At 70.7% G+C, this 45,646-nt stretch carries 36 protein-coding genes, 2 tRNA genes and 1 pseudogene; 16 read left to right on the top strand and 23 right to left on the bottom strand.

The genetic code is table 11. The features are described 5' to 3' along the window. Positions 1 to 82 precede the first annotated feature (82 nt). Positions 83 to 310 (top strand): hypothetical protein, encoded by a 228-nt coding sequence (locus tag IIE03_RS02045; RefSeq protein WP_192861056.1) that lies wholly within the window; start codon positions 83 to 85, stop codon positions 308 to 310. Between the two features lie 959 nt (positions 311 to 1,269). On the opposite strand, the gene mobF is transcribed toward IIE03_RS02045, so the two are convergent. Together mobF and IIE03_RS02035 are read right to left on the bottom strand one after the other, a co-directional pair. Beyond that, entirely contained in the window at positions 1,270 to 4,791 is a 3,522-nt protein-coding gene (gene mobF / locus IIE03_RS02040; protein WP_192861055.1) for a MobF family relaxase, read from the bottom strand. 129 nt (positions 4,792 to 4,920) lie between these two features. After that, entirely contained in the window at positions 4,921 to 5,844 is a 924-nt protein-coding gene (locus IIE03_RS02035) for a hypothetical protein (protein WP_192861054.1), read from the bottom strand. A gap of 412 nt (positions 5,845 to 6,256) precedes the next feature. Between IIE03_RS02035 and IIE03_RS02030 the strand changes: the two genes are divergently transcribed. Genes IIE03_RS02030 through IIE03_RS02020 form a run of 3 tightly spaced genes read left to right on the top strand, consistent with a single transcriptional unit; the run spans position 6,257 to position 10,664 of the window. Next, complete coding sequence (locus tag IIE03_RS02030; RefSeq protein ID WP_192861053.1) at positions 6,257 to 6,511, top strand: hypothetical protein; 255 nt, start codon at positions 6,257 to 6,259, stop codon at positions 6,509 to 6,511. A gap of 11 nt (positions 6,512 to 6,522) precedes the next feature. Then, positions 6,523 to 9,420, top strand: coding sequence for a lantibiotic dehydratase (locus IIE03_RS02025; protein ID WP_318842748.1), 2,898 nt, complete (start codon positions 6,523 to 6,525; stop codon positions 9,418 to 9,420). After that, entirely contained in the window at positions 9,417 to 10,664 is a 1,248-nt protein-coding gene (locus IIE03_RS02020; protein WP_318842747.1) for a lanthionine synthetase C family protein, read from the top strand. Before IIE03_RS02025 ends, IIE03_RS02020 begins: the two co-directional genes overlap by 4 nt. 7 nt (positions 10,665 to 10,671) lie before the next feature. On the opposite strand, the gene fxlM is transcribed toward IIE03_RS02020, so the two are convergent. The 7 genes from fxlM to IIE03_RS01985 all read right to left on the bottom strand — a co-directional run bounded on the left by fxlM (position 10,672) and on the right by IIE03_RS01985 (position 14,666). Further along, complete coding sequence (gene fxlM, locus IIE03_RS02015; protein WP_192861051.1) at positions 10,672 to 11,889, bottom strand: methyltransferase, FxLD system; 1,218 nt, start codon at positions 11,887 to 11,889, stop codon at positions 10,672 to 10,674. Between the two features lie 91 nt (positions 11,890 to 11,980). Further along, entirely contained in the window at positions 11,981 to 12,454 is a 474-nt protein-coding gene (locus IIE03_RS02010) for a helix-turn-helix transcriptional regulator (RefSeq protein ID WP_192861050.1), read from the bottom strand. Between the two features lie 198 nt (positions 12,455 to 12,652). Further along, positions 12,653 to 13,030, bottom strand: coding sequence for a hypothetical protein (locus tag IIE03_RS02005; RefSeq protein ID WP_192861049.1), 378 nt, complete (start codon positions 13,028 to 13,030; stop codon positions 12,653 to 12,655). 127 nt (positions 13,031 to 13,157) lie between these two features. Then, on the bottom strand, positions 13,158 to 13,472 hold the full coding sequence (locus tag IIE03_RS02000; RefSeq protein WP_192861048.1) for a hypothetical protein: 315 nt from the start codon (positions 13,470 to 13,472) through the stop codon (positions 13,158 to 13,160). Then, a complete protein-coding gene (locus tag IIE03_RS01995) occupies positions 13,469 to 13,744 on the bottom strand; it encodes an HAD family hydrolase (RefSeq protein WP_318842746.1) in 276 nt (91 codons plus the stop codon). Before IIE03_RS01995 ends, IIE03_RS02000 begins: the two co-directional genes overlap by 4 nt. A 2-nt stretch (positions 13,745 to 13,746) precedes the next feature. Beyond that, on the bottom strand, positions 13,747 to 14,262 hold the full coding sequence (locus IIE03_RS01990; protein ID WP_192861046.1) for an HAD family hydrolase: 516 nt from the start codon (positions 14,260 to 14,262) through the stop codon (positions 13,747 to 13,749). After that, entirely contained in the window at positions 14,259 to 14,666 is a 408-nt protein-coding gene (locus IIE03_RS01985) for a hypothetical protein (RefSeq protein ID WP_192861045.1), read from the bottom strand. The genes IIE03_RS01990 and IIE03_RS01985 overlap by 4 nt, the downstream gene beginning before the upstream one ends. A gap of 233 nt (positions 14,667 to 14,899) precedes the next feature. On the opposite strand from IIE03_RS01985, the gene IIE03_RS01980 reads away from it, so the two are divergent. Next, positions 14,900 to 16,363 carry a hypothetical protein gene (locus IIE03_RS01980; RefSeq protein ID WP_192861044.1) on the top strand — a complete coding sequence of 488 codons (1,464 nt, stop codon included), beginning with the start codon at positions 14,900 to 14,902 and terminating at the stop codon, positions 16,361 to 16,363. Here IIE03_RS01980 and IIE03_RS01975 read toward each other — a convergent pair. Then, the gene (locus IIE03_RS01975; protein ID WP_192861043.1) at positions 16,346 to 17,371 is read right to left on the bottom strand and encodes an NAD-dependent epimerase/dehydratase family protein; all 1,026 of its coding nucleotides are present in this window, start codon (positions 17,369 to 17,371) and stop codon (positions 16,346 to 16,348) included. The two genes, IIE03_RS01980 and IIE03_RS01975, sit on opposite strands and share 18 nt — an antisense overlap. 193 nt (positions 17,372 to 17,564) lie before the next feature. Here IIE03_RS01975 and IIE03_RS01970 point away from each other — a divergent pair, with 193 nt between their 5' ends. Beyond that, a complete protein-coding gene (locus IIE03_RS01970) occupies positions 17,565 to 18,767 on the top strand; it encodes a M20 metallopeptidase family protein (RefSeq protein WP_318842745.1) in 1,203 nt (400 codons plus the stop codon). A 144-nt stretch (positions 18,768 to 18,911) separates the two neighbouring features. On the opposite strand, the gene IIE03_RS01965 is transcribed toward IIE03_RS01970, so the two are convergent. Further along, positions 18,912 to 19,592, bottom strand: coding sequence for a hypothetical protein (locus IIE03_RS01965; RefSeq protein WP_192861041.1), 681 nt, complete (start codon positions 19,590 to 19,592; stop codon positions 18,912 to 18,914). A gap of 162 nt (positions 19,593 to 19,754) precedes the next feature. On the opposite strand from IIE03_RS01965, the gene IIE03_RS01960 reads away from it, so the two are divergent. Further along, positions 19,755 to 20,279 carry a hypothetical protein gene (locus IIE03_RS01960; protein WP_192861040.1) on the top strand — a complete coding sequence of 175 codons (525 nt, stop codon included), beginning with the start codon at positions 19,755 to 19,757 and terminating at the stop codon, positions 20,277 to 20,279. Between the two features lie 489 nt (positions 20,280 to 20,768). Here IIE03_RS01960 and IIE03_RS01955 read toward each other — a convergent pair whose 3' ends face one another. The 3 genes from IIE03_RS01955 to IIE03_RS01945 form a co-directional block, all read right to left on the bottom strand. Then, entirely contained in the window at positions 20,769 to 22,112 is a 1,344-nt protein-coding gene (locus IIE03_RS01955; protein ID WP_192861039.1) for a site-specific integrase, read from the bottom strand. Between the two features lie 6 nt (positions 22,113 to 22,118). Further along, the gene (locus IIE03_RS01950) at positions 22,119 to 22,373 is read right to left on the bottom strand and encodes a helix-turn-helix domain-containing protein (RefSeq protein ID WP_225997118.1); all 255 of its coding nucleotides are present in this window, start codon (positions 22,371 to 22,373) and stop codon (positions 22,119 to 22,121) included. Positions 22,374 to 22,565: 192 nt separating this feature from the next. Continuing rightward, positions 22,566 to 22,638: transfer RNA gene (locus IIE03_RS01945), tRNA-Ala, on the bottom strand. A 341-nt stretch (positions 22,639 to 22,979) separates the two neighbouring features. Between IIE03_RS01945 and IIE03_RS01940 the strand changes: the two genes are divergently transcribed. Continuing rightward, positions 22,980 to 24,482, top strand: coding sequence for a pectinesterase family protein (locus tag IIE03_RS01940; protein WP_192861060.1), 1,503 nt, complete (start codon positions 22,980 to 22,982; stop codon positions 24,480 to 24,482). 57 nt (positions 24,483 to 24,539) lie between these two features. Here IIE03_RS01940 and IIE03_RS01935 read toward each other — a convergent pair whose 3' ends face one another. Both IIE03_RS01935 and IIE03_RS01930 read right to left on the bottom strand, forming a co-directional pair. After that, complete coding sequence (locus IIE03_RS01935) at positions 24,540 to 25,652, bottom strand: hypothetical protein (protein WP_192861038.1); 1,113 nt, start codon at positions 25,650 to 25,652, stop codon at positions 24,540 to 24,542. A 517-nt stretch (positions 25,653 to 26,169) separates the two neighbouring features. Continuing rightward, positions 26,170 to 28,461, bottom strand: coding sequence for an LLM class flavin-dependent oxidoreductase (locus tag IIE03_RS01930; RefSeq protein WP_192861037.1), 2,292 nt, complete (start codon positions 28,459 to 28,461; stop codon positions 26,170 to 26,172). A 130-nt stretch (positions 28,462 to 28,591) separates the two neighbouring features. Between IIE03_RS01930 and IIE03_RS01925 the strand changes: the two genes are divergently transcribed. Continuing rightward, positions 28,592 to 29,137, top strand: coding sequence for a MarR family winged helix-turn-helix transcriptional regulator (locus IIE03_RS01925; RefSeq protein WP_225997117.1), 546 nt, complete (start codon positions 28,592 to 28,594; stop codon positions 29,135 to 29,137). Positions 29,138 to 29,152: 15 nt separating this feature from the next. On the opposite strand, the gene IIE03_RS01920 is transcribed toward IIE03_RS01925, so the two are convergent. Further along, positions 29,153 to 29,809, bottom strand: a complete 657-nt coding sequence (locus IIE03_RS01920) for a GNAT family N-acetyltransferase (RefSeq protein ID WP_192861036.1) — start codon at positions 29,807 to 29,809, stop codon at positions 29,153 to 29,155. A gap of 190 nt (positions 29,810 to 29,999) precedes the next feature. Between IIE03_RS01920 and IIE03_RS01915 the strand changes: the two genes are divergently transcribed. Further along, a complete protein-coding gene (locus IIE03_RS01915) occupies positions 30,000 to 30,608 on the top strand; it encodes a 5-formyltetrahydrofolate cyclo-ligase (RefSeq protein ID WP_192861035.1) in 609 nt (202 codons plus the stop codon). A gap of 19 nt (positions 30,609 to 30,627) precedes the next feature. Here IIE03_RS01915 and IIE03_RS01910 read toward each other — a convergent pair whose 3' ends face one another. Next, positions 30,628 to 33,408, bottom strand: a complete 2,781-nt coding sequence (locus IIE03_RS01910; RefSeq protein WP_318842744.1) for a penicillin acylase family protein — start codon at positions 33,406 to 33,408, stop codon at positions 30,628 to 30,630. 149 nt (positions 33,409 to 33,557) lie between these two features. Between IIE03_RS01910 and IIE03_RS01905 the strand changes: the two genes are divergently transcribed. The 3 genes from IIE03_RS01905 (at position 33,558) to mscL (ending at position 35,418) form a co-directional block, all read left to right on the top strand. Further along, on the top strand, positions 33,558 to 33,881 hold the full coding sequence (locus IIE03_RS01905; RefSeq protein ID WP_192861034.1) for an FmdB family zinc ribbon protein: 324 nt from the start codon (positions 33,558 to 33,560) through the stop codon (positions 33,879 to 33,881). Between the two features lie 124 nt (positions 33,882 to 34,005). Further along, positions 34,006 to 34,794 carry an SAF domain-containing protein gene (locus tag IIE03_RS01900; protein WP_192861033.1) on the top strand — a complete coding sequence of 263 codons (789 nt, stop codon included), beginning with the start codon at positions 34,006 to 34,008 and terminating at the stop codon, positions 34,792 to 34,794. 207 nt (positions 34,795 to 35,001) lie between these two features. Further along, positions 35,002 to 35,418 (top strand): large conductance mechanosensitive channel protein MscL, encoded by a 417-nt coding sequence (gene mscL, locus IIE03_RS01895; protein WP_225997116.1) that lies wholly within the window; start codon positions 35,002 to 35,004, stop codon positions 35,416 to 35,418. Positions 35,419 to 35,623: 205 nt separating this feature from the next. Here the strand turns inward: mscL and IIE03_RS26315 are convergent, their stop codons facing one another. Then, positions 35,624 to 35,752 carry a hypothetical protein gene (locus tag IIE03_RS26315; protein WP_264158550.1) on the bottom strand — a complete coding sequence of 43 codons (129 nt, stop codon included), beginning with the start codon at positions 35,750 to 35,752 and terminating at the stop codon, positions 35,624 to 35,626. A 365-nt stretch (positions 35,753 to 36,117) separates the two neighbouring features. Beyond that, positions 36,118 to 40,137, bottom strand: coding sequence for a hypothetical protein (locus IIE03_RS01890; RefSeq protein ID WP_192861032.1), 4,020 nt, complete (start codon positions 40,135 to 40,137; stop codon positions 36,118 to 36,120). A gap of 237 nt (positions 40,138 to 40,374) precedes the next feature. On the opposite strand from IIE03_RS01890, the gene IIE03_RS01885 reads away from it, so the two are divergent. Then, a complete protein-coding gene (locus IIE03_RS01885; RefSeq protein ID WP_192861031.1) occupies positions 40,375 to 40,974 on the top strand; it encodes a hypothetical protein in 600 nt (199 codons plus the stop codon). A gap of 455 nt (positions 40,975 to 41,429) precedes the next feature. Here IIE03_RS01885 and IIE03_RS01880 read toward each other — a convergent pair whose 3' ends face one another. Beyond that, positions 41,430 to 42,752 carry a chymotrypsin family serine protease gene (locus tag IIE03_RS01880; RefSeq protein ID WP_192861030.1) on the bottom strand — a complete coding sequence of 441 codons (1,323 nt, stop codon included), beginning with the start codon at positions 42,750 to 42,752 and terminating at the stop codon, positions 41,430 to 41,432. Positions 42,753 to 43,058: 306 nt separating this feature from the next. On the opposite strand from IIE03_RS01880, the gene IIE03_RS01875 reads away from it, so the two are divergent. Beyond that, on the top strand, positions 43,059 to 43,604 hold the full coding sequence (locus IIE03_RS01875; RefSeq protein ID WP_192861029.1) for a hypothetical protein: 546 nt from the start codon (positions 43,059 to 43,061) through the stop codon (positions 43,602 to 43,604). 48 nt (positions 43,605 to 43,652) lie between these two features. On the opposite strand, the gene IIE03_RS01870 is transcribed toward IIE03_RS01875, so the two are convergent. Continuing rightward, a tRNA-Arg gene (locus IIE03_RS01870) sits at positions 43,653 to 43,728 on the bottom strand. Positions 43,729 to 43,810: 82 nt separating this feature from the next. Further along, the gene (locus IIE03_RS01865; protein ID WP_192861028.1) at positions 43,811 to 44,755 is read right to left on the bottom strand and encodes a L,D-transpeptidase family protein; all 945 of its coding nucleotides are present in this window, start codon (positions 44,753 to 44,755) and stop codon (positions 43,811 to 43,813) included. A gap of 136 nt (positions 44,756 to 44,891) precedes the next feature. On the opposite strand from IIE03_RS01865, the pseudogene IIE03_RS01860 reads away from it, so the two are divergent. Beyond that, positions 44,892 to 45,646: pseudogene (locus IIE03_RS01860) on the top strand (hypothetical protein); the annotation flags it as partial.

The following is a 45,646-nucleotide window of genomic DNA, read 5'->3' as shown; positions in this document are numbered from 1 at the left end:
CGGGCACCACCGACCAGCAGGAAAGGACGGTAGGTGCCTCGTTGGCTCAGCCTGCCGCCCTCGAACCCTCACGGAGGCAGAAATGAAGCACAAGATCATCCGCGGCATTAGCACCCTGGCCGCTACCGGCCTGGGCGGTTGGGCTTTTTCCGGCGGCGACGCATGGGTGGCTCTGGCGATCTGGGCAGTCGCCGTTTCGACCGCGCTCGGATTCCTCGCCATCTTCATCCGAATGTCGCAGGAGAAGCGGCGTGACCTCGTCGACCTGTTTCACGGGCGTGGCTCCGAGAATGGGCATTCGAACGAGTGAGCTGGATACGACGTCGCTTTGCTCCCTCCCACCCGATGATTCACCCCGGGCGCTCCGAATACGCACGTTCACCCGGCGCCCCCTGCCCCGGTGGCCGGGGTCGACAAGGAGACACAGGAGATAGGACTGTAAGGCTAGCTCGCTCCGTCGCAGAACCACCATTTGATCAACCCCAACATGCCGATCGCCAGCGCACTTGGGATGACGCGACTCACCGTCAACAAGACGGCATAGCGGAACGTAGTGCCCCAGCCTTCACGTGCAGCAACAAGAATCGGGCTCGTCTGCGGCGACGCCGCGGCGCTCTCTACTCGTGCCTTACGCCCCATCGATTTCCTCCAGTGGGTACCCCTAAGGGACCCACCGGTGAGCGGGCTGCGCGCGCAAGGCCACCTCGGTGGCTCGGAGGTAACCCCACCGACGCCTGGGGCTCCCAACAGGGAGATGGCGTCAGTCTAGATATGAGACATCGATCCAGCGAGCATCGGCGCAAGCGTGTCGCAGCACGACGTCCCACCATCGACGGCTCTCCACCAACGGCGTTCGTCGACAGCGAGGACAGATGAACGTGTAAGAGTTCTGGCTCATCAAGCTCCGAGGTCGAGCTTCAGCCCCCATTGGTGGTGCAAACGCCACCAACGCCTGCGACATGTGCCGTCCACCGTCCAGCTCTCGGATCACCGTCGTCAGCCGCGTCTGTCGGTGTTGTCCCCGGTCGGTACAGACAACAGGGAGGAAGAAGTCGACCTCTCGCCCAGTCGCGGCGAATTCTCGGGGCGACTCAGACCTCACCCGCTCTCCAGGAGGTGGCCAGCCTTCCCATTCATCTATCACCAGGCGAACTCTAGGCAGCGTGGCCCATCATGTGGGTGATGCTCGCCGGGGTGCGCGAGAGGGAACCGGGACCCACAGAGGATGACGGCCGGAGGGTGATAGCTCGAGCATCCTCGCCGAGGAGGTCACAGGTCGACCCCGTAGTCGGCCTCAGGACCGGAACCACCATGCCAATGGGCCGGTGGCGCTGACCACGGAGGCTCGGTGGTGTGCAGGGCTGCTGTAGCTCGTCGGGCGTCGACCGCCTGAATGCCGGTGGCAACAGACTCGACGCCAAGGGAAGCCTCGCTCATGATGTTGTAGCGGTCGCGGTAGGCAGCCACCGTCCGGGCCGCGGTGCGCCAGGCGTGGCGGCCTCGCTGGTCGGCGGGTTCGGGTCCGAGCTGGGTGAACCAGGGTTCGTCGTCGCGCTGAGCGCGGGCAACGAGTTCGTCGGCACGTTGCTCGATGCGCCGTTCGCGTTGCTGGAGCGCCTGCTCGTACTCGGCGGGCATGGGTCCGGTCGCCTGGGGGATGAGCCCGGCGATCCGTCGCGGCTGCGGTGTCAAGCGCGGAGTGAGCCCGTCCGAGCGTCGCGGCCGGGCAGTGGCGTGTGCGAGCCGGTGGTGCAGGACTGCGGCCGGGTCCTCGGCGTCGTCCAGGCTGCGCTGTGCGACCAGGGCAGGCAGGACGGCTTCGACCGTGTAGCCGTCGGCTTCGGCTCGTCGAAGTTCGGCGGTCAGGGCTCCGAACGCGGGCGCGGTGACAACCTGGTCGACCTCGTCCGGTGTGAGGCCGGAGTTGTGCAGGAGCCGGGTCCAGCGGTCGCGTTGTGCGGCGGCGGCCAGGGTTTCGTACTCGGCGGCGAGCCGCGCGATCGTCCCGTAGCGTTCGTGTTCGTCGCGTCGGGTCTGGGTGGCGGCCTTCTCAGCGCCGCTGGTGTGGAGGATCGCGGTGAGGATGGCGCGGGCGGTGGGTTCCTCGTAGTCGTCCGGGGTGATGTCGGCGCCGGTGTCAGTGGCGAGGTAGACGGTGTTGTTCTCCCGGCCGCGGGTCAGACCGACGTACAGGTGTTCACGGGTCATGCCCGGGGCAGCGAGCAAGTGTGCGGTGGCGACGGTGACGCCCTGGGTGCGGTGGGTGGTAATCGCGTACCCCAGGTCCAGGTGCTCGGCGGCGTAGTCGGCCGGGAGCACAACGGTTCTGCCGTACTTCGCGCCGGGCTGGCGGACGACGACGGAGCCGTCGTCGCGGACCTTGGCGACGGTCCACCGGGAGCCGTTGCGCACCCAGTCGCCGCTGCGAGTTCGCAGCCGCCGGTCGTTGCGCCGAGTGATCACCACGTCACCGGCAGAGGCATCCAGGCCGTCGGCCAGCCGGACGGCCCGACCGGCGTCGGTGGCTCCGATGTGCAGGCGTTCAGCGCGGGCGCGTTCGTTCAGCGCGCGGACGGTTTCGGTGTCGGTGGCGACCAGGACAGACGCCTTGCCCTGGGCGAGGTCACCCCGCCAGGCGTCGTATGCGCACTCGATCATCTGGTCGGTCTCGCCGTCGCGGACTCGGTCGTGGGCGAGGTAGGCGCCGACGGCTTCAATGCGGCCGTGGCGCAGGGCGAGGGAGGCGCGTTTCTCCCAGTCGTTCGTGAAGCGGTGCACCTCGGTCAGCTTCGGCACGCCATCCCGGGTGGCGCGTTCTGCGGCCAGCAGACTGAAGGCGCCGCCGGCCTGGACGGCTTGGAGCTGTGCGGGGTCGCCGACCAGAAGCACCTTCGCCCCGGCCGCGGCGGCGTGCGCGGTAATCCGGTCCAGCGAGAACGTCCCGGCCAGGGTGGCCTCGTCCACGATGACGAGCTGCCCCTCCCGGAAGCGTGCCCGGCCGTTGAAGTGCTCGTACAGCCACTTGGCCGTGTTCTCGCACCCGATCCCGAGATCCCCGGCCAGCACCTCGGCGGCCGTGGCCGACGGCGCGAGGCCGGCCACGGAGCCGCGCCCGTGCTGGTGTTCCCACGCGGCGCGCAGGGCGCACATGGTGGTGGTCTTCCCGGCCCCGGCCGGACCGACGAGCAGATCGACCTGGCGGCCCGAGCCCGCGATGCGGGCGACGGCCTCGGCCTGCTCGACCGACACCGACCGCACCGGACGCCCGTCCCGCGACCTGCCGCCTCGTTTCACGATCGCGTGGTCGACGGCGGCCAGATCCAGGGTGGGTGCGGTGCGCGTGTCGGCGCACTTGACCAGGCGTTCCTCCGCATCCAACAGAGCCTGGGAGGTGAAGACGGCCGAGTCCTTTGCCCGGAAGATGCTGGTCCCGTCCGCGCGCAGGAACGCGGCCGGGGTGGCCTCGAAGTCCAACGGCGTCAACCGGACCGAGCCCTCCAGCGCCTGGTCGGTGACGGCCATGGTGACGGTGACGCGGTCGGCGGTGCTGGCGAAGCGCCAGGCCTTGGTCTGCCGAGCAACCTCGGCAACCAGGTTCCAGCGGCGCCAGGTCGACTTCTTGTCCCCCACCGCGATCAACACCGTCGCCGCGACATCGTTGATGACGTCCTGGGGGACATCATCGGCCCGCAGCAACCGCACCCGCCCGCCAGAAGCGACCTGCCTGGCCCAGTCGGCGGGGCTGCGGCCGAGGATCCGGGCGGCGCGGTTGCGCCATGCGCCGGTCAGGTCCGCCAGGGAGCGCTGCACCTTCTCGGGGCGAGTTTCCAGGGTGGCCTGGGCGCGGTACTTCACGATCCGCTTGGATGTCGGCGCGCGGCCGTGGGTGGCGCGGTGTTCGGCGATGAGTTCGTCGGTGCGGGCATCGATCTGCGCCGACCGGCTCGAGAACGCCTCCACCAACTCCTCCGGCACCCCGGCGATGGCCCAGGCCGGATTGCGGTCGGTCCCGCGGCTGCGCGGCTCCCACTCCACGCCCAGTGCACGGGTCAGGCGGTCGGCGACGATCGCTTCGTGCAGCTCCGACAGGGCCACGGTCGCGTCGTGCAGGGGCCGCCCGTCCAGGGACCGCCACCTGCCGTCCAGCACCGTCTTGACCTTGTTCGACACCACCACATGGGTGTGCAGGTGCGGGTCGTTCGCGCGCGAGTCCGGGTGATCGAACGCCATCGCGATCAGACCCGTGACCGGGACCTGGGCGACTGCCCCGCCCTCCCCCGCCGCCCGCACCGCGTTGCCCGCCACCGCCGCGCCGACCCGGGTGGCGGCCAGTTCGCGTTCCATGACCGCGAACACATCCCCGACCGCGCCATGATGAGCTTCCACAATCGCTTCCTGCAGGTCTGCGTCCGCGACCGCCCACAGCGCGGAGGCGGACTTGGGCAGGGAGAACGTGAAGTCGTATCCGGCCACCGCGGTCCTGTTCGAGCCCGGCTCGTAGTCCGGGTAGGAGCGCCCGAGCTTGCCGCCGGTGATCGGGTCGATGCCCTTGCCCGCCAGGCGCGCCATCTGCGCCTCGGTCACGATGTCCCCCACCGCCAGGCGGCCCGCCTTGTCCGAACCCAGGTCCTTGACGCCGGAACCGAGCCACCGGCCCGGCGGGGTTCCGGTCTCGGCGTAGTAGCGGGTCAGCGGAGTCGCCATCGACCGGTCCCCGTCGCCAACCGCGACCGACTCCATGAAGTACCGGTAGCCGTCCCCGGCCGACATCTTCTTCATCGACACCGTCATCCGCTGCCCACCTCCTAGGACGGAGGTGTGCAGGGGGAACCAGGAACTCAGGCCGCGATCTGACGACTTCGTAGGTACGTGCAGACGGGGGATGTCTCCGCCAGTCGCACGGACATGCTGACGTGGACGCTAACCCTGACTCGGTAGGTCAAGCAGTGCCCGGAAGAAGTCGCCCAACATCGCTTGCGCTTCCTCACGATTCACGAGTTCGGCACCACCGAACCGGTAGACCTCATACCCGTGAAGCTGGAGCGTCCGATCCTCCTTGACCATCTCGGCGTACTTTGCTGGCCGAGCGGCGTAGTGCCCGCACGATGCTCGTTCGTGGTCTGCATAATGCTGCACACCGTCCAGTTCGATGACGACTCGACGCCCGTGCGGCAGCAATAGCAGGAAGTCCATGCGCTGTCTTACAAGTGTCCCTCCGCGGCCACGAGCGTAGGGATCGTAGTGCAGATAGACCTGCGGCAGCATTGCCGGTATGTCACCACCATGAGTACCATAAAGTCCACAGTAGGCTCTGAAAATCATTCGTTCTGCCTCGTTGGCAACAGATCCGACAAGACGACCGTAGAGTTGCCTTGCACCGTCCGTATCGCCTGAGCTTCGCAGTACTTGGCGTTCCACCCACCACGACGTCAGCGACGACCACGTCAGACCCGCCTCGCCGACCTCGCGGTCATAGACCAGCACGCGATCCGAGCCATCGGTGATCTCAAGGAGATTTGAGAGCGCATCCCTGATCACGATCGTTGGCTTTGCCCCCACGGCCGCGAAGATGATGTTCTTCACCTCTCCGTCGACGCTCCGAGCTGCGCCAGGATTGAGTAGACGCTCCAGATCGCTGTGTGGGAACTCGTGGTGAACTTGCCGTCCGACTTCGATCAGTTGATCGATGCCCAACCCGCGTAACCGGGCTTTCACATAGACGCGCTTGCTTGCCATCGGATCAGGCAGATCGTCACGCTGTGGCAGTTGCAGATCATCACACTCGTCAGCGAGACGGGGTGCCTTTACGTGGTGCCAGAGCGCCTCGGCGATCGCTTCGCGCATGGCAGCCCTCGTCGGCCCGGTAGGCATCGCGGGCGACCGTTGCAAGCTCGAATGGGTGGTATCGGACACACGACCAGACGCCGGCTGCTGAAGCATCGTAGGAGCATGGCAGCTTCGCGGCCCCGCGCACCAGCATGCGCAGTGCCGCTTGTGCTCCTCGATCTGCAAGAGGCGTGCTGGTGTGGAGGGGAGGAGGGGTCTGGTGGGTGTGGGGAGGGGGGTTGGTGTGGTGGTGTGGGTGGGGTGGTATGTGGGATGGGGGATAGGTGGGTTGGGGGTGGTGTGGGGGATTTGGGGGAAGGGGATGTGGGTGTGTGGGTGGTGGGGATGGAGGGGCGAGATCTGGGAGCTGAGTTGGTCCGTGCCCCCGCCGCGCGTCCGTCATACGAAGTGCCCGGAAGGTGCCCGGTGGATGCTCTGGTTCGCCAGGATCTGCGCGGGTTCGATGGTCGGTGACCGCTGTCATGACCAGCCGAAAGGGCATTCGATGAGCGAGAACGTCGCGGTTCTGGACCGCGCTACGGCCGATCTGTTCGACCTGGATGTGCGGGTCATGCCCGTGCCTGGCGTGCGGGACGCTGCCGATACGGACACGACGAAGGATGGCTGCACCGGGACGGAGTGCCCGAGCTGCACCTGCACGCCGACCTGCAACGCCTGCAAGTAGGCGGCGCGCTGATGGGCCGGCTGCGGACGTACACCTGGGACGAGAGGCTTCCGGTCCTGGCGCGTATCCCGATGCTTCCGGTGAGTCCGGGGGACGCAGAGGGGGACGTCTTGGCCGGGCCGCTTCTTGAAGCGGTGCGGTTCGCTTCTCGTTCCCTTGGCCACGTCACCTCGGCGGACCTGGATTCTGACGACCGCCTCGCGGCGACGGTCCGCGCATACGAGTTGCGGGCTCGTATGCGCGCGACACCGCGCGGGGCGTTCGCCGGTGTCCAGGTCGCCGACGTGGACGAGGGGCCGGCGCGGTTCGCCATGGGCACGGCCCACCGGGCACGGAGCATGCCGTCATCGGCTTGGCTGGGCGCTCTGGCAGCGCGGCTCGTTCAGGAGCCGGGAGTCCTGCCGCGTCTGCGGTTGACGTCGAACAACCTGATCGTGAGACGCGGAGACCGCTACGAGAACGAGCAGTCGGCCGAGACGACGTCGTCGGCGCGTATCACTCTGCGCGCGACGCCGGCCGTCAGCCTGATCCTGGACGCGTGCCGGAACGGCGCCAGTCTCGGTGACGTCGTCACGACGGTGACCGTGCCGTGGCCGCAGGCTCCCGAGGAGCTGGTGCGCGAGACCGTGCTGGAAATGGTCCGGCGAGGCCATCTGCTGACGGATCTGCTCCCCGGTGACGTCGCCGACGATCCGCTGGGACATGTGTTGTCGCGGCTTCCTGTGGATTGTGAGCTGGCCGAGCCCTTGTCCGCGCTCCGTAAGCGGCTGCACGAGGCGGACCTGTACCCGCCGGGCGATCCGGAGCGGGTCGCCGCGCTGACGGCGGCTCGCGATCTGTGCGACACGATCGCCCGCCATGAAGGAGCGATCACCGTGGACGTGGTGGCCGACGCCGATATCCGCCTTCCGGCCCGGCTGGTGCGCGAGGCGGCGGATGTGGCCGGGCTGTTGTGGAGCATCACGCCCACGGAGACCACGCTGGACTCGTACCATGCCCGGTTCGTCGAGAAGTACGGCACGAGCAGGCGTGTTCCGCTGCTCGACGTCGTCGATCCCGTCGTCGGCCTGGGTGACCCCGAGGTCGACCTGAACCGGGGGCGCGAGGAACCCGACCGGCGCCGCATGCGGGTCCTGGCGGAGCTCGTGGCTACCGCCGTGGCCGATGGCGGGTCCGAGGTCGTTCTCGACGACGCGACCGTTGCCGCGCTGCGCGTTCCCGATGATGGGGTCCGGCCTGCGCCGGGTGGTGAGCTCTACGCCCGTGTCGTCGCGGCGTCGGAGGAAGACCTTGTCGCCGGGCGGTATCGGCTGGCGGCGTACTTCGGATGCACCGCGGATGCCGGGTCGAGCGTCGGCCGGTTCGCGTCGCTGCTGCCCGGCGAGGTCCGGGGGCTCACGCACGACGAGTCATCAGCACTGGCGGAGGTGGTGGTTCGTCCTCGCTCGTCGCGACTGGACACGGTCGCTGTGCCGACCGGCTTCGCCTCGATGCGCATCGGCGTCGGCGTGGAACCGCAGCCCGGCGACCTTCCGCTGGACGACCTGGAGGTCGCCTCGGACGGTCACCATCTGAGCCTCTGGTCGCGTGCCCTGGATCGGCAGATCACTCCGGCGTTGTACTCGCGGATCGGGTCGGCGTACATCCCACGGGTCGCGCGGTTGCTGCGGCTGCTGGCGAGGTCCGGTACGCGGCCGTGTCATACCTGGTCCTGGGGCGGGATGTCCGAGGCGATGTTCCTGCCGCGTGTGCGGTGGCGGAACACGATCGTGTCGCCGGCGCGGTGGCGGCTGCCCGACCTGCTGCTGACCGCCGCCCAGGTTCCCTCGCGCTGGAAGGTCGAGCTGGATCGCTGGCGGTCGACGGCACGGCCACGTCTTCCCAGGACGGTGCTCGTCGAGAACGGCGACCGGTTCGTGCCCCTGGACCTGGACGACGGGCGCGACCGTGAACTGCTGCGCCGCTACACCCGGCGCGGAACGGACCGCGTCGCTGAGCTGCCCGGCGGCCCGGACGCGGTGCAGGGCGTCGTCCCCGGCCCCGACGGCCGGCATGCGCTGGAACTCGTCATTCCCCTTCGGGACCATCGAGCCACCGCGAAACCGCGGCAGCATCCGACGCCGAAGCCGACGCCGTCGATGTCGGCCGAGCGGGTGACCCATCTGCCCGGGGGCGAGTGGCTGTCGTGTGTGGTGGCAGCACCGACCGCCTATCACGACGAACTCCTCGAGCACGTCGGTGAGCTGGCAGGGCGAGTCCGCGACGATGTCGACCGCTGGTTCTGGCTCCGCTACGACAGCCCCGGCCACGGCCCGCATCTGCGACTGCGGTTCGCCGGGAAGCCCGAAGCCCTCACCGGTCGCGTCCTACCTGCGGTGTCCGACTGGAGTGCGGTCCTCATGAGCCAGGGCCTGGTCGGCACGCTCGCGCTCGAACCGTACGTGCCCGAGATCGACAGGTACGGCGGGCCCCGCGCGATCGAGGCGGCCGAGCATGTCTTCCACGCCGACGGCGACAACGTCCTTGCGGCCTTGGCGGGATCGCGTGACGAGGACGATCGGCTGATGCGCATCGCAGCGTCCGCGGTCGAGATCACCCGGCTCGTGGCCGACGGCGACCTGGATGCGCTCGGGCGTCCACGCCTGGACAGGACGGCACGACGTCGCGTCAACACGCTCCGCGCCGTCGCGTCCGCCCAGCCGGTCGGTCTGCCCGAGGACGAGCGCGAGGCGTGGGTTCGACGGGCCGCATCGTTGTCGGCCTACCGGTCGGTCGTCCCCGTCTCCCGCCGGGCGGACTGCGCCTCCTCGCTCATCCACATGCACGCCAACCGCATGGGCGCCGACCGCGCCACCGAACGCATCGCCCGGGCACTTGCCGTCCAGATGCTGGCGAAGGAGAGCCGGTGAACGCGGGTGCAACGGCGATCGGTGTCGCCGATCGCATGCTGGATCCGGAAGTGGTGCTCGCTCATGTCAGACCGCGTGCGGCCGCCTCGCTCGCGGACGGCCTGCCGGGAACAGCCCTGCTGCACGCGCGGCTGGCGAGCGTAGACCCGCGGTTCGTGAGAGCGGCCGGCGCGCACTGGACCCGAGCGGCGGAACTCGCGCGGCGCACTCCCGGTACCGGCGGCATCTACGCGACCGTCGGCGGCTTGGCCGCCTCGCTGGTCATCGGTTCGCCGTACCTGCCCGATCCCGAGATCAACAAGGCTGCGACGGAACGCGCCGTGCGCTGGATGGCGGCCTACGCCGTCGCCGTTGCCGAGCAGCACGACGCGTTCGTGCAGTCGGGTGGGACCGGCGCGCCCTGGCACGTCTATGACGCGATCTCCGGTCTCGCTGGCATCGGGCGCATACTGCTGGCCGTGTCCCATGAAGGCCACCCGGACGCGGAGCGGGGACTTCACGCCGCACTCGGCACCCTCACCGGAGTTCTCGTTGAGCCGCCAGGACGACGCCCCGGCTGGTGGACCGCGCCAGACCAACTCTCCTCGGCCACCGGAACAAGAGGAACCGAGCCCACCGGGACGGCGACCACCGGCCTCGCCCATGGCGTGGCCGGACCCCTGGCTCTGCTGGCTGCCTCCATCACCGCCGGCTACGCGGTCTCAGGGCAGAGAGCTGCGGTGCGGCACGCCGCGAACTGGCTGCGCGACTGGCAGTCGGAGGGCGCCTGGCCGCCGTACGTGAACGGCGACGAACTCGACGCCGGCCTGGCCGCACCCCGGCTCGGACGCCGGGCCGCGTGGTGCTACGGCATCCCCGGGATCAGTCGCGCTCTGATGCTGGCCGGTGACGCCCTCGACGACCCCGCCGTCACCGCCGTCGGCTCGGCTGCTCTGTCCAGCCTGGCCCACCGGCCCGAGGTGTGGGATGCCGAGGGGCTGACGTTGTGCCACGGGCAGGCCGGGGTGATGCAGTGCGCCGCCGGGCGGGACGACGTCGTGGCGGCCGTCGCGGCTGCCGCGCTGGAACGGTTCACCGAACCGGGCAGGCCCTTCACTTTCGCCCACCACGACTACGGCCAAGCCCACGACAACCCCGGATTCCTGACCGGAGCGGCGGGCGTCGCTCTCGCGCTGGCCGACCGCGCCGGCCTTCCCGCCGCTCCCGTCCAGACCAGGTGGGACGCCCTGCTGCTGGTGTCCTGACCGGCCGCTACACCGTCGTGCGCACGATGAACGTGTTGTCCTTCTTCTCGACCACCACCAGGATATGCCCGTCCCCGGTGGGCGCTTCGTCGTCCCTGGCGAACGCCTCGATTGTCAGATCGACCCGGTCACCGGCCTCGTTCTCCCAGGCGGTGATCCGTTCGACGACCTGAGCGGCGAGGCTCTCGCCCTGCGGCCCGAGTCCGCAGACGCCGACTTCGAAGATCGGCATCTCATCGGTGCCGCCGGTCCGGCGTGCCGTCAGGTAGGCGATCGTGCCGCCCGAGAACGTGCCCCAGGAACCGCCCCACATGTCCTTCGGCCGTGGCAGCTGTCCGGCGGCCACGGCCTCGGAGTTTACGAAGACGCGGCAGAAGCCGGGCAGGCTGGCGAGCCAGAAGTCCACGTTCTGCGTCCACGCCCACGGCCTGGTGATGCCCGTCCACACGATGTGCGGCTCGCTGTCCAGAACGTCGGCCAGGGCGTCGGCGTCGACCGGGCGTTCATCGTCGATGGACAGGGTCAACTCGCGGTCCGGACCGATCGGGACCTCTTGCTCGGGGACCGCACCGATGCCCTTCATCGGGATGAACCCGTCCTCGTGGGCGGACACGCTGCGCAGGCCGTGGTCGGAATGCTCGAACGCGACGACGCGGGTCAAGCCGTTCAACCGCAGCGGTAGCACGAGCCGGCCGCCGGGTGCGAGCTGTTCGCGCCAGGCCGGTGCGACGTCCCAGGCTCCGGCGGTGACCAGGATGCGGTCGAACGGGCCGTCCTCCGGCGCGCCGAGGGTGCCGTCCCCGGTGATCACTCGCACCCGGTCGGCGCCGTAGGCGGCCAGTGCGGAGCGGGCGGCGTCGGCGACCTGCGGGTCGTACTCGATCGTGGTGACCGCACCGTCGGGGCCGACCAGGTGGTTCAGCAGGGCGGCGTTGTAGCCGGTGCCCGCCCCGATCTCCAGCAACCGGTGACCCGGGCGGACCTCGGCCTGTTCCAGCATTCCGGCCACCGTGCCCGGCGCGGAGGCCGAGCTGGTCGGCACGCCCTGCGCATCCCGGTGCGTCACCACCGGCCCGGAGCCGTAGGCCCGCTCCAACGGGACCCCTGGCACGAACACGTGTCGCGGCACCGTGAGCATCGCCTCGGCGACGTCGTCGGCGATCCGTTCCCGGAAGCGCTCCAGCATTCCGGCCCGCAGCGAAGCAGCTCGTTCTGTCGTGTCCACGCGTCGAGGCTACGAGCCGGGGCATCGCGACACGCCCGTGAACCGGCGACATGCGCGAGATGCCTGCCAGATGCCTGATCCGGCCGGAGGACTATGCGATGCCCACAGCGGGCATCGCGTCGTCGGTACCGTCGTCGGGCGTCTCCACGACGTGGAGTAGCCGGGTTGGTTCGGCAGCGCCGCCTTCTCCCAGGAGCACGTCGAGTTCGGTCCGTGGCACGTCCAGGGCGCGGCACAACGGGGCGCGCGCCCAGAGTGACGGCGCGGTGACGCCTCTCTCCCATCTGCCGACGGTCGAGGGCTGCACACCGATCTCGCGAGCCAGGCCCTCTTGGGTGAGGCCCATCTCGTACCGCCGCCGGGCCAGACCAGGGCGCCGGCCGGCTCTCGATGAGTCGCCTGTGCCAGCCGCGCTCGAAGGTGTGACGAGGCCGAGTTCGGCCGCAGTTCCGGCGTCGACGACGATGATGACGGCCCGCGCCACGGACTCGCCGATGAGCTCTTCGAGACGCTGGGGCAGGCGGTCGACGATGCGGGGCGTGCGATTCGTTCCCGTGCTGCGCATGCTTTCCTCCGCGTTGTCGGTGGTGCGAGGCGGTGCGGGACGTGGGCCCGTAGCAGGCCAGGGCTCAGGGCGTGGGTCCTGGCCTGCTACGGGGTCGCCCGCCAGGGGTGGCGGGCTTGCGGCCGGACGCCAGGCGGGAGGTGCAGGAAGGGAAGGGACTTCCTGGGGGTGCGCGCCCGGCCGCAAGTTCTCGGGGAGTCAGATCGGATGCTGCTCGCCTGGCCGCTTGGAGTGTCTACCGCGGGCGGCGTCGAAGTCGCGGCGTGGCATGACCCGCTCGAACACGCCACTGGCGGGCGCGCTCGGAGCACCGAGCACAATGCATTGCGCACCGACGCCAGCGAGTTCCTTCTCCAGCTTCGTCCGCGCGGCCGACAGCAGCGCATCGCCGGGCAGGATCACCACCTGGGCGCTCTGGTCCGCGGCGTGCTGGGTGAGCTGGCTGATGGTGGCCGCGTCGCGCCCGTCTTCGACGACGTGCGCCAGCAGGTAGCCGTGGTTGCGTGCGTGGCCCTGTACGACGGCGAGCTGCGCGGCGTCACGGGCGTAGCCGACTGCGACAGCGTTGGAGGCCATGGCCATCCCTTCCAGGTGCGAGCGAGCGAGTGGGTCAGTGCCACCGAAGCCGGACCAGGCAAGTCACGACGAGGATGGCGGTGTAGATGAGGATCAGGACGCCGGTGAGCATGGGGCCTCCCTCGTGTCAGGGCCGGACGACGGCGGAGTAGTGGTAGGACTGCAGCCGGTTCCTGGCGTGATGGCGCGGCGGCCGGAACTCGGCCAGCCGGGCGGGGCCGCGTGCGTTGCAGCGCGACTCCTTGTCGGCCGGTTCGCCGTCGGCGATCCACAGGCACAGGTCGTCTCCGACATGCCGCAGGCGGATCTCACTGCCGCACGAGGAGCAGATGCCGGCCTCGCCGAGCCGGGCTTCGTAGCCGACGGGGACTTTGGCCGTGTGCGCGGCAAGCACCCTGGTGAGCGGGTCCGTCGCGCGCGTCTCGCGGGCTTCGACGCTCATCGTGTCGCCGCCAGTGCCAGGACGGGCACCACGCCGTCTTCGGCCAGGGTCCCGGTGACGTGGTCGGCGGCCTCTTGGACCTCGGACGGGGCATGTCCCATCGCCACGCCGTGGGCCGCCCAGGTCAGCATGTCGATGTCGTTGCCGCCGTCGCCGACCGCGATCGTGCGGGTCGCCGAGACCTTCTCCGTGATCCGCACGCGCTCCAGCGCGGAGGACTTGGAGACGCCGCCGGGTGTGACGTCGACCCATCCGGGATGCGGAGTGTTCACGGTCAAGCCCATGGCGCGCAGGTCGTCGATGAACCAGGCCGCGGCGTCACCGACCAGCGCCAGACGCGGGGTGGGGGCCGCCCACAGTCCTTCGAGGTTCGAGGGCTGCCGTACGCCCGAGAGCTCGTCTGACGTGAACGGGTCGCTGACCCGGTAGCCGTGACCAGGGACTCGGCGGCCATCCGCAGGCGAGCCTTGGGCGACAGGAACCGCACGACCCGTTCGGCGTCGACCGCGTGCCGCTCCACGATCCGCGCCTTGCCGCCGCGGACCCGGGTGGTGACCGCGCCGTTGGAGGTGATGAGCCAGCCGTCGCGCATCCCGAGCTGCGCTGCGACGGGGAGCGCGCCGGCGAGGGATCTGCCGGTGGCGAGGACGACCACGTGCCCGGCGGCGAGCACCTCTGCGAGTGTCCGGACCACAAGTGGGACGGGCTTCTGTCCTGTCTCCAGGAGTGTCCCGTCGATGTCGAGTGCCAGGAGATACTGCCCGGCCGCGTCGTCGCGTTCCTGTGTCATTTCTTCTCCTCGTGGGTGGTGCGCGTGGCCGTCGGAGCTGACGCGTCGGTCGCGGCGTCCTGCTGCCTGTCGCTGAGGCTGTCGGGAGTCTTCGGAGTGGCCGGGGTGGAGTACAGGACGTACCGCACCGCCGGGATGCCTCCGGGTCGTGCCCAGCCGGACCACGCGCGAGAGCCGGGGGCGAGGCGCTCGGCCTTGCTGGGGTCCTCGCTGAGGCCGTGGCGCTCGGCGAACAGCGCGGCGCCGCGCTCCTCCACGGCGTGGACGGACACTTCGACGTGCCCTGTCTCGTCTCCTTCGCCGGGCTCGATGCTGACCGAGACCTTGGAGACCGCCACGTCGGCCTGGTAGCTGGCTTCGAGCACCAGGATCGACACGTCGGTCATGTGCTGTCTCAGGACCACCGGCGATCTCCTCGGGTTGATCGGCTATTGCGTGGCCTCAGCTTTCCTGGAGAGCGGCCGCATCGACCCCGGTGGTCCTGCAAACTGTGTGAAATGCAGGAACAGCGGCCTGACCTGCGGCGACACATGAGATTGGGCAGGAATTTGTAGGGCCTGCAATTTCCTGCATTCGACCTACCGTTCGCCCGGGGGCCTGGATACCGTTGAGCACCAAGACGGCGGAAGGTGCGCGGATGGCTCGGAGCGAGAAAGCCGGACGGGACGCCTTCCGGGCTGCCCTTCTGGAAAGCGGAAAGAGCTGGCCGCAGATCGCCGTCGCGATGGGAGAGCGATACCGCGTCCGGCCACGCACGGCTTGGCGGCTCGCGCTGGATCTGACCCTGTGGCAGGTCGTGCAGCGCTACCTGGAAGTCAATCCCGGGGCGAAGCTCGACAGCAGCCGTGTCTCGCGGTGGGAGTCGTGGCCGATCGGCAGCGGCGGCACCCGTCCACGGGTGGAACACATCATGGGGCTGGCCCGTGCCTTCGGGCATGGATGCACGGTCCGTGACCTGATCGACGACGCCGACCTGGCGCGCTACACGCCCGCGGAACGTCAGGTGCTCGAGGCCGCGACCCTTGACCCTCCCGTGCTTGGCAACGGGCTCGCCAGACGAGCCCGGAGCCCTCAACTCGGCGTGGCTTCCGAGACGGTCCGAGCCGCGGCGGCGCAGGCCGCCCGTGAGTCCTGGGACCATCTCGCGTCCATCGCCATCGCGATCGACCCGATAGGAATGGAAATGTTGCACGACCAAGTCCGCGACCTGTCGCGCGCCTACACCTCGACGACGCCCGTGATCGTGCTCGAGCAGGCACGTCGCACCCGGAACCTGGCGATCCAGATGCTCGACCAGACCAAGGTCCCGGCCCAGCAGATGGACCTGTATCTGGCCGCCGGTATGTCGTGCGCGCTCCTTGCAAGCAGTTCGTTCGACCTCGGCCAGTCCACCGCCGCCACCGCGCAGACGCGCGCCGCCCTGCGGTACGCCGACCTGTCCGGGCACAGCGGGCTGCGGGCATGGAGCAACGGCTTCGCGGGACTGCTGGCCTACTGGGACGGGCGTCCCGGCGAGGCCGTCGAAGCGATCGAGGCGGCGCTCCCGCACGCACCCGGCGGTGCGGCCACGGCACGACTGCAGGCGATCCGCGCGCGTGCCTGGGCGCTCCAGGGAGAACAGCGGCAGGTCACCCGGGCGCTCGGGGCCGCGGACGAGGCGCTCGGTTCAGGCGCGACCGAAGAACTGCATGACGAGTTCGGTGGCGAGTTCGGCTGGGACCAGCACCGTCACGACATGTGCGCCGGAACGGCGCTGGTCCAGGCCGGCGACCCACAGGCCGCGGCCGAACGGCTGGCCGTCATCGTGGACACCGACGGCTCGCGGGTCGCAGACCGCGCCCGGGTGGACCTGGCATCGGCCCGGCTCGCCGACCGCGACCTCTCGGGAGCGATCGACGCCCTGTCGCCCGTGTGGTCTACACCCGTCGACCAGCGGCGATTCGGACTGACCTCACGCCTGGACGGTCTCGCTGCCACGCTCGTCGATAGCACCTGGACAGACCACGCCCCGGCCGGGAACCTGCGCGACCAGATCGTCACGTTCAACGAAGAGGCCGCCGCCCACCGCGCCACCCTGGCCGGACTACCGGGCGCGGAATAGGTCGTACTGCTCCAGCAGCTCCGCTTCCCTGGCCGGGTCCATGCCATGCTCTGCCTGGCGTGGGTGTGGAACCGGCGGATGCTCCTGGAAGTCGGCCCACGTGTCGGCCACCGTCTCGCGCAGGGACCGGCAGTGCAGGCCCGCGTCGGCTGCCTTCTGGCCCGAGACGGCCCAGGTTCCACGCGGTGTGCGCCACAGCGGGATCTCCGTCCACTCCCGCACCCCCTGCTCCAGCAGCCACTCCGGCTCGCCCCACACGAGTTCCGCAGTGCCTCCGGTGACCTCCAGGCACGCGTCGATCAACGCTCCGTAGTTCCGTTCCGGCTCCCTGGGCGCGACCACGTTGTATGCGCCTTCGTCGTGAATCGCGATGCGGTTCAGCACGAACCGGGACACGTCGCGGACGTCCACGGGCTGGATCTGGTCCGACGGCGAACCGCCCAGCAGCCACCGCCCGCCGCGCTGCGCGCGCTCGAACAGCGACAGCATCCGGCCCGTGTACTCGCCCGGGCCCAGGATGACGCCCGGACGGAAGATCAACGTCCCCAGCGGCGCCGTCCCGGCCGCGAGCTCGCACCCGGCCTTCAGGATCCCGTACTGCGCCGGGACCGACTGCGCTGCGATATCCGGGTCCGTCTCGGCAGCGTCAACCCGTGAAGGCCACAGGGGCGAGTCCTCCTCGACGGGCTCGTGGGGCCAGTCGCGATGGGCCGAGACCGACGACAGCAGCGCATACTTCCCGGCACTCGTCCCCAGCGCGTCGAGGACCGCGAGAACGTCGGCGGGCTCGTAGACGGAAGTGTCGATCGTCGCGTCCCACGGGCCCGACTCGACCAGGCGTGCCAGGTCGTCTTGGTTCCGACGATCGCCGCGCACGTGCTCCGCGCCCTCCGGGGGCATCCCCGACCGTCCGCGCGTGAACGTCGTGACCGTCCACCCGCGCGCCAGAGCATCGCTGACCAGCGCACGCCCGAGAAACCAACTGCCACCCAGCACGAGAATCCGCATAAATCGATCATGCCGCACGTCGGCTTCGAAGGTCGATCCGGACGGGACCCGTGTCCGGATGCCCAACCTGCTGCGACGGCTGCGGCCGTATCGCTGTCGTCCCGGGCGAGGCTCGCAGAGGTCTGGATCGCATGAGGCTCGACACCTCCGGGAGACTGTCACCACACCCCGACACATCCCCCGGAGGAGCAGCGTGGGCTTCGTTGAGGACGCGGCACTGATCCGTGACGACCTGGTCGCTCTGCGACGCCGGATCCATCAGGAACCGGAACTCGGGCTGCACCTGCCCAAGACGCAGGCCGCAGTCCTGGAAGCGCTGGACGGCCTGCCGCTGGAGATCACCACCGGCACGCGCCTCAGCTCCGTGGTCGCCATCCTGCGCGGAGACAACCAGGAAGCGCCCGGCCCCACCGTCCTCCTGCGCGGAGACATGGACGCCCTACCCGTCATGGAGAAGTCCGGCGAGCCATTCGCCTCCACCACCGGGACCATGCACGCCTGCGGGCACGACCTGCACGTCGCCGGCCTCGTCGGTGCCGCCCGCCTGCTCGCCGCGAAGAAGCATGAGCTGCCCGGGAACGTCGTGTTCATGTTCCAGCCCGGCGAGGAAGGTCCCGGCGGCGCACTGCCCATGATCGAGGAAGGCGTCCTGGACGCCGCTGGCACACCTGTGGACGCTGCGTTCGGCATCCACGTCTCCGGCCTCTACGACAAGGGGCTGTTCCTCACCAAGCCCGGCCCCGCCTGGGCCGGCGCCAACATCCTGCGCGTCACCGTCCACGGCAGGAGCGGGCACGGCTCGTCCCCATGGATGTCCCTCGATCCCGTCCCGGTCGCCGCCGAGATCGTCACCGCCCTGCAGTCCTACGTCACCCGCCGCCACGACGTCTTCGATCCCGTCGTCATCACCGTCGGCCAGTTCCATGCGGGCACCGCACCCAACATCATCCCCGCCACCGCCGAACTCGCCGCCACCGTCCGCACCCTCTCCCAGGCGACTGTCGAACAACTCTCGGCCGAGCTCCCCCGCCTCATCCACGGCATCGCCGCCGCGCACGGCGCCACCGCCGACGTCGACTTCCAGCCCGACTACCCCGTCACCGTCAACGACCCCGACATGTGGCACTACGCCAAGACCCTCCTGGCCCATACCTTCGGACCCGACCGCGTCCAGCAACGCGACAACCCGATCATGGGCGCCGAAGACTTCTCCTACATCCTCGAACGCGTCCCCGGATGCCACATCCTCCTCGGCGCCCGCCCCGACGACGTCCCCGCCGAAACCGCTCCCTCGAACCACTCCGCCGTCGTCCGCTTCGACGACTCCATACTCGGCGACCAGGCCGCAGCACTCGCAACGCTCGCCAGCCAGACGTTGGCAGGTCGGGCCGGGTGAAGCACCCCGGTGTGTCCCGCGAGCGAGCGAGGCGCCACGTTCCCAACGAGATCAGTCGAAAGGGCCCACAGGGCCGGGCAAGAACCGCGCTGTCTACGAACCGCTGCTGAGCCGAACGGCAGGCAAGATGGGCCCGTCAGGTAGCTATTCCGGGATGGCGAACCGGAACTCCCCACCGCTGTCACAGTGCGCGTACTCCACGGGGATCGTCAGGATGTTGCGACCGTGCCCATCGGTCACCAGCGTGTATCCGGCAGGCTCGTCGCCCTGCCGACTGTTCGCGCCAGGACGCGAACAGCCCTCGTTGAGGAAGGTCTCGTCAGTGACCTCGGTGTACAGGAAGGGACCACCGATGTACACGTGCCAGTACGTGTCATGCAGCGCGTATTTCTTCCATACCAAGACCTGCCGGCCCATCGGACGGTCCGGAGCGTCCACGATTTCGTACGAGCCCTCCATCCCGAGCGATACGAGCAGCCCTGCGAACCCGGTCACCACGACCGCAACCATGGCGCAGGCGATCAGGAACAGGGCCGCCAGCGTCGCGGTCACGAACTCGTACCCCGAGACAAGCCATCGCCACGCTGCCGCGAGAAGGCCCACCACGCCAATGACGCCGACGCCCAGGAGGACGAGCACGAACGTCAGGTCGGTGACACCGGCGACCACGAGCCTCTGGCCGGAGCCCTGACTCCAGAGGAAGAGCGCCACGGCCGCCGCATAGCCACCCACGGCGAGCAGCAGCGACCGCGTCGGACCGACCCAACCGCGACGCCTCTTCCTGTCGGCCCTCGTGTCGTCGAACTCCTCTCTCGCCTCTGTCACGCGCCACATTCGACCATCCACATCGCGCACGACCGGTTGTCATCACCAGTCCCCACCGAGTCTCTACATCGCCCTAACCAATCGAACCCGGCAGGTGTCCGCCGGAGGCTGCGCGCCCTTCCCACTGGCGATCTGATCTGGCGTGGATGGCAGACTCCGGCCATGGCAATCTTCCGGCGACGCACGCGACGCCCCTCTGCGAACGCGGCCATGGCCCAATCTCCAGACCCGGCCTTCCGGCTTGGATCCCTCCGGCTCTACCAGCCCGACGACGAGCTGAGCGTTCGACTGCCGGACGGCGTCGGCGAAGTTGCCGCCTATGCCCAGACCTTGGCCTGGACGTGCAATGAGTTCCTCAACCAGCTCGAACAGGACCACGGGTCATTGGGGATCTTCATCGCCGTTGGCGTCAAACCGTCGCGCCAAGTCCGGCTCTGGTGCGAGCAGGTCGGTGGCACGCTGCCGGAAGGTGCCTGGCCCGTGCTCACCGAGCTGCTCGACGGTGCGGGTGCGGCGGTGCGTCCGCAGGTCACCGCGCCGGTCGCGTTCGCGTTGGAGGGCTTGGTCGGCGATGGCCCGTCGACCGGGTTCCCCGAGTATCCACGTGCATGGGTCGACGGAGTGGCGAAGGCCGACGAGCACGTGAGCGTGCCCGACGGGCTCTTCGGCCTCGTCTTCACTGACTGATCTGCGCAGCCTCGTTCGCGAGCACGAACTTATTAGGGCCCACGACGCGCTCACCCGCCGGAACGCGGGTCGCCACGCCGGTCCAGCAGGACGAACATCGCGGATCGTTGACGCCGCATCGAGGGCCGCGCACGATGGACGGGAAGACAAGGGCGACGCCCCGCCGGACAACCAGCGGAGGGAACCCCCAGGATGATTCGGGCGGATCCGGTTGTGTTGAATCAACACCACCGGAGGAACCAGGCAAAGTTGCGGCGCTCCGGGTAGCGAGCCCCGCAGTCCGGCTGAGCCGCGAGGTTCTTCCTGCCCGCGGAGAGTGTCGCGCCCCCGAGGGGGACACCATGGGGGACATCCCGGGGGACATCCATCCCTAACCTCATCTCAGGTCCCGCCCACGAGCTGAACGGCCCAGTTCGATCGGAGGGACAACGCGGACGCTGACGGTGGTGCCGAATTGGCACCACCGTGCGAGCAGGCATGACGCTCTGGCTACCAACCGGACTCGTCCGGATCGGCGACCGCCACCGCGACGCTCACCCGCCCCGCCACAGGCTCCCGCTCCGCCTTCCCGGACACAGCGCTCCTGGCCTCCTCCTCGCCGATCTCGATCATCGCCTGCAGCACCGCCGACGTGTCCGGCGCCAGTCGCAGCCGCTCGATGTAGTGCCGCTCGGTCACCCCGGTCCCGATCTTGTGCCCCAGCAACGCCGACGCCTCGGCAGAGCTCATCCTGCGCGCCACGAACGTCGCGACCGTCGACCGCAGCAGGTGCGGATGCACCTCGCCAGCCATACCCGCCAGCTCCAGGGCGGCCCGCAGCATGCGCCGCATATTGTGCGTCGTCACCGGGCGACCCACGTTCCGGCCGTCCTTGAACCGCCGCGAGGCGAACACCGCCGTCTGCGCCGTCGTGACCTCCGGCCGGATCGCCTTCAACGAGGCGACGACGAACGGCGGCACGATGATCGTGCGCTCCCCCGCGTCGGTCTTCGGCATCTCCTGCCGCACCGTGCCCTGCCCCTTGATATCCACCATCGTCGCCTCGACGGCGACCGTCGGCAGCCCGTCCGGCGACAGGTTCACCGCGCCCCACTGCAGGGCCATCACCTCCCCGATCCGCATGCCGGTCCCGAGCATCAGGTCGACCGCCGCGGGCAGGTGCCCGCGCGGCTTCGGCCCGGGCTTGCCCCGACGGACCTCCTCCCACGCCCGCACGGCGGCCCGCAGCCGGTACACGTCCGTGACGGTCAACGCCTTCGGATCCGGCTTCCTCGGCGCCGGGGCCTTCGTCTTGCGCATCGGGTTGTCCCGCAACGCGTCATGGATCACCGCACGGTCCAGGACCTGGTTCACCGCGCTACGCACCTGCGACGCGGTCGTCACCAGGTCGAACTTCCCGTCCTTGCCACGCTCGACGATCGAGTCCAACAGCCCCTGGCACACCGCCGGAGTCAGCTCGTTCAGGCACCGCTTCCCGAGCCTCGGCACCGCGTGGTTCCCCAGCAACCGCTCGTACTCGTCGATCGTCTGCGGCCGGATCGGCGGACGCGGCCAGGTCGCCCGCACCCGCATCTCGTTCACCCACTCACGGCACGCCAGCCCGAACTTCGAGGTCGGCGTCAGCGACTCCGAGCCCTTCGGCGCGTTGAGGCGTTCGGTGATGCCCTCCTGCACCCGCAGGCGCGCGGCATCCCGGTTCGACGCGCTCCGCGACACGGAGGTGTAGTCACCGTCCAGCAGGCGCAGGCGCGCCCGCCCGCGCCAGGAGCCTGTGCTCGTCTCCTTCAGGAAGATCTCGCCGTGCTCGCCCGGCTTCAGCATCTGCTTGCCCATGGCGGATCACCACCCTGACCCGTCAGCGTCGCTGTGACCGGCGTCGTCCATCCGGTCGGCGTGCTCGGCCAGCCACGCGCGCACGTCGGGCTCGGCGAACAGCAGGTGCCGGCCCACCCGGTACGCGCGCGGACCACGCCCGCTCTTGCGCCAGGTGTGCACCGTGGCCGGCGTCGTACGCAGGAACGCGCACAGCTCGTCCAGCGTCCACAGGGGCGCGCTGCGGTCCATCGGCCCCTCGGGTGAGTGCGTCGTGCTCATGCCTTCCAGGTGCGCCTGGCGCCCCTGGCCGCGAGCGCCATCGTGGGCAACTGCGGCCAACGGTCGGCACCCCAACCGTGTCACGAACCGTGTCATCGTCATCGCATCGTCCCTAAATGTCCGATGCCCTGCGAGCTCCCGTGAGGGCACGAAAAAGGCCGCTGATCTGCGGATCAGCGGCCTTTCACCGGGTGGAGCTAGGGGGATTCGAACCCCCGACCTTCTCATTGCGAACGAGACGCGCTACCAACTGCGCCATAGCCCCGAGTGCTGGAACAGGTTAGCACCCCACCTGACCAGGTCCGCAAATCAAACCGGGTGGTACGCGCCACACCGGGCACCGCGACCGCAAGGTCAGCGACACGACCACGGGCTTGGCGACAGGCGCTCTCGACCGACGCCCGAGAACCTCGTGGCCGCGACGCCAACCTCTTGGCCAAGGCCCCAGCGGCCACCCAACCCACAACGCCTTAACCGTTTAATCCGCCGCACCTCCCTTGCCGCCTGAATGTCCGTTTACTACGTTGTAGAGCCTGTCGCGCGGCCATCAGCACTCGTCCGGCCCGCGAGCGCCGAGCCCGACGAAGGAGTTGGATCGTGAAACGCATGCCTCGACGCGCCAGAAACGCCGTAGCCGTCATCGCCGCGGCAGCCCTGACGGCCGCCGCCACCCTCACCGCGAGCACTGTCGCCCGCGCCGACTCACCCACGGCGGGCAGCACCTACACCCTCACCGCCGGCCACACCGGCATGTGCCTCGACGTCTCCGACGCCTCCGACGACCCGGGCACGGTCCTCCAGCAGTGGGGCTGCGCCGAGGGCGCCGCCTGGCAGCGGTTCCGCCTGATCGACGCCGGGTCGGGCGCGTTCGAGATCGTCAACGCCGACAACGGCCTGTGCCTCGATGTGGCGGGCGGTTCGACGGCGATCGGTGCCGAGGTGCTGCAGTGGTCCTGCAAGGGGTCGGCCTGGCAGCACTGGACGCTGGTGGAGGGCAGCGAGGGTGCCTACCAGGTCGTCAACGTGCACAGCGGCCTGTGCCTCACGGTGCGGAACGGCTCGACGTCGTCGGGCGCGCAGACCGTCCAGGGGCAGTGCACCACGGCCGACGACAAGAAGTGGCACTTCACCACGGCCGGCGGGGGAGGCAGCGGGAACGACGGCGAGTACACCGTCGCCGCCGACGGCACCGGCACGTACACCACCGTCCAGGCGGCGATCGACGCCGTCCCGGCGGGCAACACGCAGCCCGTCACGATCACGATCAAGCCGGGCACGTACCGCGAGACGGTGATCGTGCCGTCGAACAAGCCGTACGTCTCGCTGATCGGCGGTGGCAGGGCCGCGGACACCGTCATCGTGAACAACGTGAGCGCGGGCCAGGCGGGCAGCCTTCGAGGCAGCGCGACCGCCGTCGTCCTGGGCCACGACTTCTTCGCCGACAACCTGACGATCGAGAACGACTACGACGAGGCGGCGAACGGGCAGTCCCAGGCCCTCGCCCTCTACCTCAACGCGGACCGCGCGGTCCTCGACGACCTGCGCCTGCTCGGCGACCAGGACACGTTCCTCGTGAACAACGACGCCCGCGCCTACGTGAGCGACACCTACATCGAGGGCACGGTCGACTTCATCTTCGGGGGCGGGATCGCCGTCTTCCACCGCTGCCTGATCTACGAGAAGCGCTCCACCGGCGGTCCGATCACCGCGGCGAGCACCCCGGCCGAGAACCCGTACGGGTTCCTCTTCTACCGGTCGGAGATCAGGGGTGCCACGGACGGCACCACGCAGCTGGGCCGCCCGTGGCGGCAGGGCGCCCAGGTGGTGTACCGGGAGTCGGAGTTGTCGGCGACGATCGAGACGGCTCAGCCCTGGATCAACATGGGCGACGCCACGTGGCAGAACGCCCGCTACTTCGAGTACGCCAACACCGGACCCGGCGCCACGGAGAACAACAACCGCCCGCAGCTCACGCCCGCCCAGGCCGCGAACTACACCCCGGAGCGGTACCTGGCCGGCGACGACGGCTGGGACCCGATCGACCGGTCCGGCGCGGACATGCCGGCGATCCTGTCGGCGAGCGCGGGCCCGCAGCCGTCGATCGGCTGACGTCGCGGCTCGCCGACGGGTCATCTCCCCGCCGGCGAGCCGTTCCCGCGGAGCCGGTCAGCCCGCCGCTCGGCGGCGCGCCAGGATCTGCTCCAGCGGCTGCGCGAGCGTCTCGTCGCGCACGCGCGGCGTCGGCCGCATGAGTTCCTCCTCGTCGGGGTGCATCGCCGTGTCCGACGACGGTGCGGGCGCGTGCTCGGTTCCTCGGCCGTCGGCGACCTCGGCGCCGGGCCGCACATGCTCGGCCGGTCGCTCACCCGCAGGCCGCTCACCGGCGGACCGCTCACCGGCGGACCGCTCTGCAGCAGACCGCTCAGCCACCGGGTCACCCGACACCACCGGCTTCCCGGCCGACGCCCGCATGGCGGCGGCCAGCCGAGCCGAGGCCTCGTCGGACCTGCCCGCACGGCTCGTGCCGTCGGCCCGGCCCGCACCGGTCTTCCCGGTACCGGCCCGGCCCGCACCGTCCGTCGCCGCACCGTCCGTCGTCTTGCCGTCCGGCACCCGCGCGGCGGCGGGTCTCGCCGTCACCTGTGGCGCCGGCGGCTTCGTGACGTACGTCGGCAGGGGCACCGGGACGGGGGCCCAGGCGCCACCGCCGACGCCCGCGCCCTCCTCGCCCGCGGCGCCGTCCGTCGCGCCCTCGACGGCCGGCGCCCCGCTCTCGTCCACGATCTTCGCGGACGCCGGCTCGGGCACGGTCAGCAGTTCGTCGAGCACGCCACCCTTCTTCGCCGCGGGCACCACCTCTTCGGTAGCGCCCGTGACCCGCATCCGGTTGCGCGGCGCGTACGGCCCCCCGTTCGCCAGCGCACGCGCCTGCGTGGCCCGCTGCCGCGCGGCACGTCGCGCCGCCTCGATCGCGTCCTCGGCCCGGCGTGCCCTGACAGCCGCGCGCCGCCCCAGCGCCAGGGCCACCGCCAGGAGCGCGGTCGGCGCCACCGCGACGCCCCAGTGCACCGGGACCGCGACCACCGCCGCCCAGGCGGCGAGGAAGGTCACGAGAAGGAAGAGGGTCAGCACGAACCGTCGTCGGGCACGAACGGCCCGGCGGGCACGCTGCTCCGCCAGCGCCCGGCGCTGTGCCGGGGTCTCGACGTCGTCCGGAGTGCGCACGAGCGGAGCCGGGCGCGCGCCGGTCAGGCGCGAACCATCGGTCCCGGTCGTCATGGCTCCTCCTCGCCCTTGTCCAGTCAGACGCCGTCCGGTCACATCCTGTCCGGTCACGTCCCGCCCGGTCGAATTCCTCGTGGTCGGATTCCTGCTGGTCGGCCTCGGTCCGTCCGGCCCTGGTCCGGTACGCCCGGTGCGGAACACCGTGCCGCCGCTCACGGCGACGACCCGCAACCCACCGGAGAACCGGTCGTCGATCCGGGCGGCCGCGAGATCCCCGCGCCGGCGGATCAGGTACGGCGCCCAGTACCCCAGCCACAGGACAAACAGTGCCACGACTGTCACCCCTGCGGCCGATTCCACGACACGACGTTAGGCGGTTGTCAAGGCCCTCCTGTGATCGACACGCCCGGGGACCTGGTAGTGCCCGATATGCCGTGCGGATCGGTCATGACGCGGTGGGTTCCTCACGATGTCCGACGACGGCGCCGGGGGCCAGCCAATTTCGGGCGTGCCGTCCCGGCCTGCCGCCCCGATCCGCCGTCGCGCACTCACGCGACGCGGTCGCCTACCCTCACGCGGCCAGGAGTTCTGCCGGCGGGATCGGGAAGTTCGACCGGAACACGTTCGCCGGGTCGTAGGTGGCCTTGACCTCGCGCAGCCGCGAGAGGGTCGGCTCGGGGAACGCCTCCAGCAACCGCTCCGGGCGCGTGTCGGTGTCGAAGGACAGGTACGAGCCGTCCTGCACCGGGCGGATCTCCGCGTCCCACACCTCGTTGATCGTCGACTGCCGGGACGACAGGGCCGAGAGCGCGAAGTTCTGGTGCCGGTGGGCGTAGGCCGTGCTGTCCGGATCGACGTCGTGCACCGCGCCGCCCGTGGCACGGATCGCCGTGAAGTGCGACGCGCCCGAGGCGAGCAGCCTCTCGACCGCGCGGCTCGCGTCCCGGTCGAGGTGCGCGAGCAGGCCGGACCGGGCCGCCGGGGTCCCGCCGCCGGAGTGGTGCCGGGACTGCCGGGAGACCACGGCCGAGTAGGGCAGGAGCTGCGCCTGGTGGGCGAGCAGCGGGCCGGCGTCGGCGAGCGTCTCCAACGCGGCGATCGCGGCGTCGGGGTCGGCGTCCGCGCTCTCGGCGGCGTACATGGTCATGAGCTGCGCGAGCGGCCCCTGGTCCCGCCGGGCGGCGGCGAGGTACAGGAACGACGTGAGTCCGCGTGGCGCCGCCTCCACGGCCGCACCCCACTTCTCGAGCAGTCCCGCGGTGTCCGTCGCATCGAGCGTCATCTGCGAGAAGACGACGTCGCCCACCTCCCCGGCGCGGACCTCCAGCCAGGTCACCACGCCCATGTTGCCGCCCGCGCCACGCAGCGCCCAGAACAGGTCCGGGTGCTCGTCGGCGGACACCCGCAGCACGTCGCCGGACGCGGTCACCATCTCGGCGGCGACGACGCGGTCGATGGTCAGGCCCTGCAGCCGGCCCAGGAACCCGATGCCGCCGGTGGTGCCGAGCCCGCCGACGCCGACGCCGCCGTAGTCGCCCGACGTGATCGCCCAGCGGCGCGGCGCCAGCGCCTCCGCGACCTCGCCCCACGTGGCGCCCGCGCCGATCCGCACCCGGCGTGTCGCCTCGTCGACCACCTCGACGGAGCGCAGCGCGCCCAGGTCCAGCACGATGCCGCCGTCGTTGGTCGACCGGCCCGAGATACCGTGCCCGGCCGAGCGCACCGCGAAGGGCACCGCCTGCTCGCGCGACCAGTCGAGAGCCGAGACGATCTCGCCGGCACCGCGCGGGCGCAGCACGATGCCGGGTGCGCCCTCCCGCAGGTAGTTGTGGCGCACGGACTCGTACTCGCGGTCGCCGGGCTCGACGGCACGCTCGGCCAGGTCCGCGGGGAGAGAGCCGTAGTCGATGCCGTCACGACGCGCAGCCAGCGCCTTCGTGCCGCGTCGGGCCGACGCCGGGGTGGTGCCGGCGGCGCGCCGCGCGGCGGCGACCGCCTCGCGCACCGCGGGCGCGATCTCGCCGCCGAGGGTCTCGATCAGTTCCGGGTCGTCGGCCATGAAGATGAACGTGCCGATGCCGTCCTCCAGCGCCAGCCGGGTCAGCTCCTCGATCCACTGGTCCACCGGTCCCTGGAGGAATCCGGAGCTCGTGGGGCGGATCGCACCGCCCAGGTTGAGCAGGCGGCGGATCTCCGCCGGGTCGCGCCCCGCCTCCGCGGCGGCCTCGTCGATGACGGCGTTGCCCCGCGCCAGGTCGCCGTCCTTCATGTAGCCGAGCGAGGGAAGCCAGCCGTCGGCCTGCCGGCCGATCAGCCGGAGCATGCGCGGCTTGTAGGCGCCGAGCCACACCGGGATGTCATGCGCCGGCTCCGGGCCGCGCTTGGCGCCGGCGACGCGGTAGTGGTCGCCCGGCACGCGCAGCGGGGTGCGGTCGTGCGGGTCCCAGATGCCGCGCATGACCCGCAGCGCCTCCTCGAGCGCTTCGACCGCCTCGCCCGGCGAGCGGCGCGGGCCGCCCATGGCCTCGATCGCGTCCCAGAAGCCGCCCGCGCCCAGTCCCATCGCGAACCGGCCGCCGGACAGGAGGTCCAGGCTGGCCGCGGAACGGGCCAGCACCGCGGGCGGGCGCAGCGGCAGGTTGAGCACGTTGCCCGACACCGTGATCCGCTCGGTCGCGGCGGCGACCCAGGTCAGGAGGGTCCACGTGTCGAGGAAGGCCGGTTGGTAGGGATGGTCCTGGAACGTGGCCAGATCGAGCCCGGCCCGCTCGGTGAGCCGCGCCAGCTGGACCGGCACCTGCGGGTCCGCGTTGGCCGGGGTGAGGAACGTACCGAACTGCAGCTCGTGCCCGTAGTCCGTCATGGTGATGTGCCCTGCGATTCTCTCGATGGTGCCGCCCGACCGGCATACGGTGAGCGGCGATCGTCTGCTCGACAGACGATATCAGCCACAACTCATCTTGTCGGCAGCTGATTCCGGGTAGGATGGCCACATGTCCATGTCCACCCGCGCGAGCACCGTTCGCAAGCCGACGGCGCCGGCCGCCGCCCACGAGCACGCCGTCCCCGGCCCGAGCCTGGGGCTGAGCTGGTCACTCGTCGCGCTGCTGCGCGAATGGAGCACGCGTGTCGAGGCCGCGACCGAGGATCTGCCCGACGGGATGCGGGGCTATCAGGTGCTCCGCGTCGTCGTGCACGACGCGCCGCCCACGCAGGCATCGCTCGCCGCGCGGCTCGGTATCGACCGGACCGTGATGACCTACCTCATCGACCGGTACGTCGAGTGCGGGTTCGTCGAGCGGCGGCAGGATCCCGCGGACCGCCGGGCGCGGCGCATCGTCGCCACGGCGCGCGGCCGGACCAAGCTGGCCGAGGTGGACGTCCGGGTCGCGGACGCCGAGGAGGACCTGCTCTCCGGGCTGCCGCCCGAGGACCGGGTGCGATTCCGGGATCTGCTCGAACGCGCCGCGAGCAGCATCACCGAGGACGACGACCCCTGCGGGGTGGTCGCCCGCGCGGCGACGCCACCTGCCGGATGACGGGTGGAGCTGCGCCTACCCCTCGCGCGTCGCCTGCCAGCGGGCCAGCAGGCCGCCCGGCACCTCCTCCGAGGTGAGTGCGAACGTGCGATGGTCGCGCCAGTCGCCCTGGATGTGCAGGAAGCGCTCGCGCACACCCTCGTCCCGGAAACCGAGCTTCTCCACGACGCGCAGGCTCGGCTTGTTCTCGGGACGGATGTTGATCTCGATGCGGTGCAGCCCCAGCACGAACCAGCAGTAGTCGGTCGCCATGGCGACGCCGGTCGGGGTCACACCCCGCCCGGCCACGTGCTCGGACACCCAGTAGCCGATGCTCGCCGAGCACAGCGACCCGTACGTGATCGACGCCACGGTGAGCTGGCCGACGAGCTCGCCGTCGAGCTCCATGCCGAACGGCAGCAAGGTTCCCGAGCGCGCCTGGTTGGACAGCGTGCGCACGTACTCGTGGAACGACGCCGCCGTCATCCGGTTCTCACCGGTGAGGGGCGACGTCGCCTCCCACCGCTCGAGCCAGGCGGCGTTGTCGGCGCGCAGCCGCGACCACTCCTTGCCGTCGCGCCGCCGCAGGGGACGCAGCACCACGACACCGCCGGGGGTGTCCTCCCGTAGCGTCACGGGCCATGGCTTGGACACGGTCCATCCCTTCACGACGAGCCCCGTCGTCTCCGACATTCGTTCCTCGCACCCCCAGATACGCCCACCGACCGGCCGCCCTCGTGCTTGCCTGCAGAGGTCTACCACGACCGGCGGACGCTGACCTGCCGAAGCCCACTTCACCGGGGCATCCGGGAATCCTGGAACAATAGCGGCTATGAAGGGCGCCCGGATTCCGACATCACAGCCGTACCCGGTTCAAGCCGGGATGGAACCAGCGGACGCCAAGGAGGAACTCCGCCGCGCCATCCGCAAGCAGCGAAACGGCCGGGCCCCGAAACATCGGGCGCAGGCGGAGTCGGCGTTCGCGGACGTGGTCTCGTCGATCCCCGAGGTGCGCGACGCCGCCGTCGTCGGCATGTATGCCGCGCGCGCCGGCGAGCCCGCGACGGGCGAGCTGATGGAACTCCTGGCCGGCCGCGGTGCGCGCGTCCTGCTCCCGGTGCTCGGGACGGGTCTTGCCCGTGACTGGGCGGACTACACGGGGCCCGAGGACCTTCTCGAGCGCGCGCCCGGCCGGCCTCCCGAGCCCGGCGGCCCGACCCTGGGCCAGGACGCCCTCAAGCTGGCCGACGTCGTCATCGCACCCGCCCTCGCCGTCGACACCCGCGGAGTACGGCTCGGTCAGGGCGGCGGCTGGTACGACCGCGTGCTCACGCACGCCCGGCCGGGGACGAAGGTCGTGGCGATCGTGTTCCCCGAGGAGGTGTACGACGCCGCGGAGCGCCCCCTGCCCTTCGAACAGCACGACCGCCCGGTGCACGCCGTCGCGACCACGGCCGACTGGCGCTGGCTGGGCGACGGCGTCGCGGGCTAGCTGCCGGCGACGGAGTCTCCTACGGCGTGAGCGTCAGCTCGTCCTCGGTGACCGCCTCGACCGCCTCCCGGGTGAACGGCCAGGCGAAGGTCTCGCCGTTCGCCCACTCGTCGATCTGGTCGTCGTAGTGGTTCGACGCCGGGTGGCCGGACACGCCGGTGACGGTCACCCATGTGGAGGCGTCCAGATCGGCCAGGTCCACGACCATCCGCATCGACGGGCCGGACGTCACGGAGTAGCTGCCCGACGCCGCGTCCCACGACGTCGCGTTCACGATCGAGGTACCCCCGGACACGGGGTGCGGTGACGGATTCATGTAGGTGCGGATCAGCGACGGGACTCCCTCGCCGCCGAGCGCGGAGTGCTCCAGCTCGAGCTGGTGCAGCATGCCCCAGGACCAGTCCCCCGGATCCTTGCTGATCTCGACGGTCATGTCCTGGCGCGCGCTCTTGAGCGCCTGGGTGAGGATCTCGTTGCGGCTCTCCCGCACCGAGACCGTGGTCTTGTCGTCCCAGAAGGCGTTGTTCTCGTCGTCGAGCATCCCCTGCACGACGGCGAGCCAGCGGTCCCCGCCGGCCGGCCACATGCTCTCCGGCAGCTCGTCCTGGAAGGTCGCGCGGAGCAGGTTCTGCCAGACGGCCGCGAAGTAGGCCGCGGCCGCCGAGTCCTTGTCCATGGTGCGGTCCCAGTCACGCAGGAGACGCTGGCCGTCGGCGTCGTAGTCGTCCTCGAGCTCGATCTCGAGCAGCACACCCACGAGGAGGTCCGCGAAGGCGCTCCAGTCGTCGTTCTGGATCGCCGCCATGTCCTCGGCGGTGAAGCGGCGACCGGAGTCGATCTGCTCCGTGAGCAGCGTCCGGATGCGCTCCGAGCGGAAGCCGTAGTCCCAGTCCCGGGCAAGCCTCGGGCCCGACCCGCCCGGCAGCACCGCCTGGTTCGCCGCCACGATGAATCCCTCGCCCGGGTCCTGCGCGCGTGGCATGTTCTCCGGCTTCACGTAGCCGGTCCAGTCATAGCGCGCGTCCCAGCCGGGACGGGGCCAGGAACCGTCGGAGCTGACCGGGCCGGGGACGTCGGCACGCAGCGGAACCCGGCCCGGCGCCTGGTAGCCGATGTGCCCGTCCGTGGTGGCATACACGATGTTCTGCGCCGGGACGTCGAACAGGGCGGCCGCCTCGCGGATGTCCTCGGCGTTCCGCGCGGTGTCGAACGCGAAGACGGCATCGGCGGTGCGGCCCGGCTCGAGCGCGGTCCACTGCAGCGAGATGGCGTAGTCGCCGAGCTCGGTGCCCTCCTGGGTGGGCGACTGGACCAGGGCGTCCATGCTGGCCGCGCCCGCCTTGTCGTCGTCGAGCACGTCGGAGATCAGGGGGCCGTGGACCGTGCTGCGGACCGTGAGGTCGACCGGTGATCCGCCGCTCACCCGGATGGTCTCCTCCCGCGTCTCCAGGTCGATCCACTGGTCGCCCCGCTTGTAGGTGTCCCCGCGCACGCGCTCGATGAAGAAGTCGGTGACGTCGGCGCCCATGTTGGTCAGGCCCCAGGCGAGGTCGGCGTTGTGCCCGATCACGACGCCCGGGAAGCCGGAGAAGCCGAACCCGGCGGTGTCGAACGGGCAGCTGTCCGAGACGGTGTTGCAGTGCAGCCCTACCTGGTGCCAGATCCCCGGGGCCTGCAGGCTCAGGTGCGGGTCGTTGGCCAGGAGCGGCCGGCCCGACTCGGTGTACTGCCCGGAGACGACCCACGAGTTCGACCCGGTCCCCTCGTCGCCGCGCGCGATCTGCTCCGGGACGGCGGCGAGCGCCTTCTGCGTCGCTGCCAGGGCGTCGCGCAGCGCCTTGTCGCGGAACATGCCGTTCACGGTGTCCGACGTCGTGCCCGTGCCTGCCGAGGCCTGTTCGGTTCCGGTCTCGCCGGAGGCGTCGTCCGTGCCGGTGCCCTCGGTGGTCGCGCCCTCCGTGCCGGTGCCGTCGGTTCCGGGGCCTTCGGCGCCGGTCTGCTCGCCGGATCCGGCGCCGGGCTGGGCGGGGGCGGTGAGGATCGGCCGGTTGCCGGCGGTTCCGTAGTCCGGGAAGAGCTGCGCCACCCGGCTCGGATCGTCCAGGGCGCTGTACGCGATGGCGCGATCCAGCTCGTCGTTGTAGTTGGACCGCAGGTCCCAGGCCATCGCCTTGAGCCAGGCGAGCGAGTCCACGGGATCCCACGGCTCCGGGCTCTCGACCTCGACGGTCGCGCCCAGCACCGTGTACTCGACGCCGAGCTCCGAGGGGGACCGGTCCGCGATGTAGGCGTTCACGCCGTCCGCGTAGGCACGCAGATACTCCTGCGTCTCCGGGGTGAGGAGGTCCAGTTCCTGCTCGGCGACCTGGCGCCAGCCGAAGGTGCGGATCAGCTTGTCCGCCGAGATCGCGGACTCCTGCTCGCCGACGAGTTCGGCGAGGCGGCCCGCCGTGACGTGCCGCCGGAAGTCCATCTCGAAGAAGCGGTCCTGGGCGTGCACGTATCCCTGCGCGCGGAAGAGATCGGTGGCCTGGTCGGCGTAGATGTGCGGAACGCCCTGCTGGTCGCGCAGCACGCGGACGTCCGCCGTCAGACCCTCGACCTGCACCTCGCCGGACGTGCTGGGCAGTGCGCGACGCCCGATCGCCCAGCCGAAGGTGGTGACCGCCGCCAGCACCAGCACGACGACGACGGCGGTTCCGATCGCCAGCTTGCGGAGGCGGGACATCGCGCGACGCGTCGGCTCGACGGCCTCCGTCGCGTCGGGTGTGGCGGTCTCGTGGGACGTGGGCGCTGACACGCAGGTGAGACTACCGGTAGTAGCTGACGCTCCCGAACCGGTACCGGAGGAGTTGACGCACCCGTCCACCGGCCGCGCGAACGGAAGGTTTGCGGTGCGGACGGCGTTATGATTGGCACTCGCAAACCCTGAGTGCCAGAGGAGACCCCGTGCCAACGTACGCGTACCGGTGCACCGAGTGCGGCCACGCCTTCGACATCCACCAGGAGTTCACCGACGAGGCGCTCACCGCCTGCCCCGAGTGCTCCGGCCGGCTGCGCAAGGTGTTCGGCTCGATCGGCGTGTCCTTCAAGGGGTCGGGCTTCTACCGCAACGACTCGCGTGGCTCGTCGAAGTCGGGCACGTCGTCGAACGGCTCGTCGTCCGGTGGCTCGGGGTCGAACGGGTCGAAGGCCGCCGACACGTCGAGCTCCGGCGGCTCGTCGTCCGGCAGTTCGTCGCCTGCCGGCTCGGCCCCCGCCAAGACCGCCTGATCCGACACCCGTTCGCGGTGCTGCCACGGTCCGACACCGACCACAAGGACCCGTTCCGCCGCGTTGTGCACAACCTCGTTGCCGTGTCCGGCGTCGTTCGGGGGTGCTCGCCTAGCGTCGTGGCATGACCTTCCTCGGCAGCCTCCACGGGCGCGGTAGCCCTCGTCAGCGCGGAGTGGCCGGACGCGCTCCGCACGGTGCGGCCCGGCCCGGACGACGCGGGGCGGCCTGGCTCGCACATCGCGCCCGGCGCCTCGTGTGGCGCCACCGTGTCCTGCTCGCGGCGATCTGCTGCGGGCTCGCCGCGACGAGCGCCGTGGAGGCGCTGCGGCCGGCGCCGCCACCGTCGTCGCGGGTTCTCGTCACCACCCGCACGGTGGACTCGGGGGACCGGCTCGGCGCCGACGATGTCGCGCTGCGCGAGATCGCGACGAGTGTCGCCCCGCCCGCCGCGCTCGGCGACCGGTCCGAGGCAGTCGGCCTGACGGCCGTCGTCCCGCTCCCGGCCGGCGCGGCCCTGCATCCGGGCGTCCTGTCGGACGGTGGCGTGCTCTCCTCCGCACCCGACGGCACGGTCGTGGTCCCCGTGACACTGGCCGACGACGGCGTCGCCGCGCTCCTGCGCCCCGGGGACCGGGTGGACCTGCTCGCTCCCGGCGCTGCCGGCTCCGTGGCGGCCCGACCGGGACCCGCGCCGGCGGGCGACCCGGAACCGGCGATCGCCTACCTCGCGCGCCGGGCCCTGGTGCTGCCGACGCCCGCGCGGCGCACGCCCGGCGACGACGCCGCCGGCCTGCTCGGCGGTGGAGCGGCCCCGCCGCCCGTCACGCTCGTCGCGGTGGACCCGGCAGAGGCACCAGATCTGTCGGCGATAGCCGGAATGGGAGCCGTGTCGGCCATCCTCGTACGTTGATCGACATCGAGTACTTGATGGACATCGAGCTCTTGATTGATATCGATCGACCTGGGCAAACAGTCCTCTTCGCCCGTTCCGAGATGCGCGGCGTGAGATTCGCCCCCAGAATCTCCCCGGGCACCGGCACCATGCCGAGCCCTCCGGCCACCGGTACCTCACCGGAATCGCCGCACGCCCCGTACGGAACGAATCGAAGGACTCCGCATGCGCAACCTGTTCAACGGTTTCAAGGACTTCATCACCCGCGGCAACGTCGTCGACCTCGCGGTCGCGGTGATCATCGGCGCGGCGTTCACCGGCGTCATCACCGGCCTCATGGACGGTGTCCTCAACCCCCTCATCGCGTGGCTCTTCGGCTCGCCCGACATCTCGAGCGCCGGCTTCCACGTCCCGAACTGGCAGGACGGGGAGACGCTGTTCCCGATCGGCCTCTTCCTCCAGGCGCTGATCAACTTCGTCATCGTCGCGGCCGCGCTCTACTTCTTCGTGGTGACTCCGATCAGGAAGCTGATGGAGCTGCGGAGGTCCACCGCGGAGGAGATCGAGGAAACGCTGGAGAAGGACGTCGAACTCCTCACCGAGATCCGTGACCTCCTCCGCGCCCAGGTCACCACCCGCTGACCGGCGAGACCCACACCTTGCCAGGCCGCCACGCGACCGGACAGCGCGCCCGATCGATCCTCGCCCGATCGGTCCTCCCTTGAGCGGTCGGCACTTGCTTGAGCGGTCGGCACTTGCTTGAGTGATCGGTAGTTCGATCTGCCGATCGCTCAAGGAAGGACCGACCACGGCAGCCGCCACGCGCCCCCGTCGAACCGCCGGTCCGTCACCAGTGGGGCGGCACGTCCCGTAGCAGGCGCTCGTCGTTGCTCTCGCGCGAGGAGCCGCCGCCGGCCGGCTCACCGCCGACCTCACCCCAGCCGTCCCCGCGCTCGTCGGCACTCACCCCGAGCACGGCCTCCCGCTCGTTCCCCCGCCGCACGGCCCGCCGCCGACTCCGCCGAGCCGGTCCCGCGCCGCCATCAGCGTCCAGCCGTGAACCCCGGTCTCCCGCGGAACCAGCCTCTACATCCCGCGACAAGGACCGACGCGGCGCCGAGCCGACGTCCGCGCCATCCGAGCCCTCACCGAAGTCCGATCCCTCGCCCACGGCCCCCATTCTCCCACCAGGCTCCGCCCCCACCGAAAGCCGAGTCCCCACCACGACCTCCCCACCACCTCCGGTGGACACGCCCCCACGAAACCAAGGGCCGCGGCGGCCCTCCCCGACCTGACCCCGAGGCCGCGAACCCGAACAAGAACCAGCACCAGACCCCGGTATCACCCCTCCACAACCTGGGGCACCGCCACCACACCCCCGCTCCCCACCCGAGCATCCCGCACCCCGAGCACCACTCGCCGAACCCGCTCCGCCTCCGCCTCCGGATCCAGGAACGCCGCGGCGGACCACACCTGCGCCACGACCCATCCGAGCTTCTCCAGCCGGTTCGCCAGTTGCCGGTCCCGCACCCGGATGGACGGCTCGGCCACGTAGGCGGCGTCGTCGGTCAGCACGGCGACCAGCAGTTCTCCGGGCAGGTCCGGATGCCCCACGGCCAGCGGGATCCGTTCGCCGTCCCCGATCCCGTAGTCGGTCTCGACGACGAGCCCAGCCTTCCACAGCCGTTCGCCGAGGTCCCCCACCAGCCGGTCCGGTTCCCGGGCGACGTCCACCCCGTTGCCGAGCTCGACCTCGTCGGCCTGGCCGTCCCGCGCGGCCGCGAAGGCGAGCACGTCGCGCAGGAGCTTCGGCCCGGGTCCGCGCAGGCGCTCGGGGTCGATGTCGTCGGCGCCGAAGCACGAGACCACGTGGAGCCGTTTGCGGGTGGCGCCGAGCGCGCCGAGCAGCATGCCGTCGCCGCCCGCCTCGCCGAGCGCACCGAACCGGTGCAGCACCCGGCCGTGCGGCGTCCGCCCGAACCCGAGGGTCAGCACGATCGTGTCCCGCTGCAGGCCTGCCACGCCGGACACGTCGGCGACCACCACCGGCTCGGCGCGCTTCCCGGAGAAGAACGGCGCCAGAGCCGGGTTGGACCGCACCTCGGCGAGCAGCGCCTCGCGGATACGGTCCGCGTGGGTCGTCGTCACGGTGACGATCCCGAACGTCTCCTCGGGCCGGGTCATCGCGTGGTCGATCGCGAGCTCCACGACACGGTCCACCTCGGCGCGGGTCGACTCGACGGCGCCCGACACCGGGTCCGGCATCCCCGTGCCGTCCACGAGCCAGTGGCGCACCAGCGCCTCGGTGCGCGGGACGGGGGCGGGCCTCAGCACGCCGTCGTACCCGTGCTCGGCCAGCAGCGCCGTCAGGGCGGGGTCCCGGCGGCTCGGCTCCGACGCGAGCGAGACCGCGGGCAGCAGCTCGGACAGCTCCCGGACCGCCGTGCCCGACGCCGAACGCGGGTCGCCGACAACCATCACCTGGCGGCTGCGGGCGATCGCCGGGATCACGACCTCGAGGGGCACGTGCTGGACGGCATCGAGCACGACGAGATCGGCGCAGCGCTCCGGCGGCAGCAGGTGCGGCACGAGGGTGGGTGTGGAGATCATCGTGGGGCGCAGGCGCCGGGCGACGGCCCCGTGGCTCGCGACCATGTCCCGCACCGACGTCAGTTTTCCGTCGACGAGCTCGGTGTACAGCGCCTCGGCGTCGTCGCGTTCCTCGCGCAGCGCGCTGCCCAGGTGCGCCCGCACGGCGACGCGCACCGGCCCGGGCAGGGCGTCGACGTGCCGCACGTCGAGCTCGCGGAACCGCCCGGCGAGCGCGTCGAGCCCTGCGCCGTCCTGTTCGGCGAGGACCGGTTCGGAGCCGAGGATCTCCTCGAACACCGAGGACCACCACGCCAGGTCCAGCTCCGCGCCCACCTGCGCCGGCTCGACGCGCCGCACGGCGAGGTCGTCGACCAGGCCGTCGAGGCCCGCGGCGCGTGCCCGCAGCAGGATCGCGGTGCGCTCGGGAAGGTTGGTGAGGGCGTCTGCGTCACCGGCCAGCGTCTCGAGCCGTTGCAGCAGCGCGTCGAGGTCGAGCTCGGCGAGCCCGCCGCCGGCGTACGACGTCGCGAGCGCGGGTTCGAGCGCCTCGATGTCGATCCGGACGGCCTCGTAGGTCTCCTCGATGCCCGCGAGTCCCTCGGGCAGGGTCGGCCAGCCGCCGCGGGGGCACTGCTCCTGCCAGACCTCGCGCTGCGCGGCCACCTCCAGGAGGGCCTGGTGCATGTCGGCCAGGCGCACGCCGGGGCGCACCATCCCGCGTGCGCGCCGGCGCAGACGGCGCCGTTCCAGCCAGCCCATCTCGATGCCGTGCTCGGCACGCCAGCGGCCGGTGGCGGTCGCGTGGACGAGGTCGTCGGCGGTCCGTTCGAAGACCATGGGCTGGAAGACATCGAGCGTGCCGCGCATGCCGGCCAGCATGGCGAGCTGTTCCGCCCACTGCGCGAGGCTCGTCGCGGGCACCAGTCCGGTCACCTGGACGACGTACTCGATCTGTTCGCGCAGCCGGGGCAGGGTCGTGTCGCGCAGCCGCCGGACGCGGGTGAGGGCGTCCCGCGCCGCGCGGTCGGTGGTGATCTGCGCGCCGAACCAGGGCGAGGTCGAGGACTTCAGGGAGAACGCGCCCAGTTCGGCGGCGCGGGCGAGGTCGCGGGCGAGGTCGGCGCGCTTGCCCTCGGTGAGGCTGTGGACGGTGTCGGGCGACAGCCGCACGGTGGTGGACGGCGGCGGCTTCTGGGAGGTCAGCCGCGCGAGCGCCTGCAGGGCGTCGTAGGCGCTGATCCGTCGCGGTCCGCGTGGTTCGTGCAGGGCGTCGATGTATCCGGCGAGCTGGGACCGGGCGCCGATGAGCGCGTCACGCACGCGGGCGATGGCGTCGGTGTCGACGGGGTCGGCCTCGGCCGTCATGGCGGTGAGGAGGCGGTGCGACACGATCTTGCGCCAGGAGGGCGTCGGCGCGACGTCGAGCAGCAGCCCGTCGAGCCCGAGCGCCTCGAGACGCGCGATGAGTGCGTCGGCGGCGCGGCGGTGCCCGGGGACGTACAGCACGGACCGGCCCGAGGCGTTGGCCTCGGCGACGACGGCCGCCAGCGTCCCGGCGACGTCGGAGCCCACGGGGGCGTCCACGAACAGGTGGTTCCCGGTGGCCAGGACGTCGACGACGTGTCGTTGCCGCGGGTCGAGATCCCCGACACCGCGTTCCCGTGCGGGGTTGGCGTCGCCGACCCGGGCCTCGGGGAGTTCGAGGGCGCTGAGGGCGCCGACCGCCTCGTCGACGCCGGCCGCGGCCGCCACCACCTCGTGACGTCCGAGTCCGGGCGTGAGTTCGTCGAGGTCGTCGACCAGCACCTGGCCGGGGTGCACGAACGTGCCGACCAGGACGCGCTGGTCCAGCTCGAAGTCGCCGAGCACCGCCCCGCCGAGCGACGCGACGCGACGCATGACGTCGGTGGGGTCGAAGCCCGCGATGGTGAACGCCGCCTTCGCGAGCGCGGCGGGGTCGAGCAGCGCGCCGTGCGCGCGCAGGGTCCGTGCCACCACGGGGTTGATCTCCGCGGCGGCCTCGAGCGTGATGTCGTAGTCGGCCTCGGTGTCACCGCGCGGCGTCAGGGTCACAGGCCGCAGCAGCACGGGAGCACGCACCACACGGGGTTCGTCGCCCACCGTGCCGGAGGACGTGTCCGACGGTGGTGGGGCGGGGCGGGCGGCCGGCGTCTCCTCGCCCCCGTCCGGCGTCGTTCCTGGATCGTCCGCGTCCTCGGCGCGCCCCATGACCCGGGCGAGCGCCTCCATGTCGTCGCCGGCCCGGCCGGGCGCCGGTCGCTCCGTCCAGGTCGCGACGCCGATCGCGAGGTAGGTGGGGGCGACGCCGTAACGCTGGGCGTGCTCGGCCGACCGTGCGGCGACAGCCTGTGCCCGACGCCGTGCCGCGGGCAGGGCGCCGGCCTCGCGCACCAGGTTGGACAACCGCGTGGGCCGGCCGGCGAAGAGCTGCGCGACGCCCGAGGGATGCGCCGCCGACAGGTCGATGACCGCGTCGCCGAGCAGGCCGATGTCCGAGAGCGAGGAGCCGCCGGCCAGCTCGACCAGTCCCGCCCGCCAGCCCGCGACCGCCTCGGCCAGCTCGGGGCTCAGGCTCTCGGCGCCGGTAGGCCTCCCGCCGCCGTCCCCGGGGTGCGACATCTCCGCTGCGGCGAGGTCTTCGGCCGACTCCGCGAGGTCCTCCGACAGCGCCGCCGTGAGTTCGCCGGACAGATCGTCGTCCGCCCCCGGCTTCCGGGCGGCTGCGGTCTGGCGTCGTGCGGCGTTCACCCCAGCAAACTAACCGCCGCCCGCCCCCGGTCCGGCGCGACACACCGGCCGGCGCACCGACCGCGACACCGCATCATGACGCGGCTGGGCCCGGCGCCGGCACACCCCTCACCCTCGCGCCACGCCTGATTTATGGCCAAAAGGGGGTTCTGGCACATCACATGCGCTCAGGCCGCACCCGACCGACACTGGCGAAGGTGCGGACAGTTCCGCGCCACAGAAAAGGGGACCGTGATCATGGATCGGAAGATCCTTCGCATTCGCATTTCTGTAGCCGCGTCGGTGAGCGCGCTGGTGCTCTCGGCCGCCGCATGGGGCCCCGGGCTCGACGGCCCGGGCAGGGACGCGGAGGACGGACTCCGCGTGCTCATCGGAGCCGGCAGCGGCGGCGAGACGAGGTCGGTGCGCGCGGCCGTGCGGGCGTGGTCGGCCGACTCGGGACGGGAGGCGAGCGTGGCTGTCGCCGCCGACATGCCCCGCCAGCTGTCCCGCGGGTTCGCGAACGGCAACCCGCCCGACGTGTTCGCCCTCGGCACCGAGGAGTTCGCGGCCTACGCGACACGAGGATTCCTGCGCCCGTACGGCGACGACTTCGCCGGAGCGGGACACCTCCACCCGGCACTCGTCGAGGCGTTCACCGTCGACGGCGCCCTGGTCTGCGCACCGAAGGACCCGGATGCGGCGTACGACGCCGGAGCGTCACCCGCGGGAGCGCCGACCGGTACGGCGTCGTCCCTGGAATGCTGGGGCATCGCCGCGGACTCGCCCGACCACCGGGCCGCCGTCGACCTGGTGCGGCACCTCACGCGATCGGCGTCCGAGTCCGCCGACGGCTGACGCGCGCCGTGGGCCGGCGGAACTTGACGCTGCACAACATCCTCAAGGTCGCGGATGCGCTCGGGGGCGACCCGGGCGAGTTGGTCACAGGGCTTCGGCCGCCGCCGAGCAGCGACGGCGATCCGTAGAAGCACAGCGAGTGCGGAGTACTCACGCACCTACGCAGCCGACACGACCAGGGGCTTGACCTGTGATTCTCCCCAAGGCAACGTATGAGGGCGGTACGTCCGCAAGCATCAACATCGACAAGGGGGCTAGGGATGCTGAAGCGATTGCGATGGTGGGTCGTCACTTTGATCTGCGTCGTGGTCCTGCTCCTGGCGGTGCTTGTCTGGCTCACCAGCCTCGGTCCCGGATTCCCGTCTTGTGAGCTTTCTCGCTCGACCGAAGATGGCGTGGAACGCGTGATGCCGGTCTGCCCGTGAGCAGACCGGCATCACCACGTTCGACGAGGGTTACATGTCCTCGTCGTAGTTGGAGGCGGTCATCGCGCGGATCGCGAGTCCGTTGTCCTGGATCGACCAGTACTGCGAGCTCAGCACCGTATGGCTGCACAGCCGCCCGTCGTCGTTGGCCCGGCATGAGTCGAACGGCGGCTCGATGGCCGAAATAATGCCTCCCACCTGGGCGTATGGATAGTCGATCGTGATCGTGTGGACCGGCCCCCCACTGTCGCCCTGACCTGCACCGGACTGGGTGGGGTTCACCGTTCGCACCATCGGACCGACCTGCCCGTGCTCACCGTTGTAGTACACGGCCGTGGAAGTAACCTGGTTGCCGCAGTTCGTGCCGCTGAACGCGCCGCCGAGGCACCAGTTCTCCCCGATGACCGCGACCCTGGACGCCGTGACGATGTACCGGCTCGCATTCACATGCGGACCGACATACACGTACGGGAAGTACAGCATGTTGGGGTTCTCGATCCCAGTCCAGTTGGGCATGTTCACCATGATGGCGACGTCCTGGTCGTGGCTCCGGTACATGTACGACGACGTCGCTCCGTAGAAGTAGGAGTTGTTGTTGTCCTGGGGATCCGGGTAGGTCGCCCAGATGTCATCGTTCTGGTCCGGCTGCCCATCGATGCAGTGGTCAGCGAACAACATGCCGTAGTTACGCGGCCTGCTGCTGTGCGGGGCGTCGATCATCACTGGCCAGCCCGTCGAGCATCCTGTGACACCCGACTCGTGGATGATGTTGGCGCCACCCGCGTACGGAACGTACGGCGTGTACTTGCGGTCGTCGGGAGACGCCGCTGTCATCACTCCGCCGTCCACCACGTCGATCTCGAGCGGGTACGCGCTGGCGAGGTCGGTGTCCGTCGTCGCCTGCGCCTTGTCCTGCTGGTCGCTCACCGTGGCCTCAAGGCCGGTGCCGTCGGTCTTGACGGCGATTGTCTCGAACGTGTCGCCTCCGGCGGCCAGAAGCCGCTTCGCTTCCACCTCGAGCTTTTGACGCGAGTAGCGCATGGACTTGAACTCGGCGGGAACGCCTAGGTCGGCGACGCGCTCAGCGACCTTCTTCGGCGGGGTGCCGTGCCACCAGATCGTCACACGCTCGTTGGCAGCGTCCCACTCGACGTCACCGAACATGGCCTGGTACCCGGTCCGCAGATACATCGCGAGGTCCGCGACAGCCACCGGGGCCTGCCCCTCTACTCCCGGAAGACTGCCTTCGGGCTGCTTCTCCGCGTGGGCGAACAGGCCTGCCAGGGAGCCGTCATCGAAAGCGAGCTCACGCGCTTCGTCCGACAGCGGTGCGGGATCGATCTTCCCGGCCAACGGTGCTCCCCCGTCAGCCGCGACCGCTGACGAGCCCAGCCCGACAGCGATCATCACGAAACTTGCAAGGGCCACCGCAGCCCCACGTCGTCGATGAATTGGCGACATTCCATCGTCCTCTCTGCGCCCCGAACAGTCCGGAACGCTCGGTGGTGACGGCCATTCACCAAACTACGTAAACCAGACACCGATGTCCATACCGGGATAACGGGTCTTGTGGGTGAAATCCCTTCGCCGCCGCGAGGACCGGCTCGATGTGCAGACCCACACAGGGGCTGGAACCCGACTTGGCGGGTCTGTCCGATAGTGCTACAGAGCCGTTACTCAGACAGACCCGGCGCCCGCAAGGAGGCTGAAGACGAGCAGCGGCACCTGACGGCGGAGAAGACCAAGCTCACCAACCAGCGCAAGAAGCTCCTGGACGCGATCTACACCGGTGCAGTGCCGATGGACCTGATCGCCGGCGAGCAGCAGCGCATCACCGACCAACTCACGACCATCGAGGGCAGGCTGAACGCCGCCACGACCGAACTCGACGTGATTGAGACGAACCTCACACGCGCACTGGACCTCGCTCGCGACTGCTACACCGCCTACGCGGCAGCCGAGCCCCGTCTCCGCCGCCTGTTCAACCAGGCGTTCTTCACCCACCTCTACATCGACGAGGACGGCATCCACGGCGAGTACGCCGAACCGTTCGCCACGCTGCTCGACGACAACGTCCTCGACGCCGGACGAGCAATCCAGGAGAACGGCGGGCACGGCGCACCGTCCATGGCAGAGACTCTGAACCGCATCGCGGACAACGACGCCAACGCGAAGACCCCCGGAGCGCTGGGGGCCTTCGGTTGAACCCTGCCACCCCCGTTGCGGGGGGTGAAAGTTCGAAAATGCCTGATTTGGTGCGCCTGATTGGATTCGAACCAACGACACCCGCTTTAGGAGAGCGGTGCTCTATCCACTGAGCTACAGGCGCTCGGGCACACAGCCTAGCGTGAAAAGGAGTCGGCGCAGCCAGGGTGGGGTACCGCCCTCCGGCGTGGCCGCCGGAAGCGCGGTCACGCCCGCACGACGACCGGTACGCCCGCCGGGAAGTCCTTGACCGCGTCGAACCCGTCCGGCGTGAGCCGGACGCACCCGTTGCTGATCTCCTGCCCCTGCCCCACGCCGACGTGCAGCGCGGTCGCGGCGTAGTTCACGCCCGCGAACGTGTCGAGCGTCTCCGACTGCGCCGACAGGAACAGGCTCAGGCCCGTGTTCGACGCCACGGCCACCGTCATGACCTGCGACACGCCCTGGGGCGTCGGCGTGCTGGGCGCCCCGACGCCGGCGGGAACGGTGACCTGGCCGCCGTCCCCGTTGACGACCACGGCGCGATCCGAGAGGTCGACGACGATCGAGCGGTCCTCCTCCTCGACACGGACGGCCTCCCGCTGGACCCACCCGGCCACGCCGTTCACGGCGCCCGGGTCGGAGGACGGGAGCGCGCCACGGCCGTAGGGCAGGAGCACCTGGACCCAGTCGTCCCTGGTCCGCAGCACGAGCCAGCGTGCGTCGTACTCATACTGGGTGGCGGCCAGGGCCAGGCGCGGCTTCGTCGAGACGTCGGGCTCGACCCAGACCGGGGTGCGGTCCCCCTTCGGCACGGCGGCCTTGCCCGGCAGATCGTCCAGCGTGGCCACCTTCGACCGCGGCATCTGCGGCAGGACCGACTCGATGGTCGGGACCTCGAGCGCGGCCAGATCGAACTCGGCGGGCGTGGGGCTCGGCCTCGGTGACGGACTCAGGGTGGGAGTGGGGCTCGGCGGCGCGGCCTCGGCCGCCCAGCGCGCCGTGGGATCGTCGCGGAGCATCGTGATCGTCCCGGTCACGGCGATCAGGAGCAGTGCGACGACGCCCCCGATGAGCGCCATCATCCAGCCCCGGCTCAGCGCGCCCGCGGAGCCCGGGACCGAGCCGTGCCGGGGCGGGCCGCCGTCATGCGGTCCCACGGAAGCGTTCATCCCCTGTCACCTCCATCCGCACTCATTCTGCCGGAGGATCCCTCGCCCGTCGCCCCGCGAAAACGGCATGTCACACAAGTCCGATATCTTTCTGCCGCAGGCCACTCGAACCCCAGTTCCCCCGGAGGAGAATCCAGTGCCCTCGAATCCGCAGCAGCTCCGTTCGCGCGGACTCGTGCTGACTGCCGCCGTCTCCGTCGCACTGGTCTCCACGGGTTCCGCCTACCTGGCGATGGTGCAGTTCGGCATCGACGTCCTGGCCATGGACCCGGCCACGGCGTACGCCACCGCCGGCGTCTTCGAGCTCTCCCTGGTGACCGTGGCGCTCCTGGCGCGCGAGGCGGCCAAGGACAACCGGCCGGGCGGCACGCTGCTCACCCTGACCTGGGCGCTCTCGTCGGCGTCCGGGGCGTTCGCCGCCTGGCACGAGATCTTCATCGGCCACCCGCTCGGCGCGGCCATCTTCCGGTTCCTGGTGCCGCTGCTGGCCGCCCTGATGTGGCACCTGGCCCTCATCGGGGACCGCCACCTGGCCACGGGGATGTCCTGGTCCGGCATGCGCCAGGCGCGGCGGATGCACGCCCTGTTCCTGACGACCGAGGACCTGTTCCGGGCGCAGAGCCTCCTCGACGGATCACGGTCGTCCCGCCGCCGGCTGGTCCGCGCGGAGGCGAGACGACGTCGCGCCCGGTCGATCGCGCTGCGCACCGTCCCGCCGACGGAGATGCGTGCCCAGGTCGCCGCCTGGGCCGAGGCGCTGTCCGCCGTCGGCGACGGGACGGCCGACGTCGCCCGCCTGCACGCCGACGACCGGCGCCGGCTCGCCGGTGTCCTCGTGTCCGACCGGGAGCCGGGCGCGCCCGAGTACGAGCGCCGCGCGGCCGACGCCGT

The sequence above is a fragment of the Myceligenerans pegani genome (genome assembly GCF_014892515.1).
Taxonomy (GTDB): Bacteria; Actinomycetota; Actinomycetes; order Actinomycetales; family Cellulomonadaceae; genus Myceligenerans; species Myceligenerans pegani.
The sequence above is the reverse complement of the archived record's forward strand: the minus strand, read 5'-3'. Positions and strand labels throughout refer to the sequence as shown.

What these genes read in the sequence shown, in the direction of transcription:
- IIE03_RS01930 (WP_192861037.1), bottom strand. Translation starts at nt 28,461, where the DNA reads ATGACGGACTACGGGCACGAGCTGCAGTTCGGTACGTTCCTCACCCCG.
- IIE03_RS01980 (WP_192861044.1), top strand. Translation starts at nt 14,900, where the DNA reads ATGGCTCGGAGCGAGAAAGCCGGACGGGACGCCTTCCGGGCTGCCCTT.
- IIE03_RS02000 (WP_192861048.1), bottom strand. Translation starts at nt 13,472, where the DNA reads ATGAGCGTCGAAGCCCGCGAGACGCGCGCGACGGACCCGCTCACCAGG.
- IIE03_RS02010 (WP_192861050.1), bottom strand. Translation starts at nt 12,454, where the DNA reads ATGCGCAGCACGGGAACGAATCGCACGCCCCGCATCGTCGACCGCCTG.
- mobF (WP_192861055.1), bottom strand. Translation starts at nt 4,791, where the DNA reads ATGACGGTGTCGATGAAGAAGATGTCGGCCGGGGACGGCTACCGGTAC.
- mscL (WP_225997116.1), top strand. Translation starts at nt 35,002, where the DNA reads ATGCGCAACCTGTTCAACGGTTTCAAGGACTTCATCACCCGCGGCAAC.
- IIE03_RS02045 (WP_192861056.1), top strand. Translation starts at nt 83, where the DNA reads ATGAAGCACAAGATCATCCGCGGCATTAGCACCCTGGCCGCTACCGGC.
- IIE03_RS02035 (WP_192861054.1), bottom strand. Translation starts at nt 5,844, where the DNA reads ATGCGCGAAGCGATCGCCGAGGCGCTCTGGCACCACGTAAAGGCACCC.
- IIE03_RS02005 (WP_192861049.1), bottom strand. Translation starts at nt 13,030, where the DNA reads ATGGCCTCCAACGCTGTCGCAGTCGGCTACGCCCGTGACGCCGCGCAG.
- IIE03_RS01940 (WP_192861060.1), top strand. Translation starts at nt 22,980, where the DNA reads ATGCCTCGACGCGCCAGAAACGCCGTAGCCGTCATCGCCGCGGCAGCC.
- IIE03_RS01885 (WP_192861031.1), top strand. Translation starts at nt 40,375, where the DNA reads ATGGATCGGAAGATCCTTCGCATTCGCATTTCTGTAGCCGCGTCGGTG.
- IIE03_RS02030 (WP_192861053.1), top strand. Translation starts at nt 6,257, where the DNA reads ATGCTCTGGTTCGCCAGGATCTGCGCGGGTTCGATGGTCGGTGACCGC.
- IIE03_RS01915 (WP_192861035.1), top strand. Translation starts at nt 30,000, where the DNA reads ATGGAACCAGCGGACGCCAAGGAGGAACTCCGCCGCGCCATCCGCAAG.
- IIE03_RS01975 (WP_192861043.1), bottom strand. Translation starts at nt 17,371, where the DNA reads ATGCGGATTCTCGTGCTGGGTGGCAGTTGGTTTCTCGGGCGTGCGCTG.
- IIE03_RS02025 (WP_318842748.1), top strand. Translation starts at nt 6,523, where the DNA reads ATGGGCCGGCTGCGGACGTACACCTGGGACGAGAGGCTTCCGGTCCTG.
- IIE03_RS01935 (WP_192861038.1), bottom strand. Translation starts at nt 25,652, where the DNA reads ATGACGACCGGGACCGATGGTTCGCGCCTGACCGGCGCGCGCCCGGCT.
- IIE03_RS01960 (WP_192861040.1), top strand. Translation starts at nt 19,755, where the DNA reads ATGGCAATCTTCCGGCGACGCACGCGACGCCCCTCTGCGAACGCGGCC.
- IIE03_RS01990 (WP_192861046.1), bottom strand. Translation starts at nt 14,262, where the DNA reads ATGACACAGGAACGCGACGACGCGGCCGGGCAGTATCTCCTGGCACTC.
- IIE03_RS01900 (WP_192861033.1), top strand. Translation starts at nt 34,006, where the DNA reads ATGACCTTCCTCGGCAGCCTCCACGGGCGCGGTAGCCCTCGTCAGCGC.
- IIE03_RS01920 (WP_192861036.1), bottom strand. Translation starts at nt 29,809, where the DNA reads ATGTCGGAGACGACGGGGCTCGTCGTGAAGGGATGGACCGTGTCCAAG.
- IIE03_RS01950 (WP_225997118.1), bottom strand. Translation starts at nt 22,373, where the DNA reads ATGAGCACGACGCACTCACCCGAGGGGCCGATGGACCGCAGCGCGCCC.
- IIE03_RS01925 (WP_225997117.1), top strand. Translation starts at nt 28,592, where the DNA reads ATGTCCATGTCCACCCGCGCGAGCACCGTTCGCAAGCCGACGGCGCCG.
- IIE03_RS01955 (WP_192861039.1), bottom strand. Translation starts at nt 22,112, where the DNA reads ATGGGCAAGCAGATGCTGAAGCCGGGCGAGCACGGCGAGATCTTCCTG.
- IIE03_RS01865 (WP_192861028.1), bottom strand. Translation starts at nt 44,755, where the DNA reads ATGAACGCTTCCGTGGGACCGCATGACGGCGGCCCGCCCCGGCACGGC.